Origin of the sequence: Oligoflexus sp. (assembly GCF_035712445.1) — a bacterium.
Classification (GTDB): Bacteria; Bdellovibrionota_B; Oligoflexia; order Oligoflexales; family Oligoflexaceae; genus Oligoflexus.
This window is the reverse complement of record NZ_DASTAT010000034.1, coordinates 1-57,074: the sequence shown is the minus strand read 5'-3', so window position 1 is coordinate 57,074 and position 57,074 is coordinate 1. Positions and strand designations below refer to the sequence as shown.

Annotated in this window: 56 protein-coding genes; 24 read left to right on the top strand and 32 right to left on the bottom strand. The window is 54.7% G+C overall.

Going from position 1 to position 57,074, the window contains the following annotated elements; all coding sequences use genetic code 11:
- The first annotated feature begins 14 nt into the window (after positions 1-14).
- Positions 15-629: a riboflavin synthase gene (locus tag VFO10_RS07350; RefSeq protein ID WP_325138582.1), complete on the top strand. Its 615-nt coding sequence runs from the start codon at positions 15-17 to the stop codon at positions 627-629.
- Between the two features lie 105 nt (positions 630-734).
- Here the strand turns inward: VFO10_RS07350 and VFO10_RS07345 are convergent, their stop codons facing one another.
- From VFO10_RS07345 to VFO10_RS07325, 5 genes are all read right to left on the bottom strand, one after another.
- Positions 735-968, bottom strand: a complete 234-nt coding sequence (locus tag VFO10_RS07345; protein ID WP_325138580.1) for a hypothetical protein — start codon at positions 966-968, stop codon at positions 735-737.
- Between the two features lie 270 nt (positions 969-1,238).
- Positions 1,239-2,492: a M28 family metallopeptidase gene (locus tag VFO10_RS07340; protein WP_325138578.1), complete on the bottom strand. Its 1,254-nt coding sequence runs from the start codon at positions 2,490-2,492 to the stop codon at positions 1,239-1,241.
- A gap of 74 nt (positions 2,493-2,566) precedes the next feature.
- A complete protein-coding gene (locus VFO10_RS07335) occupies positions 2,567-3,379 on the bottom strand; it encodes an alpha/beta hydrolase family esterase (protein ID WP_325138576.1) in 813 nt (270 codons plus the stop codon).
- 87 nt (positions 3,380-3,466) lie between these two features.
- Positions 3,467-4,357, bottom strand: a complete 891-nt coding sequence (locus VFO10_RS07330; RefSeq protein ID WP_325138574.1) for a c-type cytochrome — start codon at positions 4,355-4,357, stop codon at positions 3,467-3,469.
- A gap of 133 nt (positions 4,358-4,490) precedes the next feature.
- Positions 4,491-6,668 carry a beta-propeller domain-containing protein gene (locus tag VFO10_RS07325; protein WP_325138573.1) on the bottom strand — a complete coding sequence of 726 codons (2,178 nt, stop codon included), beginning with the start codon at positions 6,666-6,668 and terminating at the stop codon, positions 4,491-4,493.
- A gap of 26 nt (positions 6,669-6,694) precedes the next feature.
- On the opposite strand from VFO10_RS07325, the gene VFO10_RS07320 reads away from it, so the two are divergent.
- From VFO10_RS07320 to nusB, 8 genes are all read left to right on the top strand, one after another.
- The gene (locus tag VFO10_RS07320) at positions 6,695-6,943 is read left to right on the top strand and encodes a hypothetical protein (RefSeq protein WP_325138571.1); all 249 of its coding nucleotides are present in this window, start codon (positions 6,695-6,697) and stop codon (positions 6,941-6,943) included.
- Positions 6,944-7,008: 65 nt separating this feature from the next.
- Entirely contained in the window at positions 7,009-7,854 is an 846-nt protein-coding gene (locus VFO10_RS07315; RefSeq protein WP_325138568.1) for a TIGR02147 family protein, read from the top strand.
- Positions 7,851-8,426 (top strand): hypothetical protein, encoded by a 576-nt coding sequence (locus VFO10_RS07310; protein ID WP_325138566.1) that lies wholly within the window; start codon positions 7,851-7,853, stop codon positions 8,424-8,426. Before VFO10_RS07315 ends, VFO10_RS07310 begins: the two co-directional genes overlap by 4 nt.
- Before the next feature lie 74 nt (positions 8,427-8,500).
- A complete protein-coding gene (locus VFO10_RS07305) occupies positions 8,501-8,962 on the top strand; it encodes an SRPBCC family protein (RefSeq protein ID WP_325138564.1) in 462 nt (153 codons plus the stop codon).
- 13 nt (positions 8,963-8,975) lie between these two features.
- Positions 8,976-9,296 carry a metalloregulator ArsR/SmtB family transcription factor gene (locus VFO10_RS07300; RefSeq protein ID WP_325138562.1) on the top strand — a complete coding sequence of 107 codons (321 nt, stop codon included), beginning with the start codon at positions 8,976-8,978 and terminating at the stop codon, positions 9,294-9,296.
- A gap of 235 nt (positions 9,297-9,531) precedes the next feature.
- Complete coding sequence (gene ribB / locus VFO10_RS07295) at positions 9,532-10,677, top strand: 3,4-dihydroxy-2-butanone-4-phosphate synthase (RefSeq protein ID WP_325138560.1); 1,146 nt, start codon at positions 9,532-9,534, stop codon at positions 10,675-10,677.
- 16 nt (positions 10,678-10,693) lie between these two features.
- Positions 10,694-11,125, top strand: a complete 432-nt coding sequence (gene ribH / locus VFO10_RS07290) for a 6,7-dimethyl-8-ribityllumazine synthase (RefSeq protein WP_325138558.1) — start codon at positions 10,694-10,696, stop codon at positions 11,123-11,125.
- Positions 11,126-11,139: 14 nt separating this feature from the next.
- Positions 11,140-11,553 (top strand): transcription antitermination factor NusB, encoded by a 414-nt coding sequence (gene nusB, locus VFO10_RS07285; RefSeq protein ID WP_325138557.1) that lies wholly within the window; start codon positions 11,140-11,142, stop codon positions 11,551-11,553.
- Positions 11,554-12,018: 465 nt separating this feature from the next.
- On the opposite strand, the gene VFO10_RS07280 is transcribed toward nusB, so the two are convergent.
- A complete protein-coding gene (locus tag VFO10_RS07280) occupies positions 12,019-12,840 on the bottom strand; it encodes a S1 family peptidase (RefSeq protein ID WP_325138555.1) in 822 nt (273 codons plus the stop codon).
- Between the two features lie 265 nt (positions 12,841-13,105).
- Between VFO10_RS07280 and VFO10_RS07275 the strand changes: the two genes are divergently transcribed.
- Genes VFO10_RS07275 through VFO10_RS07265 form a run of 3 tightly spaced genes read left to right on the top strand, consistent with a single transcriptional unit; the run spans position 13,106 to position 15,980 of the window.
- Positions 13,106-15,547 carry a leucine-rich repeat domain-containing protein gene (locus VFO10_RS07275; RefSeq protein WP_325138553.1) on the top strand — a complete coding sequence of 814 codons (2,442 nt, stop codon included), beginning with the start codon at positions 13,106-13,108 and terminating at the stop codon, positions 15,545-15,547.
- An 18-nt stretch (positions 15,548-15,565) separates the two neighbouring features.
- Complete coding sequence (locus tag VFO10_RS07270) at positions 15,566-15,745, top strand: CPXCG motif-containing cysteine-rich protein (RefSeq protein WP_325138552.1); 180 nt, start codon at positions 15,566-15,568, stop codon at positions 15,743-15,745.
- A 13-nt stretch (positions 15,746-15,758) separates the two neighbouring features.
- Positions 15,759-15,980: a hypothetical protein gene (locus VFO10_RS07265; protein ID WP_325138550.1), complete on the top strand. Its 222-nt coding sequence runs from the start codon at positions 15,759-15,761 to the stop codon at positions 15,978-15,980.
- 7 nt (positions 15,981-15,987) lie between these two features.
- On the opposite strand, the gene thrC is transcribed toward VFO10_RS07265, so the two are convergent.
- From thrC to VFO10_RS07245, 4 genes are all read right to left on the bottom strand, one after another.
- A complete protein-coding gene (gene thrC / locus VFO10_RS07260; RefSeq protein ID WP_325138549.1) occupies positions 15,988-17,229 on the bottom strand; it encodes a threonine synthase in 1,242 nt (413 codons plus the stop codon).
- Entirely contained in the window at positions 17,226-18,137 is a 912-nt protein-coding gene (locus VFO10_RS07255) for a homoserine kinase (RefSeq protein WP_325138547.1), read from the bottom strand. The genes thrC and VFO10_RS07255 overlap by 4 nt, the downstream gene beginning before the upstream one ends.
- Positions 18,134-20,650 (bottom strand): bifunctional aspartate kinase/homoserine dehydrogenase I, encoded by a 2,517-nt coding sequence (thrA, locus tag VFO10_RS07250; protein WP_325138545.1) that lies wholly within the window; start codon positions 20,648-20,650, stop codon positions 18,134-18,136. Before thrA ends, VFO10_RS07255 begins: the two co-directional genes overlap by 4 nt.
- Positions 20,651-20,821: 171 nt before the next feature.
- The gene (locus VFO10_RS07245; RefSeq protein ID WP_325138543.1) at positions 20,822-21,670 is read right to left on the bottom strand and encodes an enoyl-CoA hydratase-related protein; all 849 of its coding nucleotides are present in this window, start codon (positions 21,668-21,670) and stop codon (positions 20,822-20,824) included.
- A 268-nt stretch (positions 21,671-21,938) separates the two neighbouring features.
- Here VFO10_RS07245 and VFO10_RS07240 point away from each other — a divergent pair, with 268 nt between their 5' ends.
- A complete protein-coding gene (locus VFO10_RS07240; RefSeq protein ID WP_325138541.1) occupies positions 21,939-23,216 on the top strand; it encodes a sensor histidine kinase in 1,278 nt (425 codons plus the stop codon).
- A gap of 244 nt (positions 23,217-23,460) precedes the next feature.
- On the opposite strand, the gene VFO10_RS07235 is transcribed toward VFO10_RS07240, so the two are convergent.
- The 11 genes from VFO10_RS07235 to tilS all read right to left on the bottom strand — a co-directional run bounded on the left by VFO10_RS07235 (position 23,461) and on the right by tilS (position 35,017).
- Entirely contained in the window at positions 23,461-23,949 is a 489-nt protein-coding gene (locus tag VFO10_RS07235) for a hypothetical protein (protein ID WP_325138539.1), read from the bottom strand.
- 63 nt (positions 23,950-24,012) lie between these two features.
- A complete protein-coding gene (locus tag VFO10_RS07230) occupies positions 24,013-24,825 on the bottom strand; it encodes a hypothetical protein (protein WP_325138538.1) in 813 nt (270 codons plus the stop codon).
- 22 nt (positions 24,826-24,847) lie between these two features.
- On the bottom strand, positions 24,848-26,392 hold the full coding sequence (locus tag VFO10_RS07225; RefSeq protein ID WP_325138536.1) for an aldehyde dehydrogenase family protein: 1,545 nt from the start codon (positions 26,390-26,392) through the stop codon (positions 24,848-24,850).
- Between the two features lie 10 nt (positions 26,393-26,402).
- Positions 26,403-26,852: a tRNA (adenosine(37)-N6)-threonylcarbamoyltransferase complex ATPase subunit type 1 TsaE gene (tsaE, locus tag VFO10_RS07220; protein WP_325138534.1), complete on the bottom strand. Its 450-nt coding sequence runs from the start codon at positions 26,850-26,852 to the stop codon at positions 26,403-26,405.
- Between the two features lie 9 nt (positions 26,853-26,861).
- The gene (locus VFO10_RS07215; RefSeq protein ID WP_325138532.1) at positions 26,862-27,617 is read right to left on the bottom strand and encodes a pyridoxine 5'-phosphate synthase; all 756 of its coding nucleotides are present in this window, start codon (positions 27,615-27,617) and stop codon (positions 26,862-26,864) included.
- A gap of 12 nt (positions 27,618-27,629) precedes the next feature.
- On the bottom strand, positions 27,630-28,976 hold the full coding sequence (glmM, locus tag VFO10_RS07210) for a phosphoglucosamine mutase (RefSeq protein WP_325138530.1): 1,347 nt from the start codon (positions 28,974-28,976) through the stop codon (positions 27,630-27,632).
- A 67-nt stretch (positions 28,977-29,043) separates the two neighbouring features.
- Complete coding sequence (locus tag VFO10_RS07205) at positions 29,044-29,973, bottom strand: CdaR family protein (protein WP_325138528.1); 930 nt, start codon at positions 29,971-29,973, stop codon at positions 29,044-29,046.
- Entirely contained in the window at positions 29,970-30,815 is an 846-nt protein-coding gene (gene cdaA, locus VFO10_RS07200; protein ID WP_325138526.1) for a diadenylate cyclase CdaA, read from the bottom strand. Before cdaA ends, VFO10_RS07205 begins: the two co-directional genes overlap by 4 nt.
- Positions 30,815-31,612 carry a dihydropteroate synthase gene (gene folP, locus VFO10_RS07195; protein ID WP_325138524.1) on the bottom strand — a complete coding sequence of 266 codons (798 nt, stop codon included), beginning with the start codon at positions 31,610-31,612 and terminating at the stop codon, positions 30,815-30,817. The genes cdaA and folP overlap by 1 nt, the downstream gene beginning before the upstream one ends.
- Positions 31,613-31,635: 23 nt before the next feature.
- Positions 31,636-33,615, bottom strand: coding sequence for an ATP-dependent zinc metalloprotease FtsH (gene ftsH / locus VFO10_RS07190; RefSeq protein ID WP_325138522.1), 1,980 nt, complete (start codon positions 33,613-33,615; stop codon positions 31,636-31,638).
- Positions 33,616-33,964: 349 nt separating this feature from the next.
- Positions 33,965-35,017, bottom strand: a complete 1,053-nt coding sequence (gene tilS / locus VFO10_RS07185) for a tRNA lysidine(34) synthetase TilS (protein ID WP_325138520.1) — start codon at positions 35,015-35,017, stop codon at positions 33,965-33,967.
- A gap of 231 nt (positions 35,018-35,248) precedes the next feature.
- Here tilS and VFO10_RS07180 point away from each other — a divergent pair, with 231 nt between their 5' ends.
- From VFO10_RS07180 to tgt, 4 genes are all read left to right on the top strand, one after another.
- The gene (locus VFO10_RS07180; protein WP_325138518.1) at positions 35,249-36,130 is read left to right on the top strand and encodes a flagellin; all 882 of its coding nucleotides are present in this window, start codon (positions 35,249-35,251) and stop codon (positions 36,128-36,130) included.
- A 34-nt stretch (positions 36,131-36,164) separates the two neighbouring features.
- Positions 36,165-37,085 carry a flagellin gene (locus VFO10_RS07175; protein ID WP_325138516.1) on the top strand — a complete coding sequence of 307 codons (921 nt, stop codon included), beginning with the start codon at positions 36,165-36,167 and terminating at the stop codon, positions 37,083-37,085.
- Positions 37,086-37,321: 236 nt separating this feature from the next.
- Complete coding sequence (locus tag VFO10_RS07170; protein WP_325138514.1) at positions 37,322-37,999, top strand: PDZ domain-containing protein; 678 nt, start codon at positions 37,322-37,324, stop codon at positions 37,997-37,999.
- Positions 38,000-38,098: 99 nt separating this feature from the next.
- Positions 38,099-40,132, top strand: coding sequence for a tRNA guanosine(34) transglycosylase Tgt (gene tgt / locus VFO10_RS07165; protein ID WP_325138511.1), 2,034 nt, complete (start codon positions 38,099-38,101; stop codon positions 40,130-40,132).
- Here tgt and VFO10_RS07160 read toward each other — a convergent pair.
- Positions 40,116-41,771 (bottom strand): AMP-binding protein, encoded by a 1,656-nt coding sequence (locus VFO10_RS07160; protein WP_325138509.1) that lies wholly within the window; start codon positions 41,769-41,771, stop codon positions 40,116-40,118. The two genes, tgt and VFO10_RS07160, sit on opposite strands and share 17 nt — an antisense overlap.
- A 138-nt stretch (positions 41,772-41,909) precedes the next feature.
- Here VFO10_RS07160 and VFO10_RS07155 point away from each other — a divergent pair, with 138 nt between their 5' ends.
- From VFO10_RS07155 to VFO10_RS07140, 4 genes are all read left to right on the top strand, one after another.
- The gene (locus VFO10_RS07155) at positions 41,910-42,428 is read left to right on the top strand and encodes a CinA family protein (protein WP_325138507.1); all 519 of its coding nucleotides are present in this window, start codon (positions 41,910-41,912) and stop codon (positions 42,426-42,428) included.
- A complete protein-coding gene (locus VFO10_RS07150; RefSeq protein ID WP_325138505.1) occupies positions 42,425-43,072 on the top strand; it encodes an outer membrane lipoprotein carrier protein LolA in 648 nt (215 codons plus the stop codon). The genes VFO10_RS07155 and VFO10_RS07150 overlap by 4 nt, the downstream gene beginning before the upstream one ends.
- A 165-nt stretch (positions 43,073-43,237) precedes the next feature.
- Positions 43,238-44,800, top strand: coding sequence for a sigma 54-interacting transcriptional regulator (locus VFO10_RS07145; protein WP_325138503.1), 1,563 nt, complete (start codon positions 43,238-43,240; stop codon positions 44,798-44,800).
- 99 nt (positions 44,801-44,899) lie between these two features.
- Entirely contained in the window at positions 44,900-45,253 is a 354-nt protein-coding gene (locus VFO10_RS07140; protein ID WP_325138501.1) for a hypothetical protein, read from the top strand.
- Positions 45,254-45,294: 41 nt separating this feature from the next.
- Here the strand turns inward: VFO10_RS07140 and VFO10_RS07135 are convergent, their stop codons facing one another.
- The 7 genes from VFO10_RS07135 to VFO10_RS07110 form a co-directional block, all read right to left on the bottom strand.
- Entirely contained in the window at positions 45,295-46,539 is a 1,245-nt protein-coding gene (locus VFO10_RS07135) for a type II toxin-antitoxin system HipA family toxin (RefSeq protein ID WP_325138500.1), read from the bottom strand.
- A complete protein-coding gene (locus tag VFO10_RS31305; RefSeq protein WP_349259350.1) occupies positions 46,536-46,766 on the bottom strand; it encodes a helix-turn-helix transcriptional regulator in 231 nt (76 codons plus the stop codon). Before VFO10_RS31305 ends, VFO10_RS07135 begins: the two co-directional genes overlap by 4 nt.
- Positions 46,767-46,934: 168 nt before the next feature.
- Entirely contained in the window at positions 46,935-47,978 is a 1,044-nt protein-coding gene (locus VFO10_RS07130) for a hypothetical protein (RefSeq protein WP_325138497.1), read from the bottom strand.
- Complete coding sequence (locus VFO10_RS07125; RefSeq protein WP_325138495.1) at positions 47,971-48,840, bottom strand: carbon-nitrogen hydrolase family protein; 870 nt, start codon at positions 48,838-48,840, stop codon at positions 47,971-47,973. The genes VFO10_RS07130 and VFO10_RS07125 overlap by 8 nt, the downstream gene beginning before the upstream one ends.
- Positions 48,840-49,838 (bottom strand): aspartate carbamoyltransferase, encoded by a 999-nt coding sequence (gene pyrB, locus VFO10_RS07120; protein WP_325138493.1) that lies wholly within the window; start codon positions 49,836-49,838, stop codon positions 48,840-48,842. Before pyrB ends, VFO10_RS07125 begins: the two co-directional genes overlap by 1 nt.
- Positions 49,839-49,852: 14 nt before the next feature.
- Positions 49,853-50,881: a phosphoribosylformylglycinamidine cyclo-ligase gene (gene purM, locus VFO10_RS07115; protein WP_325138491.1), complete on the bottom strand. Its 1,029-nt coding sequence runs from the start codon at positions 50,879-50,881 to the stop codon at positions 49,853-49,855.
- A 2-nt stretch (positions 50,882-50,883) separates the two neighbouring features.
- Positions 50,884-51,546 (bottom strand): hypothetical protein, encoded by a 663-nt coding sequence (locus VFO10_RS07110; RefSeq protein WP_325138489.1) that lies wholly within the window; start codon positions 51,544-51,546, stop codon positions 50,884-50,886.
- A gap of 246 nt (positions 51,547-51,792) precedes the next feature.
- On the opposite strand from VFO10_RS07110, the gene VFO10_RS07105 reads away from it, so the two are divergent.
- The 3 genes from VFO10_RS07105 to VFO10_RS07095 all read left to right on the top strand — a co-directional run bounded on the left by VFO10_RS07105 (position 51,793) and on the right by VFO10_RS07095 (position 54,510).
- Positions 51,793-52,530: an OmpA family protein gene (locus VFO10_RS07105; RefSeq protein ID WP_325138487.1), complete on the top strand. Its 738-nt coding sequence runs from the start codon at positions 51,793-51,795 to the stop codon at positions 52,528-52,530.
- A gap of 93 nt (positions 52,531-52,623) precedes the next feature.
- Positions 52,624-53,829, top strand: a complete 1,206-nt coding sequence (locus tag VFO10_RS07100; RefSeq protein WP_325138485.1) for an agmatine deiminase family protein — start codon at positions 52,624-52,626, stop codon at positions 53,827-53,829.
- Positions 53,830-53,856: 27 nt separating this feature from the next.
- Positions 53,857-54,510 carry an SET domain-containing protein gene (locus VFO10_RS07095; RefSeq protein ID WP_325138483.1) on the top strand — a complete coding sequence of 218 codons (654 nt, stop codon included), beginning with the start codon at positions 53,857-53,859 and terminating at the stop codon, positions 54,508-54,510.
- A 94-nt stretch (positions 54,511-54,604) separates the two neighbouring features.
- Here the strand turns inward: VFO10_RS07095 and VFO10_RS07090 are convergent, their stop codons facing one another.
- From VFO10_RS07090 to VFO10_RS07080, 3 genes are all read right to left on the bottom strand, one after another.
- Positions 54,605-56,044: a catalase gene (locus VFO10_RS07090; protein WP_325138481.1), complete on the bottom strand. Its 1,440-nt coding sequence runs from the start codon at positions 56,042-56,044 to the stop codon at positions 54,605-54,607.
- Positions 56,041-56,526: an ankyrin repeat domain-containing protein gene (locus VFO10_RS07085; RefSeq protein ID WP_325138479.1), complete on the bottom strand. Its 486-nt coding sequence runs from the start codon at positions 56,524-56,526 to the stop codon at positions 56,041-56,043. Before VFO10_RS07085 ends, VFO10_RS07090 begins: the two co-directional genes overlap by 4 nt.
- A gap of 102 nt (positions 56,527-56,628) precedes the next feature.
- The coding region (locus VFO10_RS07080; protein ID WP_325138477.1) for a LysR substrate-binding domain-containing protein at positions 56,629-57,074 on the bottom strand (446 nt) is incomplete at its 5' end.

The following is a 57,074-nucleotide window of genomic DNA, read 5'->3' as shown; positions in this document are numbered from 1 at the left end:
GAAAAGGAAGAGCCATGTTTACCGGACTCGTCGAACAGGTGGGACGCATCCAGAGTATCGAGGAACGGGACGGTTACAAGGTTCTCACGCTGACGATACTCGGGGCGGATGTCTACGCGGAAAAGCTCGGCGACAGCATTGCGGTCAACGGCTGCTGCCTGACCGTCACCCGCCGTTCGGAAACCACGATGTCCTTTGATGCGAGTCACGAGACGCTGGCCAGGACCAGTCTCGGGCAGCTTCGCAATGGTTCTCTCGTCAATCTGGAACGCGCTCTCAAGGCCGGTGATCGCCTCGGCGGTCATATGGTGGCCGGACATGTCGATGCCGTGGCCACGGTTCGTTCGATTGATCAGCTTCCCGGGGGCTGGAATATCTGGGTGACTTTAGGCAAGGACCTGGCGCGCTATGTGATTCCCAAGGGCTCAATCGCCCTGGATGGCATCAGTCTGACGATCAATGAGGTGAAGGATGAGGCCCAGGCCTCTCATGTGCGGCTGACCCTGATTCCGGCCACGATCGAGGGCACCAACGTCCAGACCTGGACGCCCGGCGGTATCATCAACGTCGAGGTTGATATGGTCGGCAAATATCTGGAACGCATGGCGCTACCGCATTTTTCGAAGTGAAGCGTCCCGGCAGACAAAAGAAGAAGGCCTGTTGTTTGACCAACAGGCCTTCTCTTGTTTCAGGCCAGCCCCGAAAGGTGGCCTGACAAAAGTCCCCAATAATAATTAGGGAGCTTTAGGAGCTTCTGCAGCAGGAGCTGTTTCAGCTGGAGCTGCTTCAGCAGCAGGAGCAGCTTTGTCAGCGGCTTGGGTAGCAGCAGCTTCTTTTTTTGCTTTCTTGGCTTTTTTCGCGTCTTTCTTAGCATGCTCTTCAGTTTTGGTCTTGGCAGCTTCTTCAGTTGCCATAGCAGGAGCAGCCAAACCAAGAACAACGGCGATCATAGCGACTTTCTTCAACATACTTGCCTCTCTCATTCTCAAAAGCTTTTGTTATAACTTTCTGAAAAATGTTCGATGACATTTCCCAGACCAACATAATCTCGTGTTGCTGACGAGTTCGCCACGAAAGAAATGCGTATAAAATTTTTTTTATACCAAGTTTGACGGAGTTTCTCTGGACATCTGCTCTTGAATGGAGAGATGCTTGAACTTTTATACCTTAATATTTTAACAGCAAGCTCCGGGATTTTTCCAAATACCAATTTGCTGTTCCCCTTCCCTAAAAATTTTCTAATAGGCCAGACTGCCAATTGTCTGCGCGATGAGACCAAGTATCTTCGGCCCAAGCTGTGGATGAATTTTATCGGCGCTATCCGCGCTGCGGTGATAAGCGGGATAGTCCAGATAATCATTCTCTATGAAGAGCACAGTCGGGATCTTGTTATCCAAAAAGGGGACATGATCCGAGCCCCAGTAATCAAGGCTTTCAGACAGCACCAATTCCGGATCGGCATGCGCCGCCTGGATTTGATTCAGAAGGGTGCGTGTCGCAGCCGATGTTTCCAGGAGACAGTCCAGCTCCGCATCCCCGCTATAGCCGATCATGTCCATGATAAAGCCGCCGTGAATCTGCGCCGCGCGTCCATCCGCCAGCCAGGGGTTAAGGAAGGCCCGACTGCCGAGCAGACCCTGCTCTTCACCGGAAAATGCGATGAAAAGAAGCGTGGCCTCGGGGGGTTGATCGACAAAAACGCGAGCCAGGGACAAAAGCCCCGCCGCGCCTGACGCGTTATCCTCGGCACCCGGAGCCAATTCAAAAGGCTTTTCACTGGTGCTGTCGTAGTGGGCACCGATGACATAAATTTCATCCGATCGCGAACGCCCTGGAAGTTTTGCGATGATATTGGTCGCCATGCCGCGCGGCGTGGCAAAACTCAGCTCCTCGACCTCCAGACCCAGCGCCCGAAAGCGGCTGCTGATCAGCATGCGGGCCGCCTCGATTTCAGATCCATAGGTGTAACGTGAAAAGCGACTGAGTTCGTCCACTTCGCTGCGCCAGGTCTCGGCATCGATCGCCGCGCCGAGCGAATTGATCTTCTTCAAGGGGCTGGATGACCAGGGCAGTTTTTGCACGAGCTGCACATTGGGCATTAAAGGACGGAGACGCTGATGATGATCACTGCGCAAAACCAGGGGACGCGGACTTTCAATGACGCGGGTGCGACCGCCACGGATCAATTCGCGACTGTCTGCAGGCAAAGACCCTGATCCCTGCAGGAAATAGAGGGAACTTTTTGCAGCCGCTTCGATGACGACGGTGCGGGGGCCGCCCGGAGTATTCTGGGGATCCCAATGATCCATGCCGATCAGAAAGCGATCTTCGCCTTCCACCCACCAGCTGCCGGGATGCTTATTCACCCAGCTCTTGATGGCGGCCGCCTCATTCAGCGGAGCCAAAGCAAAATAGACCGCACAGAGACAGGTACCGCTGGTAAAGGACACTACGAAGAAAATAAGACCCTGCAGAATCTGCCGAAGGTTCATATCCCGCCTCCCCTTGCCGTTGATGACGTTTATCCATCATAGGCGAGGGAGGGCGGGAAATGCTTGCCGGGCGGTTACTTCACGAATTCAAGCGCCGCGCGAAGCCAGCTGCTGTTCAAATAAGGCGCGTGAGTGCCCCCATTGATGCGCCAGTAGCCGACCTTGGTTTCATTCTGGCAATTGTCCCAGACCACAGCATCCGTCTCGGCTCCACCGGCACTGACAAGGTCAAGCGCCCCTTTGCTTTCCACGGCGGCATCGCAGCGGCCACGCTTCGACCAGAACGAAAGTCCGCTTTCACCATTGGCGACCGGCACGGTGTCATCGGCCGTTCCATGGATCTGAAGAACATTCAGATCACCTGGATTTTTGCACAGGGCGGGATTGCTATAAAACGCTCCGGCCACCGAGATGATGCCGCGCACCAGACCTGGATAATCACAGGCCATGCGATAGCTCATGAAGCCGCCATTGGAATGGCCAATCAGATAAACGCGTTCGGGATCTATGGGCGCCACGGCACTGGCTTCGCGGATCAGTCCCGCGATATAGCCGGCATCATCCACTCCGCTTTGTTCGAAGTCGCAGCATTCCGGTGTCGCGTTCCAGAAACGGTAGCCGCGCGAATTCTGAGTGCCATCCGGCAGAGCCACAGCGAAATTGAGGCTATCCCGCTGTCGCGAGATTCCGAAAAACGAATCCGACTGCACTCCGCTGCTGGTGTAGCCATGCAGAAAGACCAGCAAAGGAATTTTCTGATCGGCTTTGACCTGGCTTGGGGTCAAAAGCGTGGCAGGCCTTGCGCCACCTATGGTGTAGGATTTGGCAAAGAGACTTGAGCTGATGAACAGGAATAAACTGGAAAGACAGTAGATCCGTCGTAGCATGGTACTCCTCCAAGGGGTTTCCCCCGTTCTAGCGGATTCGCCGTGCCTTGCACAGAATAATTTTGTGTCGACGGATCGACAAAAGCCTTAAATTTCAGGCGATGGAAGGCTTTTCAGGTAATTGTGAAGGGCTCTCAATTCCAATTCATTGAAGGCCGCTGTTGCGGTCCATGGCATGAACTGCGAATTCATGATGCGCCCGTCCGGTCTTTCGCCCGTCGTGAGAGCTTTCTTGAATTCCTCGAAGGTCCATTTCGCAAAATCACCGCGCGGCGTAAGGTCCGGGGCCGGCGGCCAGCTGGGGGGAACGCCTGCGATGGGACCACCCGAATAATCAGGTCGGTGACAGCCGACACAGGACGCTGCCAGATAACGACCGTAATCGGCATGTTCACTCGGAGCGACGGAGACAGGCGCCCCGCTTTGAATATGCATGCCGGAAAGTAGAAGCGGCATCCTATCAAACAGGAACATGACCTTCGCCACGGGTCCAGGCGAAAGATCCTTGAAATTGCGATCAATGGGTGGCAGTGATTTCAAATAAACGATGAGCTTTCCCAGATCCTCATCGCTCATCTGCGCGTATTCAAGCGAGGGCATGAAGCGAAGATAGTTTCCATTTTTGTTCTGCCCATAGCGAATCGCCCGCACAAAGTCCTCGACGCGATAATCCGCTCCAATACCACCCAAGCCGCGGGTCAGATTGCGACCGACGAAGTAGCCCATTCCAGGATCATCAATGAAGGCTTTACCGCCATAATCAGCGCCGTGACAATCACTGCAGCCTCGCATCCGGGCAATGCGTTCCCCATCGGCGAGCCAATTGTCCTGCAGCTCCACCCGTAAAACCAGATCTTTGGGTTCCGGCTGCTGTTCTTTCGCAAGGCTCGTGTATTTTCCATGCGCAAGACCCAGGATGATCAAGGCTACGAGTACACAGGCCGCCAGCAGCACGCCCAGGAATTTTAAATACTTCATGATAGGCCAACGCCTCCCCTGAATGAACGCTCCATTCGCAAACCGAAATTCTAATCCTGGTGGGCGAGACAGGCAAGGAGAAGAGGACAAAAAAAGAGAGAAAACCCACCGGAGTGGGTTTTCTCAGCAGGCATCAGCGCATCATGGGGTAGCCGGCCTGGCATTCACCGGCAGGCAGGGGAAAGGCTACGGTTGCAAGAGCGTTTGTGGCATCGGCCAGATTATAGGCTCGCATTCCATAAGCGGAGAGCGTGATCAAACGATCGTCCACACGGTAGAGCCGATTGATATCCAGGGACTGACCACCATAAGCCATCTGCGATTGACAGTAGGCGGGAATCAAATCCCGATGCGAGACGCGACCGCGATCGACAAGCGTGTTGCCGTCGAAGCCAAGAAGTTGTGCGCCACTGAACTTCAAACTGCCATAGCTATAGAGTTCGACCAAGGGAATCCCGATAAGGCCGCTGGCGCTGTCAAAGAAGAAGGCGTGATGATTGGAGCTGACCTCCGAGACTGAACCACGCGCACCATAGGTTTTGACATCCAGGCGACTCATAAGCGTCGGATCACTGGTATCAAAGAGCGAAACCTGCACACCCTGGACCTGTCCCGTGGCAAAGGCATCAAAACCGACACCCAGAAGACGGCCTGAGGCCAAAGGATGCATATAGGTCGAGAAGCCAGGAATTTTCAAACCACTCAGCATCTTCGGAGCGCGGGGATCAGCAATGTCGATGGCAAAGAGCGGATCGGTCTGACGGAACGTGACGACATAGGCGATGTTTCCAACGTAACGAACGGCCCGTATATCCTCATTGGTTCCAAAGTTTTCGACGCTTCCGACCACGTTCAGACGCTGGCTGGCAGGATCCTGCTCCAGAATGGTCAGGTGATTCTGAGCGGGATTCTCGCCGCCGTTATTCCAAAGCCAGCCTGTGGTCGTGGCGATCGCCAGCTGCGCGCCTCCGTTCATTCCATGCAGAGCCCAGCGATCCTTGATACGACCTTTCACTTCACCATCGGCCCATGGCTTTAACGCACCTGTGGCGCCATCAAAACCGATCTGCTGAATCAGGAGTTTTTCATCGGCTCGGCCCATCCAGCTCCAGCCGCCCCAGCGTTCCTCGAACCACTGGACTTGAGTTTTCAAAAGATAAAGGGAGTCGGTCGTCATATAGATTTGCCCGCCCTGGCCGATCACACCAAGATTTTGGAAAGCGCTTTGGGGATTGGCCGTGTCCCAGGACAGAACCTTCGAGATGCTGGTGTCCCAGTCCGCCATTTTACGTTTCACATAGTTCTGGCAGGGAATGCCATTCAGCTGGTCCGCATCAATTTTAATGCTGGCGTCGCGCTTGCTGTTGACCCACGCGCCTTTAAAATATTCGCGAGCGCGGGGATCGGAATACCACTCCTCATCCGCAAAATCCTCGATCGTGATGGGAACCTGCTCCATCTTCACCTGATCGCCGATGACGAGGACGAGTTGATTCTGCACGAGGCGACTTTCGATATACTGTCCGTCGATTTTGGATTCAGATAAAAGGACGGGCAGCTGACCAGCCGCCGTTCTATAAACGGCAACTTTCACGCGATTGCCATAAGGGAAACCGGGAAACGGCATGGACGCCGGCGCGCTTGATGCGGCGACAGGCTTGCCCGTTTCGAGCTGCTCCCCTGGATCCTCATTCGGATCCCGCACGGCCTGGCCGACGATGATCAGGCGGTCGTCCTTGGTGAAAAACTGCGGGCTATACCAGGCGGAAACGTCGAGTGAACCCTGCAGCTGCAGGCTGGCCCGATTGATGACCTGAATCTTGCCATACGTGAGGGCATAGATCTGATCGCGACCGATGCGATAACGATCCGCTTCATCCACGCCGGCTTCCTGCACATTGGTCATGGTATCAGAACTGGCTGTTGAATTATCCTTGGCCTCAGGCGCTGACGTCGGCATCGCCGCATCCGTTCTCCCTGCAGCCACACCCTCGTGACTGACTTCATGATTGATGTGAATCAGCATCGACGCCACGCTGTCACTGATTTGAGCCCTCTGCTGAACCCAACGCAATTTTACAGATTCATTGAGTTCCGCTGCCAAAGCATCACAGCTTTCATAAAGAGCCATGCCCTGCCGCAGTTCCGGCTGAATGAGAGCCATGCGCTGAGCCTCCAGGCGCGCATTGGTCACATAAAAGGGGTCATAGGTTTTCTCTTTCTTCTCCTTGGGCGTGAAAACCCCGCAGGCGCTCAGACCAAAAAGAGTAACGCTGAAGCTTAGACTTACCTTGAAAAGAGGGCGGATCATGCTGTTCTCCTCACGTGGACGCGATAATGGCTTTACGGCTGAAAGTCAGCATTGCCGAAGGCCAAAAGCCCAATTTCCGTATTCCGGCGTATTCTGAAAATGATCCGATCTGGAATACGAAAAAGGCGGCAAAGCGCGGATATCATGGAAAGGCTTTTCGGGAGCCCCTTGGGACTGGCGGAGACTGGAATACGGCCCTGCACCTTTCCTTAGAAAAAACAAGCTCTTACCATCAAGAATACGCGCATCAAGGCAAGCGCCCGGACTTACGATGAAAATTTTCCGCTCATGGAAAATTCCAATTCTGCCGAGAATACAAAGGAACAGCGAAGGATTCAGCATGAACCAGGGCCCCAGCATCTACGGCTATACCAACTACCGCCTCTTCCTTGCGGACTATTATCAGTTCCGGAAAGAGAGCAAGCGGGGCTATAGCTTTCGCCAGTTTTCGCAGGCGGCGGGATTCAGTGCTCCGAATGTCTTAAAGCTGGTCATGGACGGGCAAAGGAATATCAGCGGCCCCTCTTTGGAAAAGTTCATCCAGGCCCTGGGTCTGACCAGCGGCCCTGCCGAGTACTTTCGCTGCCTCGTGGCCATGAACCAGGCGGATACGGATCAGGAGCGCGCGCAGCATTATGAAAAGCTGAAGCGCCTGACACCATCATCAAGACGATACGAACTGGAAAGCGATGCGGTCGAGTATCTGAGTCATTGGATTTATCCTGTGCTGCGGGAGATGGCCCTTCTCGATGGATTCCGGGATGACCCCTATTGGATTCAAAGACGTTTGAATGGCCGCATCGAACTCAAGGAGATCGTCGCGGCGCTGAATTTTCTGAAGAAAAAAGGTTTCATTCATAAACGCCCCGATGGGCAGTTTGCAGTGAAAGACGATATCGTGATCACGAGCGACGAAGTGAAGAGTCTCGCGGTCCGCACCTTCCATCGCCGCATCCTGGAGCAGGCCATGGAAGCCTTGGAGGATTTACCCTTGGACCAGCGTGAATTCGGGGCCTTGATCTTTCAGCTCCCGGAAACCGCACTGCCCGAATTGAAGGCGCGACTCAAAAACTTTCGCAAGGAACTGCATCAGTGGGCGCTCGAACAGAACGAGGCGACCGAGGATAAGGCCGTCGTGCAGCTGAACCTTCAAATGTTTCCTCAGACCAAGGGGTCCGATTCATGAAGCGCTACCTACCCATCGCTCTCGGTCTTCTCCTTTGCCACTGCGGAACGGAAGTGGGCAATGGTATTGCGCCTGAACCCAAACGAAGCACCACCACGAATGGAGCTGGCACAGGCACGGCCACCCCCACAGCCGGGGAAGCTTCGAATGACAACAAATCACCGGAAAATATGTCGGTTTCCATTATATCGACTTCGTTCCTGGCTGCCTGCGCATCACCCTTCGCCGAGTCCATCGAAGGCAGCTTTGTGAATGCCGCTGCGAGTTATGGCTTCACTGTCACGGTCACAGCGGATGCTAAAAAAGCCGTCACAGCCTTGAATAGCAGCTCCGTTCTTTACACGATAGCGGCCGCACCGAATGTCGGCAGCTATGCGATCGAAGCTTTATCCGTATCACCCTCTGTCACATGCAGCGCGGTCACAACCCAAACCTTTGTGGACGGAAGCCTGGAGCGCAGCGTGACTCTGAGCAGCGGCGACCTCGTCCAATGGACCCTGATTTCGGGCAAAGTCAGCAGCATGAAGCTGACGAGACAGTCGCAAGTTATGGAAACCTGGACGAAAAAATAATACTTAAGTAAGTACTTTACTTTTCCTGCCAGCCTGCCGATACTTAAGCATCGACTTAACTATCGGAGGCTCGTATGAAATCGTCCCTCACTCATGGTCATTACGTCATTGAACGTCATTATCCTGTTTCCCCGGACAAGGTCTTCGCCGCGTTTTCCGATCCCGGCAAAAAACGTCGCTGGTTTTCAGAAGGGGAAGGCTCGATAGTCGAAGAGCATAGTCTCGATTTCAGAGTCGGAGGTCTGGAGAAAACACTGATCCGTTTTCCCCAAGGCGGTTCGATGAGCAATGAATCCTACTATCACGATATCATCCCGAATCAGAGAATCGTCCTTTCCTATGCGATGACCTTTATGGGAAAGCGCATTTCCGCATCACTCGCCACCTTTGAACTCGTGCCGAAGGACGGCGGCACCACGCTGGTCTTCAGTGATCAGATTGCTTTCTTTGAAGGGGCCGATGGCCTTAAAATGCGCGAAGACGGATGGCGTCAGATCCTGGAGCGACTGGCGCAGGAACTCAAGCGTTCATCATAAAGGCAGGACTTTCATGCACGCGCAAAAAAATCTCGATCTCGTTTTCCGCGCCTTAAGCGATCCCTCCCGACGCGCGATCGTCGAGAGGGTGAGCGAAGGTCCGGTGTCCGTTTCAGAGCTGGCCGAGCCGCTCAAGATCAGTGTTCCGGCTGTTCTGCAGCATCTGCAGCTCCTCGAAGAATGCGGACTGGTCGCCACCCGCAAAATCGGTCGCACTCGCAGCTGTCAAATCGTCCCGGAAGGACTTTCTGTCCTCGAACAATGGACAGCCGCACGACGCTCGATGTGGGAAAAGCGTTTTGATCGGCTTGGCGGGATCCTCGAAGAGCCCTGACATTCCTGGCCTTTGGCCTCACCCGCGCAAAGCCAGCCGGCGCATGGGCGTAGCCTGACCGGAACCCACGGATCCGGGTCCCCAGGATCCTGCTTCAACCCCCCGACTTTCCATGGACAGAGCCCCGAATCTCGGCTAGGATGCGACCATCGGACAGACAATGCTATTTTGTCGCACATAGTGATCTTTGAAAACCACGTTTTCCTTCGCTCAGCCTCGGATAAAGGGTATCGCCATGCAGATAGACCAGGATAAGCTGATCGCCAGAGTACGCAAAGCCATCGACGTCATTAAACAGGGCGGGATGGTGATAATGGTCGATGATGAAGACCGAGAAAACGAAGGAGACCTGGTTTTAGCCGCAGAATGTGTGACGCCGCAGAACATCAACTTCATGGCCAAGGAAGCCCGAGGTCTGATCTGTCTGACGCTTGAGCCCCGCATCGTCGATCATTTGAAACTTCCCATGATGGCCGACGGCAGCAAACATTTCCCCGATCAAGGCACAGCCTTCACCGTCAGCATCGAAGCCCGCGAGGGTGTTTCGACCGGCATTTCCGCAGCCGATCGCGCGCATACCATCAAGGTCGCGATTCATGATCAGACCAGCCCCGGTGATATCGTGGTGCCAGGCCACATCTTTCCTTTGCGCGCGCGTCCAGGCGGAGTCCTGGAACGTGCCGGCCACACCGAAGGTTCGGTGGATATCGCCCGTCTTGCCGGTCTTAAAGGGGCCGGTGTGATCTGCGAGATCATGAATGACGATGGCACCATGGCCCGCATGCCGGACCTGGAAATCTTCGCTGAAAAACATAATATGCCGATCGTCGCGATCGCCGATCTGATTCAGTATCGCCTGATGCACGAATCCATGGTCGAGGAAGTCGCGCGCGAGACGATCAAAACCGGCAGCGGCAACTACGAAGCGGTGCTCTATCGCAACACCTTGGATGGTCTTGAGCACCTGGCCCTGATCAAAGGCAAGGACTTCGAGAACAGCGTCGTCGATGTGCGCGTTCACAGTCAGCATCATCTGCTCGACGTCTTCGCCGATCGGAAAAACGGCTCGGGCTTCCGTCTGCAAAAAGGCCTCGACCTTCTGAAAGAGCAGGACAAGGCGGCTTTGATCTATCTGAATCATCCCCAAACTTCATGGCAGGACGAGCTGAAGCAGCTCGCCGCGGATTATAACAATGTCGCCAATGATGGTGGTAGCGGCCGCAAGATGGATCTTCGCCTGCACGGTACTGGCGCCCAGATCATCCGTGCGCTCGGCATCAAAAGGCTGCGGGCGCATACGAGTTCGCCGATGGTGCTGAAGGGTCTTTCCGGCTTCGGTCTGGAAATTGTCGAAAATTCGATCATTCAAAAGTCGTTTTAAGGAAGGAACGTATCCCATGAGTCTTCGCCATCTCATCGTCGCGGCCCGCTTCAACGAACTCATCACCAAATCTCTGGTGGAATCCGCGCTGTCGGTCTATCAGGAGCAGGGTCTTGCGGATACGGTCGACGTGGTCTGGGTTCCCGGCGCTTTTGAGATTCCGGTGACAGCCGCCAAGGCTGCCCGCACCAAACGCTATGCGAGCATCATCTGCCTCGGCGCGGTGATTCGCGGCGAGACAGCCCATTTTGAATATGTGGCAGGACCCTGTGCGTCCGGCCTTATGAATATCGGCATTGAAACCGGCGTTCCGACGATTTTCGGCGTTCTGACCACCAACACCGTGGAGCAGGCTCTGAATCGCGCGGGCCTCAAGCTTGGCAACAAGGGCGCGGAAGCCGCCCATACCGCCATCACCATGGTCAAAACGCTCAAACAATTTGATTGATACGGAGTTTTTCGGTGCAACGTGAACACCACCCCAACGCGCAATCCCGGGAATGGGCCCTCCAGTTCCTGTATCAGTGTGAAATCGAAAAGCTGTTCTTCTTTTCGGCCAACCACTGCGATCGCTTCATGACTGATTTTGGGGTCGATCGGGAACACAAGGCTTACTTTCGCCGGCTGGTCGAAGGGATTTTTGAGAATTTGAGTGGGCTCAATGAAAAGATTGAGGCCGTCTCGGAGCATTGGACCCTGGCCCGTATGCCTGTGATCGACCGCTGTGTGCTGCGCCTCGCGGCCTATGAACTGCTGTTCACGGACACACCGAAAAAAGTGGTCATCAACGAGGCCATCGAGCTGGCGAAGAAGTACAGCACCGAAAATTCCGGTGCCTTCGTCAACGGGATCCTGGATAAGCTTGCGCAGAAATGAATCACGCAGCATCAGTCGGGGTTTTCAACCGCGGCTGATGCTTAGCCTTCACATCCGGTGCATGGATATGCGCGGCCGTGCCTGCTGGTTCAAGCTTCATTGAGACCTCCGCTGCATAATTTCCACCAAACAACGGAAAATCACGAGAAAAAAAGGCCCGACCGTCCTGTGTGGAAAGCGGAAAACGTTTTCCGTACTTCCCACAGTTTTGTGTGCTCTGCTGCAGAGGAAAGCCCAAGGCCCCTTGATTTCACAGCCAAATACTTTTGGAACGCTCTTTGCGATATTGGAAGCAAATCGGGGGATATGTCGCGGGGGGAGGAAACATCCGTGTTGATCGTTCGGGGCAGCGTTCTGTTCACAGAGGAATTTTATCGCCTGGGTCGACCGCTCCGCGTCCTCGCATGGAATCCGCCAGGACCAGCACAAAAAAAATCCCAGGCTGCGACGCCTGGGCTTTACACCTCAATCCAAAACGCTGTCCAAAAATTCGCGGACCGCTGGGCTGTTCATATCAATCGCATACGAAACGCTTGAAACCTGACCCGCACCACCTTGGCGCACATCAACAGCGACCATCATGCCGACTACCTCTGAATTCATCAGAATGGGGCCTCCTGAGTCGCCCTGCGCGGTGGCCACGTACTGACCCTTCTGGATGCCTGGCTTCGTCTTAGCCACACCTACGACGCTCAGAATGCCATCGGCGGAACCCTTGATGGAGTTCTGACCATAACGCTTCGTGCCGGTGATCTCACCCGCGGCCGTGGAATGAACGCCTGGCGTATTTTGATCCGAACCATAACCAACCATCGTCACCGCATCGTTGACTCGCGGCGTGCGTGAACTCAGACGGATGGTATCCAGCGCTGTTCCCGCGGGAAACTCAACCACAGCGACATCATATGGATTGGCTACGCGATCGAGACCGCGTTCAAAATCAGTGTGCACATAGAAACGAAGAGCTTTCGCCGCTCGCTGCTGAGTTGTCTCATTTCCTCCTGCCACCAGATACAGATCAGGCTGCTCCGGAGTCAGATCCTTCACGCAATGGGCCGCTGTCAAAACCTGATATTCATTAACGAAGAAGCCGGTGCAAAAGCGGGAGTCGGTCTCGCTCTTCGTCATCAGTTGCACAACTGCGGGAAAAGCCGCACTGTCGGTCTCAATAGCATTCGTCAGTTTCAACGAGCTGCGATCGTTCGCTTGATCGCAAGCGGTCAGGTAGAAAGTGCAGACGAGGGCTAAGGAAAAACTTTGCAGCAGATTGCCAACTCGATCGCGCATGGAATCTCCCTTCGTGAAATCAAATGAATCTGCGTTGAACATAGTCTCAAAGAAGTTTTCTGTAAATGGGAATACTTGCCAAGCGGCCAAGATCCAAAAAAAGCTTGCTTACACGCGGAATAACGCGATATGCCGTCGCATAACGAAGGATTCCACGCAAGGGAGATTGGCTTTCTGCGCTCAGCATACTGTGCTGAATGGAATGCTCGTGGCACGAAGCGTGCACCACGCACGAAAGAAGTCAGCACCGAGGAGTTCCAAGCCTATGCTAAAAAAAATACGCCAACGCCCCATCCTTCACGGTCTCTTTGGTTCATTTATCCTGCTCGTGCCCGCCTTTCTCCTGATGTGTGACCGCTCGACGAATACGGAGAGCTCCGCGCTGCGCATGGTGAACGGAAGCATTCCCACGGCTGAGCATCCCGCGTCTTACAGTGCTGTCGCCCTCGTAGATAAAAATTCTCACAATCATTTTTGTTCAGGAACATTGGTGGCGGAGCATTTGATTGTCACCGCCGCACACTGCGTCTTCGATAAGCGGCCCCAGGATTTCCAAATCCTTTTCGGCCAGGACACCAAAGCTGACTCAGCCGTTCTCCGGGATGCGGAAGAGCTGGCCACCTTCAAAAAATTTCAAAAATTCGAATCCAATTTTGACATCGCCTGGGTGCGCTTCCAGGGGGATATTCCCGCCGGATTCAAGCCCGTGGAAATCTGGCATCAGCCAGCCGCCTTCGCGGCCAAGACCCCGATCTCCATTGCCGGCTATGGTCGCACCGCTTCGCAATGCGCCTTTGATGATGCAAGCTGCCAGGGCGGAAAACTTCTCTATGTCGACACCAATGTGCGTGAATTCGTCAATCATGGGCGTCTTTTCAATCTGATCGTGATCGGACCACGTCCTGATCACGGACCATGCTTCGGCGATTCGGGCGGACCCGCCTATGTGAAAGAAAATGATCAGTGGTATCTGGTTGGTGACTTCATGGGCTGGGATCGCATCCTGGTGCCCGAGCAGCTTGAGACCATCTGCGATACGGGCGAAGCCATTTATAATTTCGTGGGCGATTTCGTCCAGTGGATCGAAGATACCTCGGGTGTGAAACTCGCCTATGATGCGTCCATCAATCCACGCATGCCTACGGAAAGTCTGGATGTGCTGACCGAGGAACCCAAGGATTTCCTGGGCTGGTGCCAGTATAATAATCATGAGGATCCCGCATGGTTCACGGTCCAAAGAATTCTGCGCATAGTCAGTGATTACCGCATCCAAAGCGGAGATGAGGCCGGAGCCCGCGAGATTTTTGAAAATTGCGAAAGCGCGGACAGCTGGCTCCGTAAAATGCTGGCCGAGCAAAAGAAGCTCGAAATCGGCGGCTTTGATCCCTCAACCTTCATCGACAGCGCGCGCCTTGAGGACATTCGCCCCCTGCGCGCCCTCGCTGATATGGGGCTTGAGGAGCTGACCCTCTCCGATCATGCGATCCAGGACCTTAGCCCCTTGGCGGCGCTCACCAGTTTGAAAAAACTGACGATCATCGACAATGTGCTTTCCGAACGGCAGGCCCGCATCAAAGCCGAACCTTTGCGTATTGCGGCCTTTCCGCTGCTGGAAAACCTGCGCCTGCAGAACCCGAGCGTGCCGCTCGACTTCAGTAATCTGAGCCAGTTGAAAAATCTGAGAGTCCTGGACCTGGCTTATGTGAATCTCCCGACCCTGCCTGACTTCAATAGCCTATCCCTGGATGAGCTGCGCCTGGACTCTTTGACTTTGAGCGAACCTTTGGACCTTACGCCCCTGAGCAAGGTGCGGGTCCTCTTTTTAAACAAGTTGGCTCTCCGTAATTTACCCGCTCAGTGGAGCGAATTGGAATCGCTGGATCTTCTCGAAGTGACAGGTTTGAAAGCGCTTCCCGCTGATGCTCCCCGCATGAAACGGATTTTTGTGTATGCATCGGACATCGCAGGTGATGTCAAAGCTGGGAACTGGCCTGCACTTGAGGAAGGGTCGATCTTCGCGAACGCCGGCCTGACGCGTTTCACGCTGCCTTTTGCCTTGCCGAAGGTCCATTACCTGGAAATCGCTGAAAACACCCAGATGGATACTGTCGTCCTCAATGCCCTGCCGATGCTTGAAAATCTGTCGATGGCCAACAACGCCCTCACGGCTTTGCCGGATCTTTCACAGCTGACGCAGATGTCCCGCCTGAACCTTGAAAACAATAAGCTCACGTCCCTTCAGCCACTTGCGGGACTGCCCCGACTTCAGTACGTGGACCTCAGCAATAACCCTTTGGTCAACCTGGAAGGACTCGCGGATCTGCCCGCCTTGAAGCGTCTCGTTCTGCAGAACACCAAAGGTGAGGGCCTCAAGACGCTCCAGGGTATGCGCAATCTGCCCAAGCTGATCGAGATCAATCTGACCAGGAATTCCCTGAGCAGCGTGCAGGAACTTTTGCCCTTCACCTCGCTCAAGGTCGTCATTCTGAATGACAATTTCATCGAAGACATCGCCGCGCTCAAGGCCTTGCCTAAGCTGGAGTATCTGGAGGCTATCAATAATCCTCTGAAGGACAGGACCTGTCCTATTGCCGGCAATGCGGATGCCTGCCGTTTCGAATGGTTGAATTTTTCTCAGAATGGCCCCATTATTTTCCCAGGCTCAGCCCGAGCCAAAGGTGCGGAGGGACAGTTGTCCTTCCGTTGAACCGGCAGGAGGACCTGGATGGAAGAACCCGTGAATGTACAGTGCCCCTGGTGCGGCGAAGTCTTTGTCACGTTTTTCGATCTTTCATCCGGCGCGACCAATTATATCGAGGACTGCCAGGTCTGCTGCCGACCGATTATGCTGGTCTATCGCATTGGACGTTCTGGACAGGTCAAGGTTCAGGCCCTGCGCAGCTGAAGGAAAATCCGTTATGAGTTCTATCGCCGAGGCGATCAAGCAGTGGCTGAATCAAGAGCATTCGAGCGGCACCCGAAAATTCCTGCAGATGACTGTTTTGATTCTGGGTGGAATACTCGCCATGGGGCTTGGTATTGGACTGGTCGGCATCATTCTGATCGCCAGTCCTTTTCTAACCGTTGTGATTCTGATCTTCCTGGCCATCTACGGCCTCGTAACCGCTTTCAAGCATTGAAGGGGCCTCATACCCGATCCAAGGCTCGGACAATGGCGTTGGCATCCGCATCGATTTCCGTGCAGTCAAGCGTCTGAGCCTTCAAAATCGCATCCGGGTCCTTGAGCATATGCCCTGTGAGCACGAGCACCACATCCTCTTCGGTCCCGATGATGCCTTTTTTAACGAGTTTCTTCACACCCGCAAGCGTTGCGGCACTCGCCGGCTCACAGCCGATGCCCGCATGATCAATGACCACCTTCGCAGCCATGATTTCGGCATCGGTGACATCGGCGACGATACCGTTGGTATTCAGAATAGATCGCACGGCGCGCGGATAGTTCACAGGAAAGCCGATACGGATCGCGGTGGCCACGGTTTCCGCCGTGATGGCTTCGAGGCTGGCAAAATCGCGATTGTAACTTCTGAAAAAGGGATTCGCGCCTTCCGCCTGGATGGTCGCGATGCGCGGTTTCTTGGTGATCCAGCCCCAGGCGTACGCTTCATCAATCGCTTTGCCAAAGGCACTCGTATTGCCCAGGTTGCCACCCGGCACCACGATCCAATCAGGAGCCTTCCAGTTGCGATCCTGCAGCATTTCCCAGATGATGGTCTTCTGCCCTTCAATCCGATGCGGATTGAGCGAGTTCACCATGTAAACGCGTCCCGCAGCCGCCAGATCTCGAACGATCTGCATGGCATCATCGAAGTCACCGCGGATGGCCAAACCCTTGGCTCCATATCCCAAAGTCTGGGCCATCTTCCCCTGACTCACCTTGCCCGCGGGAAGAAAAACGATGGCCTTGAGCCCCGCGCGGGCCGCATAGGCTGCAAGGGATGAGCTGGTATTTCCGGTGGATGCGCAGGCCACCACCGGCATGCCGAGGCGCTTGGCCATGGATACGGCGGCGGTCATGCCGCGATCTTTAAAGGATCCGGTGGGGTTTTCGCCTTCGTGCTTCAGACTTAAACGATGCTGACCGGCCCATTGATTCAGGACTGGACTTTCATAGATCGGTGTCTGGCCTTCCGGCTGCGTCACGATCATGGATTCAGCAAGGGGCAGAACACCCTCGCGGAAACGCCAGACGCCACTGCGATCATAGGGTTTGCGCGAGGTCAGGCGCTGCTCAGAAAGCTCGGGAAGTTTGCGCAACGCGGCATCATCATGCTTGACTTCGAGCAGTCCACCGCAGTCACAGGCATAACGGAGTTCAAGCCAATCATAAGTTTTTTCGCATTGAAGACAAGCAAAGCGGGCCTGGCTCATAAAATGCTGGCTCCTTCCAAACTGGGTTCGGCGATATGAACAAGAGTCTGAGGCCCAAAGACCTCGCGGACAGCTTCGGCCACCTTATGCGCGGTTGCTTCGTCGGCACTCAAAGCAAAGCAGGTGGGGCCGCTGCCACTGATGGAAAAACCAAAGGCGCCGGCGTTGATGGCCACGGCCTTGGCCTGGAAAAATCCTGGAATAAGGTTACCGCGTGCGGGTTCTGCAAAAGGATCTTTCAAACCAAAGGCAATCTGCTCTTGGTCGCCCAGGGCCAAAGCCAGGGCCAGCGTCGTGCAGTGGGCCATCTGTCGCGTCCAGCGTGGGGTGTCGAGCTGCTGAGGCAAAACCTTCCGGGCTTCCTTGGTCTGGATATGAAGCGGAGGAGTTGTCAGGGTCACCCAGAATTTGGCCTTCAAGGGCACGGGATAAACTCTCAGGTTCCCCACATCCTGCACAAGGGTCAGGCCCCCATAAACGCAGGGCGCGATGTTATCGAGATGCGGTCCGGCCACCACGGTTTCCGCAGCCAGAGCGGATTTTAAAATCAGATCCTTCCGATCCAAAACTCCGGCGAGCTTCGCGGCTGCTAAAGCCCCGGCCACGCTCGAAGCCGCGCTGGACCCCAGTCCACCGGCCAAAGGCAGAGCGCGTTCCAGGGTCACATGAAAACGTTTCGGGGTGATGCCAAGGTGCAGATAAAGAGCTTCTGCCGCGAGCGTTACAGTATTTTTCTCTGGCTCCAAAGGCACAAGACGCGCATCGCGCCCCTGCACGGCGATACTGTAGTGGCTCGATTCCTCGAAAACAAAGGTATCCCCCAATCCTGCGACGGCAAGACCAAGGACATCAAAACCCGAAGCCACATTGCCTATCGTGGCTGGTGCAAAGACTCGAAATTCACTCATGCCCGTCCTCCCCGCTCCTGGCTGCTGGCGATGGTAATAATATCGTTCAAAACGCCTGCCGCGGTCACTTCCGCACCGGCGCCGGGTCCGGTCACGATCAAAGGATTATTCGCATAACGCTGGGTTTTCAGCGTCACCTGATTATCCGTTCCCCGCAGACGACCAAAGGGACTATTCTTATCGACTTCCTCGATGCCCACGCTCACTTGATCACGGCTGATGCGCGCGACAAAACGCAGAACGGCGCCGCGACTCTGGGCCCCACGGATGCGATCGCCATAAGACTGATCGAGTCGGGTCAGATTCTTCAAAAAGACCTCGGGATCATCATGACTGCAATCAGCCGGGAACAGGCCTTCGAGTTTGATGTCATCTAGGTTTAAGGTCAGACCAATGGTGCGGGCCAAAATCAAAGCCTTGCGCGCGACGTCCATCCCGGACAGGTCATCCCTCGGATCGGGCTCGGTATAACCCAAATCATAGGCATTGCGCACGGCCTGCGAAAACGGAACGCCATCTTCCATCTGGGTCATGAGATAACCCAGGGTTCCGGAAAGACAGCCGAGGATTTCCAGAACCTCATCACCGGCCACTTCGAGTTTGTCTATGGTATCGAGCACGGGAAGACCCGCGCCGACCGTGGCTTCGTAACGGAGGGAAAGATTTTTTTCGGCTGCGATGTCACGCAGCTCCTTATATTCCTTATAAGGAATGGCCAGGGGTTTTTTATTGGCCAGCACCACATGAAATCCAGCAAGCAGGGCCTTTTTAAGGATGGGCGCGGTTTCCGTCGCGGTCAGATCTATGAATATCTTGCGGTCCCAGGCGCCGTGCCAAAGGTCGTCAAGGCTCGCGCTGGCCCCATCGGCGCAAAGCTTTTGCTTATGCGTTTTGCGCTCCAGAAACTGCTCAAGCTCCGCTGCCGGGAAACCCTTGTCGCAGGTCAGAAGACCGGAGCGATCGGCGACGCTGACGATCGGCACACGCAGTTTTAATTTTTGATCGAGATAATCCTTCTGATCTTCGAGCTGACGGACAAGCACCTGACCGATCTGCCCCAGGCCGAAAATCGCCAGGTTGATTTCACTCGGATCGCGGATCAGGACCGGACGAATTTTTTCCAGACCGTATTCCTGATGCAGAGCCCTCAGTGCGCGTGCGGCCTGATGCTGCTCGATCACGACCGAGATATTCAGCTCGGATGAACCCTGAGCGATGGCAATGATGTTGATGCCCTGTTTGGCAATGCAGGAAAAAGCGCGCGCGGCAATGCCCGGCGTTCCATTCATGCCCAGGCCCACGACGGCCAGCACCGCGATGTTGCTCGTCAGCTTGATTTCATCCACGAGCTGCCGATCTATTTCGTAGCGGAAGCTGCTCTCCAGAAGTTTCCGGGCCAGCTCGCCCTGTTCCCCCGGCACCACAAAGCAGATGCTTGCTTCGCTTGAGGCCTGGGTGATCAGACAGATCGAAATATTTTCCTGGGCCAGGATTCCAAACACCCGCGAGGCCATGCCGGGCACACCCATCATGCCCTTGCCTTCGACCGAGACGAGCGCCTGCTTATCAATATAACTCAGAGCCTTGACCGGATAGGAACCGGAGGCTACATCACCGGCTATGCGGGTTCCTGGTTTATCGGGGAAGAAAGTATTCTTAACGATCAAGGGAATCTTCTGCGCGACCAGCGGAATGATCGCGCGCGGATGCAGGACCTTGGCACCGTAATACGCGAGTTCCGTGGCCTCGCGATAATGCAGCTCGGGCAAGACCCGCGCTTCAAACACATGCCGCGGGTCAGCGGTCATGAGGCCATCGACCTCCTTGTAAAGGCAGACGGCATCCGCACCCAGATAGGCTCCGAGCAGCGTCGCGGAATAATCCGAGCCCCCGCGTCCGAGTATCATCACCTCGCCTTCCGGACCTTCCCCGAAAAAACCGGGGACGACGGCCATGGAACCGCTGGTCAGGACAGGTTTTAAACGCTCATTCACAGCTTTCTTCGAAGCGTTGTCATCCGGCGTGTATTCGCTTTTTTCCCGCATGAGCTTGATGAGCTCAGTGGAATCAATCCCCACCACCTTCTGGCCGCGCGCTTTCAGGGCTTCACTGACGACCAGCGCCATCAGGCGCTCGCCATAGGCCACGGTTTTGGACAGCGTCTTGGCCGTCTGTTCGCGCAGAATCGCGAGGCTTTCACAGATACGGGCGATCTCATCGAGCAGGGTTTTCACAGCGTTCCAGACGCGATCCTGCTCGGCTCCAGCGGGTATCAGGCCCTGGACAAGGAGGCGGTGCCGATCGGAAATCTGCTGCAGAAGAGCGGCTTCTTCATCGCGTCTATTCTGCACAGCACCGTAATAGAGTTTATACAGATTATCCGTTACGCCACTGCTGGCGGAGACGACAATGCAGAGGCCTTCCCGGTGTTTCTCAATGATGCCAAGCACCTTTTGCAATGATTCCGGACTGGCGAGCGATGTGCCGCCAAACTTGAAAACCTGAAACCCCATAGTTGCGTTACCTCGCGCTGGACACCATCGATTCGACCTGGGAATATCATGTCCTGTGATACGGCCTTTGGGAAGGGACTTCAAGACTTCTGCGTTTGGGTGAGTGATAGGGCAGTAAAAAATGTAGCCCGGACAAGGCGTCTGGGCACAAAAGCGTGAGATTATGCAGAATCAGGCAACAAAAACCCGCGCGCTGCGGGGAACGCGCCTGAGCCAGACGGGATCCTTTTTTTCAAAGAATGCGGAAAGCCCCGCCTGGCCCATGCTGCTCGCACGGGTGCGGGCAATGGCCTCCACCGTTTCCGGACCCTGGGCCCACGAACGGGCTTCCACCTTTTGATAAAGGCCTTTGCACGTCGCCTGAGCCTCGGGGCTTGCGCTCAAGAGCAGATTCAGCTCGTCATGCAGAAGTGCCTCCACTCCGTCGGCTGGAGTGACTGCCTGCACAAGACCGCTGGCTAAAGCCTCGGCGGCATGGAACACCCGGGCCGTGAGCATCAAGCGTTTTAAAGCTCCTGGGTGCATCTTGCGGCCGAGATAAGGCAAAATCACGGCAGGCAAAAGCCCGATCTTCACTTCACTCAGGCAAAAACGGGCACTATCCAGAGCCACCGCGTAATCACAGGCTGCGATCAGGCCGACAGCACCACCAAACGCTGCGCCTTTCGCCACAGCAAGCGTCGGCACGCGGAGTGTGGCCAGGGCCTCGAACATGGCAGTCAACTTTTCAGCTTCCTGCACATTGCCGGCATAATCCAATTGAGCGGCTTCTTTCATCCAATGCAAATCAGCCCCGGCTGAAAAATGTTTACCGCTGCCCTGCAAAAGAAGGGCGCGGACCGTCGGGTCCTGATTCACTTCGTCCAGGAGCTTTTTCAACTGTACTAAAAGCTCACCGCTGAACGAGTTGGCGGCTTCATGTCGATTGATAACCAGTGTGGCCAGACGGTCCTCGGTCATGCCGCCTTCGCTATTTTCCAGAGTCGTGTAGTGTAGATAAGCTGCCAATTCGTTTGCCATTTTTCCTCCATGAACCCTTGGGGCTGTGCTCGCATACAACACTAACGATTTTTACCTGTCAAGATTATCCGGGGGCACGTGGAATTTCGTGTTTACAGGGTCTCGGCTTCAGGTTTACGACAGTTAAGAGTTGCCAGGTTTTCAAGTCGCATCGAGGTGTCAAACGCTCTATTTTCAAAGGCATCCCTTGAGCCGAATTGCATTGATATGGAAAAGAATTGCCGACGTAGGGGAACATAATCAACGGTCGGCGCGAGAATATCGCTGTTTGCGTATCTGCAATCAGATCGCTTTGATCATTGCCTGCGTCGTGGAACTCTACGTCCCCCTCTATTGGGTGAAAGGCTACCCCAGCATCGCGCTCTTCAACCTGGTGGGCGGGCTTATGATCCTGGCGACCGTGCCCCTGAATCGCTTGACGAACAAACCTTTGCTCGGGCGTTACCTCTTCCTTTTCATTAATCATTCTTTGATATTGATTTACTGCATCATCCTCGGTCGCAACACCTGGCCGCATCTTTTTTTCATCAATATGCTGATCGTGCCTTATCTTATTTTTCCGTCCACCTATCAACGCTCCCTGCATTTCTGGAGCTTTGTGCCGGTGGTGCCCTTCTTTGCTTTGGAGGGCTGGGGTTACGATCACTTTGCGCATGCTGTCATCATAACGCCCGATCAGCAGCGGCAGCTTTTCTGGTTTGTCAGTCCCAGCGTCTTTGGAATCGCCCTGCTCTATGCCCACTATCTTTATCGCACGATCAATCGGCATGAAGAGACCCTGCTCGTGCGTATCCAGGAGCTTCAGCAGAGCAACCGCACGATCGAAGAGCAGCAGGTCCACCTGGCAGCCGCTACGCACTACAGCGCTATCGCCGAACTTTCCGCCAGCATCGCGCATGAAATCAATAATCCCCTGGCCATCATTCGCGGCTATGCGGAGCAGCTGGAAATACTCGTGCGGCGACAGGAGCTCGAAGGCGACCGCGTGATCAATATTTCACAGCGCATCAAGCAAACCGTCGATCGCATCACCAAGATCACCTCCAGCCTGCGCAATCTTTCGCGAGAAGGGGCTGAGGACCCTTTCGAGGAAGCTGATTTGACCAAGATCATCGACGATGTCCTGGCTGTCAGCAAAGAGGGTCTCTTTCACGACGGCATCGATCTGCGGGTGGATATGAAAATTGCCGAGGCTCCCTGCGTCTGTCGACAGGTGCAGATTGCTCAGGTCCTTTTGAATCTGATTCATAATGCGAAGGATGCAGTCGCCGAGCTGGCGGAAAAATGGATTCGCATCCGTCTTGAGCCCCGGGGAGCCGGCTACGAATTGGCGGTTATTGATAGCGGGCGCGGCATCAATCCGCAGATCCTGCCGCGGATTCATCAGCCTTTTTTCACGACCAAACCACCGGGAAAAGGAACCGGGCTCGGCCTGAGCATTTCGCGGAAGATCCTGAGCGCCCATAAGGGCCATCTCTTCGTGGACACCAAGGCTCCGCACACCACCTTCATCATCCGCCTTCCCAAGGATGCGCGGCAGGCTTGAAAATGCAAAGAGCGCACCCGATAACAGGATGCGCTCTCGCGTTGCAATAAACACTACACTTCAAACCTTGTCTGTTTAATGCTCCCCTTAAGCAGCTGGGGAATCTCTTCACTCCTTCTGCTAGTGCCTTTTACAGAACCGCATACTTTTGAGAGTTACGCTACTTTTCGTGTAGTCATCTCCTCTCACTTCCAACATAAAACTCCTGGAAAATTTGTCAAGATCGAGTCTCTGAACTAATTTTTCACGACACCGCAGGCACTGGGAGAGTAAGGTTAAAACCTTGACCATGAGTCGGTGAGGGCACCTGCCTTCCATCCGCCGGTTCAGCCTGCGCAAGCGTATGGATCGTCTGCATGATCTCGCTTGAGCTGCTCCCAAGGGGAAGCATCACAGGTGATGGAAAGACATCCCGCTCAAAATCCGAAACATGGTCTGCACCCAGAAGGACGGTCGGTTTCCAGGAAATGGACCTTAGGCTATCCGGGATGCCGGTCGCTTCCAGATCCCGAACCATGGCTTCATCCAGAATGATGACATCAGGATCCAGGAGAAGAGGCTGACGGAGACCCATGGCCGAGGGCACCAGCATCAAAGGATAATGCTGCTCCTCCAGGGCCCTGGCGATCATAAGGGCAAGCCGCGTCTCACGGCAGGCCACGAGGCACACAGGACCACGACTGCTGATCCTGTAGCTGGCATTCGGAGTCGACCTTGCATCGCGCTGAAGCATAAAGCACCCCTTCCTCACGCGATAGGATACATCCATTGAAGCGAAATTGGGTTAACAAAAAATTCAGGTTTTGCGCGGCAGGTGGCAGTAGCGATTGCCGAGGACTTTTTTCCGGATCTTATGATAAAGCTCGGGTTCATAGGCGGTGATGAAGCGCTCCACGCGGGAACGATAGGGTTCGCGGGTCAGTCGGGAATTGGCCGTAGCAAAGATGTGCCACTGCATGTCAAAGAACTTCACAAACGCAAGGGCATCACAGGATTCCCCGAACCAGCCGACCAGATCCATTTCCTCATTGGATCCAAGGAACGAATCAACCCGACCAAAGCCCAGCATTTTCACGCGCTGGCCCAGGTTATTCGTATTCACGACCGTCACCTGGCCGCATTGCTGCTGGATGATGGCGCGCAGAGCGTCCGAGTTCTGACTGGTGTGCGCCACGCTTTTGATTTTCTTGCAGTCGCTGAAGGCCGTATTCTTCTTCAGATAGATCAGCCCAAGCTGAGTTTCGATGACCATTTTGGGAAAGCGGGTCCCGCCGGGCAGGACCTGATGCTGATTGACGAAGGTGAAATCGAAATTCTGCTCGGCGATGAGGCTTTCAAAGCGCGGGAAAGGCATCGCTTCGACCTTGACGGGAAGCCCGACGAAATCACCGATGGTATGAGCCATTTCATAGAGGATGCCGCCTGTGACCTTGCCCTTGGCATCCACGAGGACCCAGGGCTCATAGTCAACAGGGGCGAAGAAGAGAAGAGGCGGTTCGGCCTGGGTTTTCGGGGCCGCCTTGGCCTCGGGCTTCTGGGGTTCGGCGACCAGCATATTCATCCAGGTGAACATGAAGAAAACCAAACTGAAGCCGCGACCTGTCTTCATCTCTCTTTATCCTTTGGCTGCCTTAGATATCGAATTTGATACCCTGGGCGAGTGGCAGCTGACGCCCATAGTTGATGGTATTGGTTTGCCGACGCATGTAAGCCTTCCATGCATCGGAGCCTGATTCACGACCTCCCCCGGTTTCCTTTTCACCACCGAAGGCGCCGCCGATTTCCGCACCGGACGTGCCGATGTTGACGTTGGCGATACCGCAATCCGAACCGTGGGCGGAAAGGAAGGTTTCGGCTTCCCGCAGATTCAAGGTGAAGATCGAAGAGCTGAGGCCCTGCTTCACATTGTTCTGGATGGCGATCGCATTCTCCACATCTCCACTGTATTTTAGCAGATAAAGGATGGGAGCGAAGGTCTCTTCCTGCACCATATGCATTTCCGGCTTCGCCTCGACGATCGCCGGCTTCACATAGCAGCCTGAATCGTATTCACCGCCGCTCAGAACCTCGCCGCCGTAAATCAGAGTGCCGCCTTCCTTCTTCGCCTGATTCAATGCGGACTGCATCATCTCCACAGCCTGCTTATCGATCAAAGGACCGACGTGATTCTTCTCGTCCAGGGGCGAGCCGATGCGAAGACCGCTATAAGCCTTGAGCAACATGGTTTTCACCTGCTCATAGATCGACTCATGAATCACAAGGCGACGGGTCGTCGTGCAGCGCTGGCCGCAGGTTCCCACCGCACCGAACACAACCGCAGGCGCTGCGAGTTTCAAATCAGCATCCGGGGTCAGGATGATGGCATTGTTCCCGCCCAACTCCAGAATGCTGCGACCGAGACGCGCGCCGACCACGGCTCCCACGCGCTTGCCCATGCGGGTCGAGCCGGTCGCCGAGATCAAAGGAATGCGGGTGTCCGCAGTCATCGGTTCGCCAATTTCAGCGACGTCACCTACGATCAGACTCATCACGCCTTCCGGCACTTTATTTGCCACCAGAACATCGCGCAGGATGTTAAAACACGCAATAGCCGAAAGTGGCGTTTTCTCCGAAGGCTTCCAAATGGAAACATCACCGCAAACCGCTGCTATCATGGAGTTCCAGGACCAGACCGCGACCGGGAAGTTGAAAGCGGAAATAATTCCGACGAGTCCGACGGGATGCCACTGCTCATACATGCGGTGATTGGGGCGCTCCGAATGCATCGTGAGGCCGTGCAATTGCCGTGAGAGACCAACGGAGAAATCGCAGATATCGATCATCTCCTGAACTTCACCCAAGCCTTCCTGAAGGGATTTCCCCATCTCATAGGCGACGAGCCTGCCGAGCGGGGCTTTGAACTGGCGAAGTTTCTCGCCCATCTGCCGAACGATTTCCCCGCGCTGTGGCGCTGGAATTTGCCGCCACTTCAAGGCTGCGGCTTCCGCGGTCTTGATGACTCTTTCATAGTCCTGGCGATCGGCTTTATACACGCTGCCGATGAGCTGGCCATCGACGGGTGAATAGGAATCGAACTTGCCTTTTTGCTTGGAACCGAACCATTCCACGCCGGTGCTGGCCGCAGCGTTTTCCTTGCTGATGCCGAGGTCTTTCAGAAATTGCAAATCGAGACTCATGCTTGCCCTCTTATTTTTTATTTTGGATTCGAATCAATGTATAAATGCGGCGATCCCAGCCGTCCGCCTCGATCTTCAAGACGTGAGAAGGAGGAAGGATTTCCCCAGGACCGCCCTGTTCGGGCCATTCGACGAAAAGCCCGCGATAGGGCCGCGCATCATGGACCCCGAGTTCCTGCAGCGAAAAATTCTCATCCGCACGATAAAGGTCGAGGTGCGCGTACCAGTCGTGACCGATCTGATATTCATTCATGATGGTGTAGGTGGGCGAGACGACCGGCGTGTTTTCCGCAAGGCCCTGCTCGTAAAGATAGGCGCGTACAAAACTGGTTTTGCCCGCACCCATCTCGCCCTGCAGCCAGAGCACGAAATAGGGATACTGCTGAAGCTCGGCCTGCACGGCCTTTAAAAGCGCCGTATCACCTTCCGCATGGCTCTGACGAAAAAGTTCCTCTGCCATGGTCCTGCCTTAGCCGCCCACGCTGGGACGGAATTGAGGATCGTTGAGCAAGGCTTTCATTTCCCGAACGGCCTGGGTCAGACCCACATAAATCGCACGGGCCACGATCGCGTGACCGATATTGGCTTCTTCCAGATGCGGCACGAGCTGCATCCAATGCGCCTGGCTATAGTTCAAACCGTGACCGACATGAACCTGAAGACCCTGGTCATGAGCCACGCGCGCGGCTTCCTGCAAAGGCTTGAGAAGAGCAAGCTGTTCGGCTGTGGTGCGGGCGTCCTGCATCGCGCGGCAGTAATGTCCGCTGTGAATTTCGATGGCCTGGGCCCCGAGTTTTTTCGCGGCGATCATGTCCTTGACGTCGGGTTCCACAAAAAGGGACACGACGATACCGAGGTCACGCAGAGCGTGAATCTGATCGCCGAGTTTTTTCGAGGACTGACTCAGGTCAAGGCCACCCTCCGTGGTCAGCTCCTGGCGCTTTTCGGGAACGAGCGTCACGGCATGCGGCTTCGTGGACGAGGCGATGCGCACCATTTCATCCGTGGCCGCAATTTCAAAATTGAGCGGCACCTGGATCGTGCGTTTCAGAAGCTCCACATCCGCATCACGGATATGACGCCGATCTTCGCGCAGATGGCAGGTGATGTTATCGGCACCACCGAGTTCAGCAAAGGCCGCAGCCTGCACCGGACTCGGATAGCTTTCACCGCGTGCGTTGCGCAGCGTGGCCACATGATCAATATTCACACCCAGTCGTATCATTTCCCCAAGCCTTTATTTCTGGGCTGTTTCCAGAGCGCGCGCGATATCGGCGGCCATGGTTTCCAGCCGGTGCTGGTCTTCGCCCTCCAGCATCACCCGGGCCAGATTCTCTGTACCCGAATAGCGAACCAGGACGCGTCCTCTTTGCCCGAGTTTTTCCTCGGCCGCCTGGATCAGCTTATGGACATCCGGCAGCTGTTCAAAGGGAGTCTTATGCTGAACGCGGACGTTCCGCAAGACCTGAGGCAGGACCTCCATACAGCGTTTCAGCTCAGCCAGGGGTTTGCCGTTTTCCAGCATGACTTCCAGGAGGTTAAGCGCAGCCAGAATTCCGTCCCCGGTGGTATTGAGGTCCATGAAAACAAGGTGACCCGACTGTTCGCCGCCGAGGTTATAGCCACCTTTACGCATCTCATCGACCACGTAACGATCACCGACCTTGGCCCGCAGCAGCTTGACACCCATGCGCTGGAGCGCAATTTCCAGGCCCATATTGCTCATAACAGTCGAGACGACGGTCGACTTTTTCAGACGTCCGGCCTTGACCAGATGACCGGCACAGATGGCCAGGATCTGGTCCCCATCCACAAGCTCGCCCGTGTGATCGACCACGATCAGGCGATCGGCATCCCCATCGAGCGCGACACCCAGATCCGCCTTGTAGAGTTTGACTTTCTCAACCAGCGAGGCCGGATGCAAAGCCCCGCACTGCTCGTTGATGTTGCGACCATCGGGATTGTTGCCGGTGACGAAGATCTCGGCACCGAGTTCCTCGAAGACCTTGGGCGCAACCTTATAGGCAGCTCCATTCGCGCAGTCGACGACGATGCGCAGACCATCGAGTTTCAGATGTTTGGGAAACTGTTCCTTTAAAAAGACCGCGTACTGGCCCACGGCATCATCGATGCGCTTGGCGCGACCGATATGGATGCCGGTGGGAAAGGTTTCATGGGAAGGATTATCGACCATCTCTTCCAATTTATTTTCGATTTCATCCGGTAATTTATAGCCGTTTTCACTGAAGATCTTGATTCCGTTATCATCATAGGGATTATGCGAGGCGGAAATCACAATGCCCGCGCAGGCGCGCATGCCGCGGGTCAGGTAAGCGATACCGGGCGTGGGCAAAGGCCCGAGGAATTGCACGTCGACACCGACGCTGCAGATACCTGCGGAAAGCGCCTGCTCCAGCATATAACCACTGCGGCGCGTGTCCTTGCCGATCAGAATTTTGGGATGGGGATAGGCGTTGCGAAAATGAAGGCCAATGGCCTGGCCTAAACGCAGAACAAAATCGGGTGACATGGGTGCGACGTTGGCCTTGCCACGAATGCCATCTGTGCCAAAATATTTGCCCACTCTTGTATCCTTAGCTCATATAATCGTTAGGCTCCCAGACTAGACGATTTTACGAGGCAAGGAAAGTTCAGTCCTTGCCAATCGAAACGATGCCTTTTTCAGGAAAGGTTTCAATCAACGCGGTATCGGCGGGTATTTTGACTCGAATATCCTGCTCGTAGCGCCCGGGTCCAAGGCCCCGGACTTCGACAAAGGCGCGGAAATCGCTGCGTTTCAGAAAGTTCAAAACGCCGGGAACACCCTGCACCATGATGGAAACGAACTGCGGTTTCACCGTAGCGCCCTGATCGGCCCCGACGATTTCCACGGGTATGTTGCCGAAACGCTTATTGATTTTACTGTCGCCCACCTGCAGGGCCACGCGCACCATATCGGTGGAGAGAGCATCTGCTCCGAGCCCAGGTGATACCAATCTGACATCGAGCACACGGCTTTCCTGAAAGCCGCTGACATCAATCGGCTCGGTATAGACATAGCGCAGTTTCAGAAGATCATTGCGGATGCCTTTCACGGTCACCGCTTTCGGATCTATGTTCACCTTCTCGATGATGTAGCCATCGGCGGGCGAGCCGTGAATCGCTTCCTTCACGGGAATAACCCGCTCCATGACGCGGTCGACGAAAAGATCCAGATAGGGTTCGTGAATGATGATTTCCAAACGTTCGTTCAGATTCTTGATGTCGTCCTTGCTCAAGCGGATGCGATAACGCCCGACCTTGCCGGCCGGAATATAGATATCGGCCGTCAGCTTCTTCGGGACTTCCAACAGCCAGGCCTGCGGACCACGAATGGTGGCGGCCTTGACCCGGACGAGTTCCCCGCGAATGCCATAGTCCGGCGTCACATGGATGGCGACGAGCACCTCGCGGGACATTTCCTGGACCTGCTCGCCCTGAATAATAGCCCAGACGATCACGGCCAGAAAAAGCGAGAGGACCTTATAGCCGAAGTTATGAAAGACGAAACGAACGACTCGCGAAAGAAGGGCACGGATCATTTGTTCCCTCCTCGAATCCAGAAGGAACGCACCCGTTCCATCCAGGGATTTTTCGCGCTGGTGGGACTCTCGCCGGCCTCTTCAGTTTCCGTATTCAAAGATTCCTTCAAAAGCCTGCGAAGCTCCTTGCCATCCAGATTCCGGGAAACCTTGCCATCCACCATAAGGGATATTGTGGACGTTTCCTCGGAGACGGCCAGTGCCAGAGCATCGGTTTCCTGGCTGATGCCGATGGCCGCGCGGTGCCTTGTGCCGAAGTTCGGATCCACATCCTCATCGCGGGTCAACGGCAAAAAGCAGCCTGCGGCTGCGATCCGGCCCTGCTGAATGATAACCGCTCCGTCGTGAATGGGTGAAGTCGGGTGAAAGATCGAAACCAGAAGCTCCTTGCTGATCCGGGCATCGATCAGAACACCGATATCCACGTAGCGGCTCAGGATAATGTTCCGTTCAATGACGATCAGAGCCCCGATTTTCTTCCCGGCCAGGCCTGTGGCGGCGCGGGCGATATCATCCAGGACCTGGCGCGACGAAGCCTGCTCATGGGTAGGAAAGACCGTTTTCTTTCCCATGCGGCTCAGGACGCGGCGAATGTCCTCCTGAAAGAGGATGACGATAATGATGATGATGGACGAATAAAACTTGTCCATCAGCCATTTCAAAGTCGTGAGCGGGTAAACCTGCGAGATGAAGAAGGCAAAGCCGATGGTCATCAGAATCCCAAGCACCATCTGCATGGCCCGCGTTCCACGGATGAGCAGCAAAAGGCGGTAGATGATCATCGCGATGATGGCGATGTCGATCAATGCCCAATGGCCCAGCTTGTTATAGAGTTCTGACATTATTCCACCACCAAATCGCGCAGCTTTTTCAGCCGTGCTACATCATGCGTTCGGATTCCTCTTACTCCCGCCAAAAGAAAACTCAGCTCCAGCATCTTGGAAGGGGCGTCGCGTTCCTTGGGATCGGTGATCCCAAGCAGGCGACCGATGAAAGACTTCCGGGAAACTCCCAGAATGATTTCATAGTGCACCGACTCCGCCAGAGCCTGGCCGATCACCTGCACGTTGGCCCGATCCGTCTTGCCAAATCCCACGCCAGGATCCAGCCAGATGCGGTCTTTCGTGAATCCAAGGTCCATGAGCGTCTTTTGAGTACTTTCATAAAACACAGCCACAGCCCGCAGAGCCTCGGCAGCATCCAAAGGATCCTTGTGCATCTGCGCTGGATCACGATGCATATGCATGGCCCAATAGGTGAGTCCACGCTTCGCAAGTGTTTCCAAGGTCAGGCGATCGGCAATACCGCTTATATCATTGATTATGTCGACCGGATAATCCAAAGCACGGCGCATCGTCATGGGTTTGTATGTATCGAGGCTGATGCGTGCCTTGGGTTTTTGGTCAGCGAGAGCGGCCAGAACCGGCTCCAGTCTGCGCCACTCTTCGTCCGCATCGACGGCAGCCGACCCAGGACGGGTCGATTCTGCGCCGATGTCGATGACGTCGGCCCCTTCGTTCACAAGATCCCAGGCGTGAGCCACCGCCTTTTCAGGATCCAGAAAAGTTCCACCGTCTGAAAAAGAATCCGGGGTGACATTGAGCACCCCGATGATCAAACTGCGCGCTTCGTCACTCAATTCAACGCGCCCTCCTTGCTCGGTCAGGTTCCCAAGGGCAAGGGTTCAATAGGCGTCGTCGACTCTGTTTCCGGTTTATCGCTGGAATCACGGCCTTTGGCTGATTTTTGCGAAATTTTTCCGCTCAGGAGCTGCTTTTCGCGTTGAACCCGTTCTTTGTATTTCTCACGCTCGTCTTCCGAGATGATGATCTGGCCGTTCATGATGTTCTCGATATCATGGGCTTCAAGAGTTTCCCGGATCAGGAGCGCATCGGCCATGCTTTCCAGGACTGTGCGGCGTTCTTTCAGGATCTTGACCGCCAGCTCGTAGCCGCCCATGACAAGGCGTTTCACTTCGGCATCAATCTCTTCCATGATCTTCTGCGAGAAGCCTTCACGCCCACCGAAATCGCGACCCATGAAGACTTCATGATCGGGAGTTCCCCAGGCGATCGGTCCGAGTTTTTCGCTCATGCCCCACTGGGTGACCATCTTGCGCGCAAGGTCGGTCGCCTGCTGGATATCACTGCCGGCGCCGGTCGAGGTGATGTTGAAGACGATCTCTTCCGCGGCGCGACCGCCCATGGCTGTTGCGATACGGCCTTCAGCATATTCGCGGGACACGGAAAGCTTGTCTTCGGAAGGCAGGTAAACGGTCATGCCGAGGGCGTAGCCGCGCGGGATGATCGTGATCTTGTGCACAGGATCCGAACCAGGAAGCACCTTGGACACAATGCAGTGACCGGCTTCATGGATGGCCGTGTTGCGTTTTTCTTCTTCGCTGATGATCATGCTCTTACGCTCGGGACCCATCAGCACTTTGTCTTTGGCGGATTCGAAGTGCATCATCGAAACAGTCTTGGCGTCCTGACGAGCGGCGAGCAGAGCTGCTTCGTTCACAAGGTTCGCCAGATCCGCACCCGAGAAGCCCGAGGTTCCCTGGGCCAGGATATCAAGATCCACATCCGAGGCCATGGGGGTTTTGCGGGTATGAACCTTCAGGATACCGCGGCGACCGCGGACATCGGGTTTGGGCACATGCACGCGGCGATCGAAGCGGCCTGGACGGAGCAGCGCGGGGTCGAGGACGTCAGCGCGGTTGGTCGCTGCGATCAGGATCACGCCTTCATTGGTTTCGAAGCCATCCATCTCGACGAGGAGCTGGTTCAGGGTTTGCTCGCGCTCGTCATGACCGCCGCCGAGACCGGCACCGCGTTGACGACCGACGGCATCAATTTCGTCGATGAAGATGATACAGGGAGCTTGTTTTTTCGCCTGTTCGAAGAGGTCACGCACGCGACTGGCACCGACGCCGACGAACATTTCCACGAAGTCCGAACCGGAGATCGAGAAGAAGGGCACACCGGCTTCACCCGCAATGGCTTTGGCCAGGATCGTTTTACCGGTACCGGGAGGGCCCACGAGCAGAACGCCTTTGGGAATGCGGCCGCCGAGGCGCGTGAACTTTTTCGGGTCTTTCAGGAAGTCGACGATCTCTTCGAGTTCGTTTTTCGCTTCCTCGATGCCCGCCACGTCTTCAAAGGTGATTTTGGTTTGGTTTTCGTTCAGGAGCTTGGCCCGGCTTTTCCCGAAGGACATCGCTTTGCCGCCACCGATCTGCAGCTGGCGCATCAGGATGATCAGGAAAACGAGGATGATGACGATGGGAACGAGTTGGAAAATCAAAGACGATTTCCACATGCTGCCGCCTTCGTTCTCGTTGGTTTCGTAATTCACGCGCACTTTTTTGCTGCGCAGTTCGTCGCGCAGAGCCGCATCGGTCGCAGCCTGGACCTTGTAAGGGGTGCCGTCTTTCTTGACAGCGATGATCTCGTTGGTGCCGCGGAAGGTCACATCACCGATCTGACCTTGATCGACCGCTTCCATGAAATCCGCGAATTTCATGTTCTGGTCTTCCTGGTGTTGCGGGGACATCATGTTGAACATGATGAAGAGTAGAACCAAACCAACAAGCATGAGTGTGAACTTCATCTGCTGGTTCGGTTTTTTGGCTTTAGACATGGATCGTGCTCTCCTCATCTGGGGCTATCAGGCACACTACAGCTTTACGAAACTGGCGAGCCGACATGCTACCTGTTTTTACATGCGGCTGTTTAAATTGGAACTAAAACTTACATCGCGACACTGAGCTGCGATGGTTACCCACGTCATATTATTCGGAATCTTCGATGATATATAGTCTGTAACGATGACCGGTTTTGGGGTCGAGTCTTTCCTGCATTTATTCATTATTAGCGATCCTGTCTCATCCTTCAAGCAACAAGCACTTACAGGTTTCTCTTCCCTTCCTCGTTCCAGTCTAGCAGGCATTTTCAAAGGGTGCGGCGGTATTTTTTGCCTTTCTCTCTCGTCATGGCGCAGCAGGGGGCCAGACATCCAGACTTTCGTCGAGCAATGCGGCGCGAAATTGTTGCCAGCGTTCGCCCTCGGGCGTTTGATTGCGAACAATGGATAAAACTCCCTGCTGGCAGACCGCTTGTGTTCCGGGCTGCAGCATTCCCGTCCATACCGAACCCTGGACCAGGGCGGCATGAATGGTGAAAAGAAGATCGCGCGATACGCGGGTTCCAGGCACCTGGGCCTGAAGGTAGCGACTGATTTCATGTCGGGCCAGGAAGGGAGGCCGTGTCTTCAGCTCGCTCAAGCTCAGGGTTTCCTGCAAAGGCAGGGCGGCCCTTTCCTCCTGAATCAGGTGCAGGGCGTCCTGAAGATCCTGGGCATGAAGCCAAATGTTATGGGCAAAGCCGGGGAAAAGCCGCTCCAGCTCGGGCAGGATCTGAAGGCGCAGGCGATTTCGGGTGTAATCCATCCCTCGATTGGAGCTGTCCTCGCCATAGCCGATGCCGTGCTGACGAGCCAGTGCCTCGATCTGTGACCGAGTCAAATCGAGCAGGGGTCGCCAGATCCTTTCATGCAGAACCTGCATACCCATCACATCCATAAGACTATGTCCGCGACAGAGCCTCGCGAAAATCGTTTCCACCCAATCATCGCGATGATGGGCGACAGCGATCCAATCCCGCGGTCCCCTTTGCTGCGCGAACCAATCATAACGCAAGGCTCGGGCCCATTCCTGAATCCCGGTCTTCTCGTGCGGATGATCCTTGGGATCCATCTTAAGAACGCGCAGTTCACGGCCCGATCGGGCCGCCGCCTGACGCACAAGCTCCTCATCACGGTCCGACTCCGCCCCTCGCAGCGCATAGTTCACATGCAGGACGCCCAGCTCAAAATTTCCGAGCCGACGCTGAAGACCATCCAAAAGGAAAAGCAAAACACTGGAATCGAGCCCGCCTGAGCACGCCACCCAAATGCGTTCCGGCCCGCCATCGGCCTTAATTTTCCGCGCAAGGTCTGCCTCGACGGTATGAAGATCGACCTTCGCCACGCTTTGATGATTCATGAAAAAAGCCCGTTTCTCTTAATCATTTCTTACTTCTACGAAATAATTTCCGTTTGGGATGCATCGCAACCCAATGATTTTACTGCGTTTTGAAACACCCCGCACAAGCCTCTGAAACCGCAAAGCTCCTCACCGCTTTTAAGGAAAATTCCAAACTCCCGATGGTTCTTTTGCAAGTTGCGACACCATTCCTAGCCCAGGTACGGGCTTAGGCTTTTCAAGGAGGAAAGTATGGGTCTGCGCATAGCAACCAATGTGTCTTCTCTCATAGCTCAGCGGCAGTCTCAAACCAATTCGAATCTCATGGATAAGAGTCTGGAACGACTCTCATCCGGCTACCGCATCAACAAATCCTCGGATGATGCAGCCGGTCTCGCGGTCTCTGAAAGTCTGCGGGCCAAGGTTCGCGGCCTCAATCAGGCCAAACGCAACGCATCTGACGCCGTGTCGATGGTGCAAATTGCGGAAGGCTCCCTGAACGAAGTCGGCAACATCATGATCCGCCTGCGCGAACTCACTGTGCAGTCGGCATCCGATACCATCGGTGATGTTGAGCGGGGCTATCTGAACCGCGAATACACCCAGCTCGTCGATGAGATCGACCGCATCTCGGCCACCACCGAATTCAATTCCCTCAAGCTCTTCGATCCCAATCAGAAGGATCGCCTCGTCATCCAGGTGGGCGTGAATCAAAGCGAACCCGAAGCCAACGTGGATACGATCTCGATTGGCCTCGAAGGGCTCAAGACCTTCAACTCCGAACAGCTCGGCCTCGGCAAGGGTGCAGAAATTGGACCCATGGAAGTCGACGGCAGCGACGCTGTGTCCCGCGAAGACATCACGGACAAGCTCAACACCATCGACAACGCCCTGACCCGCCTCAGCGGTGAACGCGCCACGCTCGGCTCCATCCAGAGCCGTTTGGATACCGCGATGAACAATCTCGGCATTCAAACAGAGAACCTCACCACCGCCAACAGTCGCATCCGCGACGTGGATTTTGCGGAAGAGACCTCGAATCTCACGCAAAGAAAAGTGCTCCAGGCTTCTTCCATTTCGGTCCTTACGCAAGCGAACGCCAAGCCAGAGATGGCTCTGCAACTCTTGCGCTAATTTTCAACGCCTTTGTAACAAGGAGGTTTTTGTTATGGGTATTCGAGTCAAAACCAACGTGGAATCCTTGATCGCGCAGAAGAAACTTTCCGACTCACGCAAGGAAGTCGCTTCGTCGATCGAACGCCTGTCCTCGGGTCAGAGGATCAACAAGTCGGCGGATGACGCCGCCGGCCTTGCCGTTTCCGAGCGGATTCGTTCCCGTATCGCCAGCATGGATGTTGCCAAACGTAACGCCAACGACGGTATCAGTTACATTCAGGTGGCCGAAGGCGGTCTGAATGAAATGACCAACGTCATGCTCCGTATGCGCCAGCTCGGTTCGCAGGCGGCTTCGGACACCATCGGTAACCGCGAACGGGAATTCCTTGACCGCGAATTCCAGCAGCTGCGCGATGAAGTCGGCCGTATCATGAAGACGACCGAGTTCAACGGGCGGAAGGTTTTGGAAGCTGGGGACAACACCGCCATGCGCATCTTCGTCGGTTCCTCGAACCGCGCGGATGTCGATGGATCGGCTCCTGATATTGATCCTGAAACCGATCCGGATATCGTGACGATCAACCTCGAAGAGCTGAGCGTTCTGAACGAGGCCCTGGATAAAGTGGTGAACGGCGGACTCAAAGTCGTTCCTGATGATCCCGACGGCGGCGCTGCCGATCTGAGTCCGGATGGAACCGATGCCCTCTTCAATGTGATCGATACCGCGATCAATGAAGTGGCCGGTTACCGCGCCTCCCTCGGTTCGGTTCAATCCCGTTTGAACACTGCGATCTCGAACATCGACGTGACGAACGAAAACCTGAACGCCGCCAACAGCCGGATCCGTGATGTGGACTTCGCGGCGGAAACGGCCCGCTTCACCCAGAACAAGATTCTGGAACAGGCCGGCGCCTCGGTTTTGGCTCATGCCAACTCCGAACCAGAACTCGTGCTGCAACTGCTCCGCGGCTAAAAAAACGGGGGCGGGCTACCGCCCCCTTACCTTCAGCGGTACCATGAGATTGACGATCTCTGTCATCGCCGCTGACAGTAAGCCGGGAATCTTACCCAACCATTCCCCTCATATTTCAACGGCTTGCCCGTCAAAGCGTGGCTTCCTTGAATCGGCACAGGCCTTGCTCCGATAGTCTTTAAGAGTGGTCTTCTGTGTGGTTCCCCTGTTGCTCGGATACTGGAAAGGTTGTGGCCATGAAGAACTTCGCCGGACTCGTGATTTTCCTTTCATTTCTATTCGGGGCCTCCCTTGCCCAGGGAAACCCCTTTGATTACAACGTCCTTGGCGTCATAGCCAGCAGCCAGAATCAGAAGGGTGTGGCCCTGATCAAACAAAAGACCAGTGGCCGCGTGGCCGCGTTCCGGGAAGGCCAGGACATCGTCGCCGGCTGCCGCATTGAAAAAATCTTCCGCAAAACCGTGACCTTTTCCTATAACAGCAAATTCTATGAGCTGAGCGTCGGCGATGAAGCACCGACCGAGGTCAAAGTCTCCCCTCAATCGAGCCTTGCTGAAAACCTCGTGCATGCGGAAGGCATCGAGCGCCAGGGCAATACCCTGAAGGTCACGCGCAGCCTCAAGGACAATCTGGTCGGGGAAAACCTGAACAAGATCCTCATGCAGGCCGCCGCCGTTCCTCATGTGGAAAACGGACGTCTGACCGGCTTTCAGCTGCTGGAAATCGACCAGGGCAGCATCTTCGATATCGCCGGCCTGAAAAACGGCGACATCATCACCCACATCAATGAGCAGCCCATCAACGATGCCGCCTTGGCCATCAAGGCGCTGAGTCAGCTGAAAGCCGCCAACACTGCGACATTCAGCTACATTCGGAATCGCAAACCCATGGAACTCGTCATCCAGATCAACTAAGTCATATGACCGCAGCTAAAAGCATTGCCCCGCTCTGCGCCATTGGGTATAACCCAGGGTCCCGGCACTTGCCCAAGTCAACATTTATAGGTCAGCCCCATGACTCGTTTGAATTTCCGCGTTGAAGCCAAAGCCTCTGGTTCACGGGCCCGCGCCTGTCGCTTCCGCACTTTGCATAGTGAAGTCGAAACGCCCATCTTTATGCCTGTCGGTACCCAAGCCACAGTCAAAGGCGTGAAGCCTGAAGAACTCGCAGCCACGGGTGCGAACATCCTGCTTGCGAATACCTATCACCTGATGCTGCGGCCAGGCGCGGCTGTGTTTGAACGCATGGGCGGCATTCATAAGTTCACGAGCTGGGAAAAATCCTTTCTCACTGACTCGGGTGGCTTTCAGATCTTCTCGCTGCCGAATTCCCGCACGATGGGTGAAGACGGGGCTCGCTTTCGCAGTTACGTCGATGGCACCGAACATCTTCTGACCCCGGAACGCAGCATTGGAATGCAGCGCTCGATCGGCAGCGATATCATGATGGTGCTCGATCAATGCGTACCCTCGACTTCGGATTATTCCGTTGCGAAAGCCGCCATGGAACTCACCCACCGCTGGGCCAGAAGGAGTCTGATCGCGCGCGAGGATTCCCCGCAGTCGCTCTTTGGGATTGTGCAGGGCGCGTGCTATGAGGACCTTCGTCGCCAGAGTGCGGCCACGCTCTCTGAAATGCCCTTCGATGGTTTTGCCATCGGCGGTCTCGCCGTCGGTGAAACCAAAGCCGAGCGCGAGGACTTCTGTGAACTCACCGCGAATCTTCTGCCCGAACACCTGCCGCGTTATCTGATGGGCGTCGGCACGCCGATCGACCTTTTGGAAGCTGTGCATCGTGGTGTGGATATGTTTGATTGCATCATTCCCACCGCCCATGCCCAGCAAAGCGTGGCCTATACCACAGAAGGCCAGCTGCGGCTTGAACGCGGCGTTTATAAATTCGGGGAAGAGAAAGTCGATCCGAACTGCAGCTGCTATACCTGTCAGCGCTATTCGCGGGCTTATATTCATCACCTCTGCAAAGCCAGCGAGGGGCTCGGCTCCCAGCTGCTTTCCATTCATAATCTTCATTTCTATCAGGACCTGATGCGCCGCATGCGCGAGCACATTATCAACGATACCTTCGCCGCGTTCTATCGCGAGCAAAGGGAAGTCCTCGTCACGCGCGATCGTGATTTCCCGGCCAAGCCGACCAAACCCAAGCGCAAACCTCGAGAAGCGGCGCGTCAGCGCGGGGATTATCAGCTGATCGAATCCACTCAGGGTTTCTTCAGCATCGGTCAGTGCTCCAGCGGCGAGGTCATGCATTCCTTCGTGCATCCTGATGAGGAAGCGCGTCTGCTCTATGCCGAGCAATCGCACCTGAGTCATCGCCTGCGGGAAGGCGGTGATGCGCCTCTCGTTCTTTGGGATGTGGGCCTGGGCGCCGCGCATAATGCAATGGCTGCGATTCGCGTCTATGAAGGTCTTCTGGCCGATGGTCACACCGGCTTAAAACCCCTGCATATTCACAGCTACGAAAATGATCTGGATTCCCTGCGTCTGGCGATGGATCATCTTTTGAAATTCAAACATCTCTGGCACAGCGGCCCCACTCATATCCTGCGCAAAGGCGAGTGGAGCAGCGCCGATGGCCGCCTTGTCTGGAAACTTTGGGAAGGTGAGGCCCTGGAGCAGATGCCCCAGGCCCCGGCACCGCACATCGTGTTCTACGATCCTTTTTCAGCCAAGACCAACGGCCCCATGTGGTCTTTGGAAGCCTTCCAGAAGCTTTATGGTCTTTGCCATGAGCAGGCGGCGGAGATCTTCACCTATTCCGCGTCGACTCCGGTCAGGGCTTCACTGCTGGCTGCAGGCTTCACGCTGGCCAAGGGTCGTCCCTCGGCCGCGAAATCCGATACCACCATCGCTCTGACACCACGCATGGCGCAGATCAATTCCTTTCAAAGGGAACTTTTGGATCAAAACTGGTTCGGCCGCTGGGAAAGAAGTGATCGACCGTATCCGGAGAATTTGGATGCCGGCCTGATCCCATGGTTTTTGGGTCAGGTCCGACAGCATCCACAGTGGATCAGGACCCCGTCCTGAGTTTACGGCGAAGGATCTTGCCGACGTTCGTCTTCGGCAGTTCCTTCTCAAAGGAATAGAACTTCGGCCGCTTGTAGCCGGTCAGGTTCTTTTCACACCATTCGCGCAGGTCATCTTCGGTGAGTGACTCGTCCTTCTTCACGACGAATGCCTTCACCGCCTCACCCGAAGTATCATCCGGCACACCGATCACGGCGGCTTCCAGCACTTTTGGATGCGAGGCGAGGACTTCCTCGACCTCGTTCGGGTAAACGTTGAATCCCGAAACCAGGACCATATCCTTCTTGCGATCGACGATGAAGAAAAAGCCGTTTTCATCCATCTTCGCCACATCGCCCGTATACAGCCAGCCGTTCCGAATGGAGTTCGCCGTTTCCTCGGGACGCTGCCAGTAGCCGAGCATCACCTGGGGTCCTTTGACGATCAGTTCACCCGGTTCTCCCAGTGGAACATCGCGTCCGTCTTCATCCACGATCCTTGCCTCGGTCGAAGGCAGGGGCAGACCGATGGAATTCGGCGGGCATTCAATATGCAGCGGGTTGCAGTGCGTAACAGGCGAAGCCTCCGTGAGTCCAAAACCTTCCAGAACGCGGGTTCCGGTGATGCGTTGGAATTCCGAAGCCACAGCCGATTGCAGAGCGGTCCCACCGGCAAGGGCGACCTTGATATTCTTCGGGGCAAGCTCGCGGAAAAGGCTATTGTTATTCAGCGCATTGTAAAGCGTGTTCACACCCGTCATCACCGAGATCTTATACTTGGCAAAAATCTTCGCCGTGTTTTCGATCGGCACGGGCTTGGGCAGAAGGATCATGCGTCCGCCCAAGTTCAGAAACGTCAGGAAGTTTACGGTCAGAGCGAAGATGTGATAGAGCGGCAAGGCGGTGAGAATGGTTTCATCGCCTTTGGCCACGTAAGGCTTCGACCATTCCTGAATTTGCATCATGTTGGCGACGACGTTCTTATGAGTCAGCATCGCGCCTTTGGAAAGACCGGTCGTGCCACCTGTATACTGAAGGATCGCAATATCCTCAAGTTTGATCTGGGGCTTGGTATAGGGTTTGGAGGCTCCCTTCCGCAGCGCGTCCTTGAAGGGCACAACGGAAAGACTATGTTTCGGGATCTGACCTTTCACCTTCAGAACCGTATTGACCAAAGCGCCTTTCCAGGCCGGCAGTTGGTCGCCGATGCTGGTCACGACTACGGTTTTGATATCGGTTTCCTTGATGATCTCTTCGAGCTTGTCGAGGAACATATCGAGGATGATCAGCGCCACGGCACCCGAGTCATGGAACTGGTGCTTCATTTCACGCGAAGTATAAAGCGGGTTCGTGTTCACGCAGATCACACCGATTTTGGTGGCCGCATAAAGCGCGATAGGAAACTGGATCACGTTCGGCAGCATGATCGCAAAGCGGTCGCCTTTGCGAAGACCCACTTCGTTTTGCAGGTATGATGCGAAATCATTCGCCAGCCGATCGAATTGCCGAAAGGTAAGGTCCGCTCCCATGCAGGTCAGGGCAACTTTTGAGCCGTATTTCTGACAGGTATCCTCAATCAGGGAGGCGATATGAGTCCCCTCGGACAATTCGATCGTCGGTTTGACGATTTCGGGATAATGCTGCAACCAAGCGTGGCTCATGACCGCGTGACCTCCAAGTCAAAAATTCATATTTTCCCGGTGACCCTACCGCTACACTTTTTTACGGTCTTATATAGAATAAAGTGCGAATATACCTGTGTCTGGCAATCCCGGCCAGTTAAAAGAGAGAGTACATAAGTGTTTGCCATCGATGATGTGATTTTCCAGGAACCTCTGCAGGAGCTGCAGGACCTTGCGCTGTCTCATCAGTTCCTCATTGCCACTGCTGAAAGCTGTACGGGAGGACTGCTGTCCGCCTTGCTCACCCACAGGCCCGGGAGTTCGGGATTTTTTCTGGGTGGCGTGAATGCCTATGCGAACAGCATCAAGTCCCGTGTTCTGGGCGTCCCCGAGGAGGAACTGAAGAAGTATGGTGCCGTTTCGAAGGAAGTGGCCATGAGCATGGCCTCAGGTGTTCAGCGTCTCTTTCAAACTCATTTCAGTTGTTCGGTGACCGGCGTGGCCGGACCGGGCGGCGGCACCCCGGAAAAACCGGTGGGGCTTGTTTGCTTTGGCTGGTCCACACCCCAGGGCACAACGTTTCAGTCCACTCAGCTGTCAGGCTCGCGGGAAGAAATCCGCGCCGCCAGCTGCCATGTGGCTTTGCTGGGACTTTTACAGCGTGTAAAAGCCTATGCTCCAAAGGAGGTTTTGTGATTCGATATGCGTTTGCCATGGCCCTCAGTCTGACGATCCTTCCGCTGGCACAGGCGGCCGAGCCGAAGCTTCAGGATAAATATGCAGAGATTTTTTCCAGCGTTGATCATCTCGCTGTGGACTTCTCCCAGACGACCTATAAAAAGCTTCGCGATCGCTCGACGATCCGCAGCGGCAATGCCTACTTCTCAAAGCCCGGCATGTTTCGCTGGAACTTCACCGATGGCAAGGCCGGTCTGGAGGAATACTATTTCAATGGCGAGAAGCTGACTCATTATCGGGAGAAGGATCGGCTGGTGAATCACTACAATACCAACGCCAGCCTTGCCCGCGAGCTGCACGAAGTCGTGAACCTCGTCCTCGATCCGCGCGCTCTTCTGAGTCGTTACAAGGTCAAGGAAATCAAATCGCAGGGTGGCCGCACGCAGGCGGTGCTGGTGCCTCAGCAGGCTGGCACCACGGATGTGGATTCGATCTTTGTCAAAGTCTCGGACGTCAAAAAATTCGTGGAAGAGGTCCAGATTTTTTACATTGACGGTAATTATACACAGTTCGCCTTTAAAAACCCGGTGAACAAAACCAACGATGCGAAGATCTTTACCTTTTCCCGCCAGGGCAACTTCACTGTCAGACACCACGGTTGAACAGCCGCTGGGCAGTCCCTGCCCAGCCTTCCGGCACTTTTTGCCAACCCCCGAAAATCCCAAACGGAAACGATGTAAAGTTTTTGGCCGCTCCAGCCGATAAGTATTTTTGATTGCGAAGTCCATGGACACCGCACAATCAGTACAAATTCGGGAGCTTTGCATATGAGCCAGGAATCTGTCCGTTGGGAAGACTTTGACAAGATGCACGTCATCAGAAAGCTGAAGGAAATCGTCGGCAAATGGTGGCGCGTGCAAATCAACTTCACGGATAAGAAGGGTTTCCTGCGTGGGGTGCCGGAAGGCAAGTTCTTCAACCCGCTGAATCCCATCTGTCAGGCGATCGTCGCGGATAGCAAAGGCTTCTCCAAGCGCCTGGAAACAGCCAGGAAAACGACGGTTGAGTCGATGCACGGCAAAAAATCGAGGATTTCGCTCGATCCCACCGGCTTTTCGGTGATTTCGGTGCCTATTAACGTCAAAGGCGAATTCCTGGGAACCGTGTTCGGCGATGGCTTCATCTGCGAAGATACCGCCGCCCAGCAGAAGGTCCAGATCAGCAACTATCTGGAACGCGACTTCCCCGATCGCAAGGATCTTCTGACCAAGGTCGACGAACTGCCGGTTCTTTCGACCAAAGAACTTCATTATCTGACCGAGCTGATCAACCTCGTCGTGGATGAGATTCTGGTCATGCACCGTTACCTGGATGATGAGAAGAGCAAGGTCAGCGAACTGTCCAAGGAACTTGGCCAGCGCTATGGCTTCGATCGCATGATCGGCAAGTCGATGGCCATGCAGGAACTCTATCGCCTTTTGGAGCGCGTCTGCGATTCAGAAACCACGGTTTTGATCCAGGGTGAGAACGGTACTGGTAAGGAACTGATCGCCAAGGCCCTTCACTATAACTCCAAGCGTAAAAACAAGCGCTTTTTGGTGGTGAACTGCGGCGCCTTCAACGAAAACCTTCTGGAATCCGAGCTCTTCGGCCACATGAAGGGCGCCTTCACCGGCGCTGTGAAGGATAAAAAGGGTCTTTTCGAAGCGGCCGACGGCGGCACGCTCTTCCTCGATGAGATCGGTGATACCTCGATGCAGATGCAAGTCAAGCTGCTCCGCGTTCTGCAGGAAGGCACCTTCACTCCGGTCGGCTCGACTGAAGTGAAACGCAGTAACGTCCGCGTCCTGGCCGCGACCAACCGCAACCTGATCGAGATGGTCAAGCACGGCGAGTTCCGCGAAGATCTTTACTATCGTTTGAACGTGATCAACGTGGTGGTTCCCCCGCTGCGTGACCGCAAAGACGATATCGTCCTGCTCGCCGATCACTTCCTGACCAAATTCTCGAAAGGCACCAACACGCCGAAGAAACTGGTCAAGCAGGAGTGCCTGGAGCGCCTGATGGATCACGACTGGCCCGGTAACGTCCGTGAGCTGGAGAACGAAATCGAACGTCTTTGCGTTCTGGCTGGCGATCAGAAGGAAATCAATTCCGAGCAGCTGTCGCAGCGTATCAAAGAAAGCACCAAGAAAAAATTCCCGGGTCTGCGCGTCAACGGCAACCTGAAGGATTCCCTGGAAGTCATGGAAAAGCAGATGATCCTGGAAGGCCTTGAACGCACCGGCTGGAACAAGTCCAAGCTGGCGAAGGAACTCGGGATCAGCCGCGCGGGCCTGATCACCAAAGTCCAAAAGTACAATCTTGAAAAGCGTGCGAAGTCGGGTTGATCCCCCGGGAGTCCAGCTCCCCCACCGTCAGCCCCGAAGGGGCAGGCAGGCAAGACATCTAGCAAGGCAGGCAAGCCTTTTACGCCCCAAGGAGGGATTATGGTGCTCAAACTTTTCAGCAAATCGGTCGAGCAGGAAGGAACCACAGAGGGGCCCGCAGCTGACGGCAATCAGCGCATGGAGCAGATGGAAAGTCATCTCCGTGATCTTGGACTGGAAGTCGTGAAGCTTCGCCAGGAAGTGAACACCATGCTCGCCCGCCAGCAAACATTCAAAATCGCCCTCGGCCGCCTGCGTGAATATCTCGAAGAACGCGGCGCCCTCGACGAGGCCGCTCAGGAAATGCAGGTTCCCTTCCAAGAACTCCTGCATGAAAATGCACAGGAAACAGAAACCAGCCGCAGCGCGCCCACCGCTGGCGCGGCTCGGAAAAACAAAAGCAATCTGCACTGAATGATCCTAAAGGCGGCCCAAGCCGCCTTTGTTTTCTTCCCCTAAAGCTCCAGACGCTTTGCAAGTCCTCTCTGAATTTTTGGAAGAGTTTGCTCAACCTGCTGAATAAGCTTGCCATCGAAGCCTTGACCTTCTAAATCGCGTTTAGCCTGATCCATGGCGGTACTAATATTTTCCCAGATTCGCTGCATCCGATTTCTCAAAAAGCGAAGCGTGACGCCCGTTTCCTGAGCCAGAACCTTTAAATCATCAGGACCTATCAGATCGGGATCAAATTGCCGGCCACATGCCATGGCCAACTTTCTATCCAAGCGCTCGTAAGCTCGCGTACAGATCAGATCATAGAAAGGAGCCAGGCTGCGACTTTCCTGACCATGAAGAATGGATATATTCTTTCCATGTGCATCTGAGTTGCCCATGAACAGATTGAATAGATACCAGTCCATGAGGCTATTGACAGCCAGTATCCCGAGATGAACTCGCACGAGCTTCACACATTCAGAAAATGAAGGTCCTCCCTCCTTTTCATATTTGTTTGAATAGGAGTAGCCGAGTGCCTGGCAAAAGTCTTCCTGGTGGAATCGTTCGGGCCACTCATCAAGAGTGCGATCGTATCGTTCAATGGCCAGAATTGTCCCGTGAGGGGTTGCCATAAGATGGCAGTTTACGACTTTCAGCCCCAAGTGATGCGCCACCCGGTTCAGGTAATATTCATTCTCAACCAAGCCCGGATATTCACCAGTTTGATGATTAAACTTCAAAATATGTGTGGAAGCAGCACCATTATGAGGAATCTCAATAAGCTGTCCACGTACTCGCACGGGCAATTTACCTTGTGCTCCAGCCAGGGAAAGTCTATTGAACTGTCCGGCTTGCCCGAAACCAGCAACGCCTTCGGACTTCACAATCCTGGCTAGCATGTCATCGGAAATAACTTCATAGAAAGCTTCTTCATCATTGGTCTCATGATTTCCGATGCTCAGTGCGCCGGCACAATCCCCTCCGATTTCCTTGATCAAAGAAAAATCATTGTCGGGTGAAACTTTGAAGATTTGCTCGATCTTACGGCGAAAATCCCCTTCAGGAAGAAGATTTCCAAAAAAGGACTGAGCTTCCTCCTGGTACGCTTCTTCTCGTACAGGCATTGAAAAGGATACCATGGGCTTTTTAGCGTCAACCCAGGAAGGGTCATAAGAGAAGTGAATTTGGTTTCGGCCAGTTCTCCAAAGCCTCCCGACCAGTTCTCTCTTCCAATAGACATGCAGCATGGATCGTTGGTCTATCATGGGATTCTCTCAAGGTTCATGGACAGAGAGAACCCGAATCCCTCAAGCACCTGTAAAACCTTGCCAACTTCAAGCGTCGTCTTTCCTCTTTCGAGCTCCGATAAAAACCTCACTCCAACGCCCACCAAACCAGCTGCATCTGCCTGTGTAAGACCCAGTTCTTTGCGTCGCTCGCGTATGGCATGACTTAAATCATGGAGAGACCTTATGATGACAGTCTGGGTCATAGAAGCTCCAAAATATTCCTGTACGGGAATATTACTTGAGCTAGCCAGGGAATTCAAGGCGGGTATTCCCGTACGGGAATAAATACCAGCGAATCAACACCTCAGCCCATTCTATTCCCGTACGGGAATAAACTCCGCAGTCTGATATTTTAAAATAAATTCAGGAGGTTAAGATTGGACTTTCCCAAGCTCAATCTGGATTTCCCGATCGAGCTCAGGCCCAGGCCCTGGAAGACTGTGAAAGAAATTCCGGGCTTCCTCGGCCACCTGCTGTGGCCCTTGCCCATAGATTCCCGAGACATGAAAGATATGAAAATGCTGAATGCCGAGACTCCGGGCAATCAGAGCGCTTTGTCGACTTGTCAGATGCGCCTTGTCCACGGCCCGCGAGCGATCCTCATCCGCAAAACTGCTTTCGGATATTCCATCCGAGGCATGCCCGAAAGCTTTTTTCAGAGCCGCCAGATTCCCAGGAGAAAACGATAGATCAGTCAGGTAAACGAGCGAACGCCCCTTCTGCTGCGTGATCATCTCCGCGGAAAGATCCTCGATGGAATACTCGCGCCCTTCAATATCCAGCGTCCCGTGCGCCTTCCCCGTCCGCACCCGCAGCTGAAGCTCCCCGAGCCAGGGCCCTGCCTTCAGGTTCAGTGACTTCAGCTTCTCCGTCCGCACCTTCAAAATCGCCGGCGCCTCCAGCTTATAGGAAACCGAAGGAATCCCCTTATGATCCAAAAGCGCCGCCGCTACCTGCGAACCATCCCGCAGAGTCGCAAGATGATCATGCGTGATTTCCGTCCGCGCCGCCGGTGCCGCGAACTTATCGGTATTCGTGAGCAGCGCCGCCCACACCGATCCATCCCCGCGGACCTCATGCACTAAAAATCGAATCTGATCCGGATCAATCAAATTCCAGGTATAGGAATTCAGCTTGCACCGCACGCGCTCAATGAAATCCTCAGGACCAAAAAGGGAAAGCTGCCGCCGATGCGGGACATTCACCCGCAGAAGACGATCAAAGCCCACGAAATGATCCATATGCGCATGCGAAACAAAAACATGACGCACGCGCAGCATATCGCGATGACCCAGGTTATCAATGCTGCCCAAATCAAAAAGCAGCGCCTCGCCCATGCGCTTTAAAAGCACAAAGACCGCAGGATCACCCTGCAGTCCGTTGATCAGTCGAAAATCAAAGGGCTTGTCACTCATAGATCTCGGGGCGCCTATTGCGAAGAGCGGGAAGTCGAGCGCGCACGGCCTGAATGCGATCCTTATGCGCTTCCGCCAAGGCGATTCCAGGCACGCTGCCGGTATTCGCGAGGACATAGCCCCAGGGATCGACGATCATCGAATGCCCATAGGACGAACGCCCGCGGCCATGCTCACCTGTTTGATTCGAGGCGAACATATAGGCCTGCTGCTCCACCGCGCGGGCGCGCAGGAGAAGCTCCCAATGATCCATGCCCGTATGCAGCGTGAAAGCCGAAGGCAGGACGATAATATCCAGCGGCTGATCTTTCGCCAGTCGTTCAAAGTAAGAGGGGAACCGCAGATCATAGCAGATCCCAAGCCCCACGCGAAAACCATCCAGATCGAAGGTCACCGGCTCATCACCGGCCAAAAACCCATCCGATTCACAGTAAAGCGCTTCGCCCTGGGGACTATAGAGATTGAAAAGATGCGTCTTCCTATACTTGGCCACGCGCTGGCCCTGACGATCGAAGACATAAGAGGTGTTATAAACCCGCCGATGTCCAAGCCGGCCCTTTTCCGCAGCCTCATCCATTTCACCAGGCCCGGCCTGCTCGCCAAAACTGCCGGCAAAAAGGCAGATTTTGTGCTCACGAGCCGCGGCCGCCAGCCTTTGACTCAGGGATCCGCCCTCGACCTCACCCATCTCATGAATCCTGTCATAGGTTCCGTGATAGGCAAAGACTTCAGGCAAAAGCACCCAGTCCGCCCCACGCGCGGCGGCCTTCGCCACCCAGTGCAGGGCTTCCTCGATATTCTTTTCCCTATTGTCGGTACTGGTCATGCAGATGCTGGCCAGGATCAGGCTTTCTTTACGCATTAAAGCTCCGGCAGAACGATTTTCCGATCCACTCCGAAGATCTTAGTCAGCAGCGCCACCCTTGTCCACATGCCGTTTCTTTCCTGACGCCAGTACTTGGCGCGCGGATCGTTATCAATCGCGACATCAAGCTCCTGCCGACGGGGCAGTGGGTGCATGATCACCGATGTGGTTTTCATCAAAGGCAGGTGCTCGGCCTTCAGATGGAAGCGGCGGTAATCCACCTTCTTCGACTCGCCATCGGTATCATATTCATCCTGCACGCGGGTCATGTAAACGGCATCCGCCACGCGCAAAGCGTCCTCGAACTGATCGGTCTCTTCGAACTTCTGGCCCTTCTGCTTCAGCTTCTGCCTGAGGTCATCACTGATGCGGAATTCGGGAGGCGAAACGAAGAGGATCTTCACATCGCGGTAGTTGCTCAAAAGTCCGCTCAAGGAACGGATGGTCCGGCCGCGCTTCAGATCGCCGACCATCATGATGGTCTTGCCATCAATTCCGCCAAGCTTCACGAAGCTTCGGTTCAAAGTATAAATATCAAGCAAGGCCTGGGTCGGATGCTCATCCGGTCCCGATCCTGCATTAACGATCGGTATGGGCCTTTCGGTTTCATTCAGAAGATTCGCAATGCGATCGCAGAGTCCTGGTTCCGGAGTCCGCATGATGATGACATCGACGTAACTCGAAAAGGTGCGCAGCGAATCCTCGATGCTTTCCCCTTTACGCTCCGAACTCGTCGAGGAATCGCGAATCTCGTTCGTCCCCATGCCCACGATCTGGCAGGCGGTTTGAAAGGAGAGAAAGGTCCGAGTCGACGGCTGCGTAAAATACAGCATGGCCCGACGATGAGCCAGCAGCCCCTGCAGATACATCAGGCCTTCCTTGGACTTATCAAAGCGGCGGATGGTATCGGTCAGCTGGCACATATGATCCAAAAAAGGGCGATCAAACTGTGAACTGCTCAGAACATGAAGTGGTATGGCTGTTGTGTCATCCATAAATCAATCCCCTCTTAAAGATAACGAACGGTCGACTCGCCGGAGCCCGGGATCATCTGCCCGATGGTCGTGCTGCCGAGCCCAAGGTCCTTGCAGATCTGGTGGAACGTCGCTTCCGCGTCTGCGGCCACCACTGCGATCATGCCGGCTCCCATATTGAACACGCCTTCCACGTCTTCAAAACGCGCGCCATGACTTTCGTAGAATGCGCGCATCCAGTCAGGCGTTGGAATTTTCTTCGGATCAATCTCGGGATCCAAGCCTTCCGGCAGAACGCGTGGCAGGTTGCCCGAAATGCCGCCGCCGGTGATATTGGCGAGCCCATGCAAGGGCCCCCAACCCAGACGCTTCAAAAGTTCCGGCACTTCATAATAAATCTTTGTGGGTTCCAGAATGCGGTTCAGCGTGGCCTGATCCACAGGTTTTTCCGCAAGCCACTTTCTGACGAGCGAATAGCCGTTACTGTGGAATCCGCTCGCGCTCAAAGCAATCAGTTTATCTCCGCGCTGCACCAGCTCGGGGCGCAGACGTTTCTTTCCATCCACCACACCGACCACAAAGCCGGCAAGGTCGAAATGCCCTTTTTCATAGAGTCCGGGAAGCTCGGCAGTTTCTCCACCCAGGAGCGCCGCGTTCGACTGTTCGAGGCCTTTTCTGATCCCGGAGAGAATGGCTTTGAATTGTTTTTCATCCAGAATTCCGGTCGCGTAGTAATCAAGGAAGAAGAGCGGACGACCACCGACGGTATAAAGATCATTCACGCACATGGCGACGAGGTCCACGCCAAGGCCTTCGAGCTGATCATGCTCAATACCCAGCAGCACCTTGGTTCCGACCCCATCGGTACCGGACACCAAAAGCGGATCTTCCATACCGGAAAAATCGGGGCGGAAGAGCGCCGCGAAGCCGCCGATGCCCGAGACGACTTCACCACCTTTTACCTGGTCGGCTTTGCGACTCTGCAGCCAATCCACAAGGGCATCACCTTTGGCCACGTCCACACCGGATTCCTTGTAAAGATCTTTGCCTTTTTGCTCGGTCATCGTCAGGGCTCCTCTTCTATTTCAAAATGAAGAATCAATTCTTTCAGCTGATGATGGGTCATTCCTTCAGAGTTGCCATAGGGCAACAGAACCTTCCGACCCTTAAAAATAGGCAGTTCCAAAAGCTCGGGAACCGCCACGGCGTCTTCGAGTCCAATCCATGTGTCCGCCTCGACAAAGAGCGCGCGGGCCAGATCGTCTTCCGCATGGCAGCGCAGAAGCACGGGCACACCGTAATCCACGCCGACTTCCGCCAGGTACTGCAGCGTGGCCTCATCATGATCCTGAACATTCAAACTATAGATATCCGCGCCCATGGCGATGGTTTCGAGGACCTGCGCCTCGCCTTTTAAGGGATCCCAACGTCCAAACGCACGGGTCGGGTCCAGCTCTTTCGCAAGACGGAACCAGCGCGGCTCGGCCCGCTCCTCTTTCAGCTCATAAAAGAACAGCTCCACATCCGGTCTTGCTTGAAAGAACCTGGAATCGGGAGCTGTTTTTGCGGCGGCAGCGCGGATGGGAGATCCGGAACCCCGACTGGGTATCGCCCTTCGGGGTGGAGCCGTGGTGGCAAGGCTCCTGAGGCGATTCAAATAGACGGCCGCATCATCGGCCGAAAGCTTTTTGTCCATCTCTTCAAGCAGGACATCCAGAAATTCTTTCATGTCCGCCCCCTGGCTTTCTCAATAAAATCATCAGTCATTTGAGAGACTTGCAGGATGGTGTCTAAAGCTTTGACGGGTCGTGCCGATTTCTTACCTGGAAGACAGAAGGACCCGTAGCCTTGTGTGGTGGCCATGGTAGCACTTAAGAATGTCCGTACAAACTGGATCATAATGGCTTTGTGCATGTCTCTCGCTGCACTTACAAACCATAGTCATGGAGAAGTTGTCTACAGGAAACTCAGCGCCGTGAAGCTCAGGCCGGCCGCTCCTTCCTGTGAGCCTGAACCAGCTGCGCTTTCCCCTGGGGAAGAGGCGTCAGCCGGGCTTGCTGTGGTCAAAATTCAAAAGCAGGGACGTCGTTTAATCGCACTTTTGGCTGGGGGACAGCGCGATGGACTGCTGCCCGGCACTCTTTTGCAGACCAGTCGGCAGGGAATTCCCACGGCCCTTTTGAAAACTACCGAGGTCCGCGAACATTATACCCTGGCGGAAGTCACGGAAGATGGATCCAAGGATTCGGGTTTGTATTTTCCCGAGGCACCGGGACTCATGGTCGGAGACCGGGCTGAGCCGCAGGAATTGAAAATCAGTCAGAGCCTTCGCATTTTGCCCAATCGCACTCTGACTTATGAACGACTTTTCATAGATCCAAAAAACTTTCCCACGACGTTTGAACTTTCTGCCGAGGGGCGAAAATTTCTCATCGAGCAGGCTCAGATTCTCATGGATGCGCATGCCCCCTTGCTCCTGGTCGAAGGTCACACCGATCCCAAGGGTGACAGTCAGAGCAATCAGGTGGAATCCTATCAAAGAGCCATGACTGTTCGGCAGGTGCTGATCGAGGAACTCGGTCTTGATCCGAACCGTGTCGTGGCCATCGGCCTGGGCGAAACCGAACCCCTGGACGAACCTTATCTGCCAGGTCGAGCTGAGGAAGCCCGAAGGATCATCCTGAAGGTGAAATCCCAGCCCCTCCCCCGCTGATTAACTGTATCTATTTCAAACGAAATCGGGCAACATGATCTCTTGTTGCCCCCTTTGCTTTTAGGGACTTTTCATGGACGCCGACGACTGACGATGAAAAAGAAACTGCTTCTGCCAGCAACCTGCTTGCTCGCCATCGCTGCTGTTCTGGGCTATCAGAACTGGGCTCCGCAAAAGATCCAAATTTCCCCCTTCAAAATGGATAAAACGATCCATCCACGGCCGGTGGCTGAATACGAGCCTATGTTTGGTGTCGCCATCAGCGAGCAGATTCTGTTCCGGGAATCCGGCATTGAATTGGTGCGGGAAATACTGAAGGCCAACGCGAAAGTCTATATCTTCATGACCGCGGCCTTCAAGGATCAGGTCGAAGAACTCTTTGCGAAAAAGAAGCCCTTCAAAGCGGATGAGATGAAACTCATCACCCGGGTGCAGCTCGAACATGAAAGCCCCTGGCTCCGGGATTATTTTCCCATCCCCGTGCTCCGAATCTATCCCTTCCTTCCGCCGACTCCAAGCTTCGTCGACTTTGTTTACCGCGACGGCAACAGCTACGACGACGCCGCGATTCATCAGTTCGCTCTGGCCATCAACTCAAGCGTCGAGCATCTGCCCATCGTGATGGATGGCGGCAATTTCATGACCAACGGTGAAACCTGCGTCGTCTCGGAAGAGATGTGGGATGATCCGGAGTCGAATCGTACCAAGGATCCCGATTTTGCGTTGAGCGATCACGTCGCGGATATTTTCGAACTGGCTCTGGGCTGCCGCCGAACAAAAATTGTGAGCCAAATCCCACATCCGCATGTCGACATGTTTTTAAAATTCGTCAACAAGGACACGATCCTGGTCAACGAGATCGAGGATCGCGCCATGGCTCTTCTCAGCGAGGTGGATTCCGACGCCAAAGTCAAGATTCCCAAGATCAAGGTCGAATTGGATCGGATCGCCCAGGAGCTCGCCAAAAATTTTCGGGTGATCCGGGTACCGATGCCGCTGCCGGTCAACGATATTTTCTTTACTTATGTGAATTCTGTGATAGTAAACGATACAGTGATCATTCCAAGTTACAAGAACCCCGACCCCAGTCGAGGCACCTATCCGGATCAGCGGTATTACGCGTCCTATGAGGAAGAGGTTCAGAAGATATATCAGGAAGCCGGACTCAAGCCGGTTTTTCTGAAGGCAGACGACTTGATCAAGGACGGGGGGGCCTTTCACTGTATAACGTTCCACCTCCCCGATCTTGAAGCGATTGTACCCGATACGAGTCATTTGGCGGCAAAGCCTAAGCCATGACCATTTTTAACGTGGGAGAGAGCCTACATGATACACCCCGACACCAAGTTAAAGTGGGTTAGCAAAGAGATCGGTTACGGTGTCTTTGCAACCAAGTTGATTCCCAAAGGCACAGCGGTTTATGTGCGGGATCAGCTCGAGATCATCGTGGAGCGCGATGCCGCCTTGCTCAAAAATCCCGCGTATACGGATATTATTGAAAAATATTCGTATATCGACCCCAAGGGCGACTACGTTTTGAGCTGGGACCATGGCCGCTATGTGAATCACTGCTGTAATCCCAACACAGTGACAACGGGCTATGGTTTCGAAATCGCTCTGCGTGATATCGCACCCGGTGAAGAGGTCACGGACGATTATGGTCTTTTGAACCTGGATGAGGAAATTCCGCTGGCCTGCTGCAAAGAAGGCTGCCGCGGTGTGGCTCGTCCCTCCGACTTCGATACCTATGCTGATCATTATGATGGGCTGGTGTCGGACGCTCTGACCCATTTTTATCTGGTGGATCAGCCGCTTCTGAAGTTCTTTGATCGCAACACACTCAGTCAGCTGAACGGCTACCTGGAAACAGGCAATGCCTATATTTCCGTGCGTTCGCAGAAGTTCGTGGAAGGCGCCCGGCCGACCCCGGAACTGCGCTATCGCAACGAACGGAAACGCAGTCTTGAGCGTTCCGAATAAGAGGCCGCTCTCGCCCCTTGTCTGAAACGTCATGCTCAAAAAACAAGGAGACGCCAGGCTTAACACCTGGCGTCTTTTATGTTCGGAGCTCGCGTTACAACTTGATTCCCACCTTGGCCGCAATTTTCAGACCGTAGTCCTGATCGCAGCGCAGGAAGTGTTCGATATTGGGTCTCAGGATCTCGGCCGGCACGCCCCGCATCGCCGCCGCGATGTTATCGGTCAGGCGCTCCCGCTCTTCCCCGGTCAAAATCCGATAAAGGTTGCCCGCCTGCGTGAAGTCATCGTTCTCACGGTGCGCATCGTAGCGGAAGGCATCACCACGAATTCTGAGCGGTGGTTCGGTCACCGACTCATCCTGGGCCGGTCCGTTGAATCCATTCGGTTCATAGTTATCCACGCGCCCACCGTTGTTATCAAAGCGCATGCCGCCATCGCGGTGATACGCGGTCACCTGATTCAGAGGACGGTTCACGGGCAGACTCTGATAGTTCACACCGATGCGATAGCGAGCGGCATCGGGATAAGCAAAGAGTCGGGCCTGCAGCATCTTGTCCGGTGAATAGCCAATTCCAGGAGGAACGTTGGCGGGCGAAAATGCGGCCTGCTCCACTTCGGCAAAATAATTCTCGGGGTTGCGATTCAACTCCAGAATCCCGACTTCCTGCAAAGGATATTCGTTATGCGGCCACACCTTGGTCAGGTCGAAAGGATTGAAGCTTTGGCGCTCGGCATCCAGCTCCGGCATGATCTGAACCATCATTTTCCAGCGCGGAAACTGACCGGCTTCAATGGCTTCGAACAGATCGCGTCCGGCATAATCAGGATCCGATCCGGCAAGCTGGGCGGCTTTTTCCGGCGGCAGGTTCTTGATCCCCTGCATGGATTTGAAATGGAACTTCACCCAGAAGCGTTCACCGCCGTTATTCCAAAGACTGAAGGTATGGCTGCCGTAACCATTCATGTAACGATAGCCATCGGGAATGCCGCGATCACTGAAAAGTATCGTGATCTGATGCATGGCTTCCGGGGCTCTGGACCAATAGTCCCACATGCGGATCGGATTCTTGTAGCCGGTCCGCGGATCACGTTTTTGCGAGTGAATGAAGTCAGGGAACTTCAAAGGGTCGCGCTCAAAGAATACGGGCGTATTGTTGCCGACGATATCCCAGATGCCTTCGTCAGTATAAAACTTCAAAGCAAAGCCGCGTGGGTCGCGTTCGGTGTCCGCCGATCCGCGTTCACCCGCCACGGTCGAAAAACGCAGGAAAGTCGGCGTTGTCTTGCCAATGCCGGCAAAGACCGAAGCCCGTGTGAAGCGGGTGATATCCTGAGTGACCGTGAAGGTGCCGTAAGCACCGGAACCTTTCGCATGCACAACCCGCTCTGGAATCCGCTCACGATTGAAGTGGGCAAGCTTCTCCACGAGGTGCATGTCCTGCATGAGCAGAGGACCACGGCTTCCTGCGGTCAGGGAATGCTGGTTTTGGCTGACGGGATGACCACCTGCAGTTGTTAACACGGGCTTTTTCATGCGGCTTTCCTTACACGTTTAAAAGGGTTGATATATCCGAACCAGGCGATGAGCATCTGCAGCCAAGGGGCTTGGGGTTCACCCTTCTGCAAAAGCTCGGCGCAATCAAAGCGTCCAAACATTTGGGCGAATTGCAGAGCATCCTGCCCGGCGCGATTTTTATGGAGAGGATTGGCACCAAACTTCAGGAGAAGTTCAAGAATGTCCTTGTGTCCTTTGAAGGCCACACCCATGAGTATGCTGTTTCCGGCAGGATCGGTGGAATTCAGGTCAGCACCGATCGAGATCAGATAGCGGCTGGCTTCAAGCTGTCCATTGTAAGCGGCCAGCATCAGCGCCGAATAGCCCTTGGCATTCTTTTCATCAATGTCCCGCATTTGATCGGCCAGACGCGCAATTTGCAGAACATCGCCACTGCGGGCGGCCTCATGAAAGGCCTCGCTACTTCCAAAGGTGGTCTTGTATTGGTTCCAACTTCGCATGGATGGGTTCCTTTCCTCAGTGACCTCTTCTCTGGCCACATAAGGAGTATCGACCCAAACCTTATTTTTCAAAAATATCAAAATACTATGGTTTGATAGTTTTTAACTATGAGAGGGCAGGAAGTGCTGGGGGCCGGGATCGAGAACTTTGACTTTGGTATTCGGGGCTTGCGTCAGAACTCCCGGCGGCAGGTGGCTTTGGACCGTCTTCAGGAGCGCCTCGATCAGTGGCTTTTTCAAAAAAGAACGGTGATAGACGAGACTGACCTTCCGCGTGGGAATAGGTTCACTGAAGTCCTTGATCTGCTCCTTCTGCTGCACCGCACTCAAGGTCGTGCGCGCCAGGCCGGGAATCAAGGTAAAGGACTGGGTTTGATCGACAAGCTGCATAAGAGTCTGGAGCGTTCCGATCTTGAGTTTGATCGACTGACCTTCGCGCAGCTGACTGTCGCAGATCTGGGTGAGCTGATCCCGCATGCAGTGCGTGTCATCCAAGAGCGAAGGCGTCCAGTTCTCCAGATCACCGAGCCCCACTGTTTTCTTCGCCA

Excerpts from the sequence above, each read along its gene's own strand:
- VFO10_RS07350 (WP_325138582.1), top strand. The coding sequence starts at position 15 with ATGTTTACCGGACTCGTCGAACAGGTGGGACGCATCCAGAGTATCGAG.
- VFO10_RS07345 (WP_325138580.1), bottom strand. The coding sequence starts at position 968 with ATGTTGAAGAAAGTCGCTATGATCGCCGTTGTTCTTGGTTTGGCTGCT.
- VFO10_RS07340 (WP_325138578.1), bottom strand. The coding sequence starts at position 2,492 with ATGAACCTTCGGCAGATTCTGCAGGGTCTTATTTTCTTCGTAGTGTCC.
- VFO10_RS07335 (WP_325138576.1), bottom strand. The coding sequence starts at position 3,379 with ATGCTACGACGGATCTACTGTCTTTCCAGTTTATTCCTGTTCATCAGC.
- VFO10_RS07330 (WP_325138574.1), bottom strand. The coding sequence starts at position 4,357 with ATGAAGTATTTAAAATTCCTGGGCGTGCTGCTGGCGGCCTGTGTACTC.
- VFO10_RS07325 (WP_325138573.1), bottom strand. The coding sequence starts at position 6,668 with ATGATCCGCCCTCTTTTCAAGGTAAGTCTAAGCTTCAGCGTTACTCTT.
- VFO10_RS07320 (WP_325138571.1), top strand. The coding sequence starts at position 6,695 with ATGGCTTTACGGCTGAAAGTCAGCATTGCCGAAGGCCAAAAGCCCAAT.
- VFO10_RS07315 (WP_325138568.1), top strand. The coding sequence starts at position 7,009 with ATGAACCAGGGCCCCAGCATCTACGGCTATACCAACTACCGCCTCTTC.
- VFO10_RS07310 (WP_325138566.1), top strand. The coding sequence starts at position 7,851 with ATGAAGCGCTACCTACCCATCGCTCTCGGTCTTCTCCTTTGCCACTGC.
- VFO10_RS07305 (WP_325138564.1), top strand. The coding sequence starts at position 8,501 with ATGAAATCGTCCCTCACTCATGGTCATTACGTCATTGAACGTCATTAT.
- VFO10_RS07300 (WP_325138562.1), top strand. The coding sequence starts at position 8,976 with ATGCACGCGCAAAAAAATCTCGATCTCGTTTTCCGCGCCTTAAGCGAT.
- ribB (WP_325138560.1), top strand. The coding sequence starts at position 9,532 with ATGCAGATAGACCAGGATAAGCTGATCGCCAGAGTACGCAAAGCCATC.
- ribH (WP_325138558.1), top strand. The coding sequence starts at position 10,694 with ATGAGTCTTCGCCATCTCATCGTCGCGGCCCGCTTCAACGAACTCATC.
- VFO10_RS07280 (WP_325138555.1), bottom strand. The coding sequence starts at position 12,840 with ATGCGCGATCGAGTTGGCAATCTGCTGCAAAGTTTTTCCTTAGCCCTC.
- VFO10_RS07275 (WP_325138553.1), top strand. The coding sequence starts at position 13,106 with ATGCTAAAAAAAATACGCCAACGCCCCATCCTTCACGGTCTCTTTGGT.
- VFO10_RS07270 (WP_325138552.1), top strand. The coding sequence starts at position 15,566 with ATGGAAGAACCCGTGAATGTACAGTGCCCCTGGTGCGGCGAAGTCTTT.
- VFO10_RS07265 (WP_325138550.1), top strand. The coding sequence starts at position 15,759 with ATGAGTTCTATCGCCGAGGCGATCAAGCAGTGGCTGAATCAAGAGCAT.
- thrC (WP_325138549.1), bottom strand. The coding sequence starts at position 17,229 with ATGAGCCAGGCCCGCTTTGCTTGTCTTCAATGCGAAAAAACTTATGAT.
- VFO10_RS07255 (WP_325138547.1), bottom strand. The coding sequence starts at position 18,137 with ATGAGTGAATTTCGAGTCTTTGCACCAGCCACGATAGGCAATGTGGCT.
- thrA (WP_325138545.1), bottom strand. The coding sequence starts at position 20,650 with ATGGGGTTTCAGGTTTTCAAGTTTGGCGGCACATCGCTCGCCAGTCCG.
- VFO10_RS07245 (WP_325138543.1), bottom strand. The coding sequence starts at position 21,670 with ATGGCAAACGAATTGGCAGCTTATCTACACTACACGACTCTGGAAAAT.
- VFO10_RS07235 (WP_325138539.1), bottom strand. The coding sequence starts at position 23,949 with ATGCTTCAGCGCGATGCAAGGTCGACTCCGAATGCCAGCTACAGGATC.
- VFO10_RS07230 (WP_325138538.1), bottom strand. The coding sequence starts at position 24,825 with ATGAAGACAGGTCGCGGCTTCAGTTTGGTTTTCTTCATGTTCACCTGG.
- VFO10_RS07225 (WP_325138536.1), bottom strand. The coding sequence starts at position 26,392 with ATGAGTCTCGATTTGCAATTTCTGAAAGACCTCGGCATCAGCAAGGAA.
- tsaE (WP_325138534.1), bottom strand. The coding sequence starts at position 26,852 with ATGGCAGAGGAACTTTTTCGTCAGAGCCATGCGGAAGGTGATACGGCG.
- VFO10_RS07215 (WP_325138532.1), bottom strand. The coding sequence starts at position 27,617 with ATGATACGACTGGGTGTGAATATTGATCATGTGGCCACGCTGCGCAAC.
- VFO10_RS07205 (WP_325138528.1), bottom strand. The coding sequence starts at position 29,973 with ATGATCCGTGCCCTTCTTTCGCGAGTCGTTCGTTTCGTCTTTCATAAC.
- cdaA (WP_325138526.1), bottom strand. The coding sequence starts at position 30,815 with ATGTCAGAACTCTATAACAAGCTGGGCCATTGGGCATTGATCGACATC.
- ftsH (WP_325138522.1), bottom strand. The coding sequence starts at position 33,615 with ATGTCTAAAGCCAAAAAACCGAACCAGCAGATGAAGTTCACACTCATG.
- tilS (WP_325138520.1), bottom strand. The coding sequence starts at position 35,017 with ATGAATCATCAAAGCGTGGCGAAGGTCGATCTTCATACCGTCGAGGCA.
- VFO10_RS07180 (WP_325138518.1), top strand. The coding sequence starts at position 35,249 with ATGGGTCTGCGCATAGCAACCAATGTGTCTTCTCTCATAGCTCAGCGG.
- VFO10_RS07175 (WP_325138516.1), top strand. The coding sequence starts at position 36,165 with ATGGGTATTCGAGTCAAAACCAACGTGGAATCCTTGATCGCGCAGAAG.
- VFO10_RS07170 (WP_325138514.1), top strand. The coding sequence starts at position 37,322 with ATGAAGAACTTCGCCGGACTCGTGATTTTCCTTTCATTTCTATTCGGG.
- tgt (WP_325138511.1), top strand. The coding sequence starts at position 38,099 with ATGACTCGTTTGAATTTCCGCGTTGAAGCCAAAGCCTCTGGTTCACGG.
- VFO10_RS07160 (WP_325138509.1), bottom strand. The coding sequence starts at position 41,771 with ATGAGCCACGCTTGGTTGCAGCATTATCCCGAAATCGTCAAACCGACG.
- VFO10_RS07145 (WP_325138503.1), top strand. The coding sequence starts at position 43,238 with ATGAGCCAGGAATCTGTCCGTTGGGAAGACTTTGACAAGATGCACGTC.
- VFO10_RS07140 (WP_325138501.1), top strand. The coding sequence starts at position 44,900 with ATGGTGCTCAAACTTTTCAGCAAATCGGTCGAGCAGGAAGGAACCACA.
- VFO10_RS07135 (WP_325138500.1), bottom strand. The coding sequence starts at position 46,539 with ATGATAGACCAACGATCCATGCTGCATGTCTATTGGAAGAGAGAACTG.
- VFO10_RS31305 (WP_349259350.1), bottom strand. The coding sequence starts at position 46,766 with ATGACCCAGACTGTCATCATAAGGTCTCTCCATGATTTAAGTCATGCC.
- VFO10_RS07130 (WP_325138497.1), bottom strand. The coding sequence starts at position 47,978 with ATGAGTGACAAGCCCTTTGATTTTCGACTGATCAACGGACTGCAGGGT.
- VFO10_RS07125 (WP_325138495.1), bottom strand. The coding sequence starts at position 48,840 with ATGCGTAAAGAAAGCCTGATCCTGGCCAGCATCTGCATGACCAGTACC.
- pyrB (WP_325138493.1), bottom strand. The coding sequence starts at position 49,838 with ATGGATGACACAACAGCCATACCACTTCATGTTCTGAGCAGTTCACAG.
- purM (WP_325138491.1), bottom strand. The coding sequence starts at position 50,881 with ATGACCGAGCAAAAAGGCAAAGATCTTTACAAGGAATCCGGTGTGGAC.
- VFO10_RS07110 (WP_325138489.1), bottom strand. The coding sequence starts at position 51,546 with ATGAAAGAATTTCTGGATGTCCTGCTTGAAGAGATGGACAAAAAGCTT.
- VFO10_RS07100 (WP_325138485.1), top strand. The coding sequence starts at position 52,624 with ATGAAAAAGAAACTGCTTCTGCCAGCAACCTGCTTGCTCGCCATCGCT.
- VFO10_RS07095 (WP_325138483.1), top strand. The coding sequence starts at position 53,857 with ATGATACACCCCGACACCAAGTTAAAGTGGGTTAGCAAAGAGATCGGT.
- VFO10_RS07090 (WP_325138481.1), bottom strand. The coding sequence starts at position 56,044 with ATGAAAAAGCCCGTGTTAACAACTGCAGGTGGTCATCCCGTCAGCCAA.
- VFO10_RS07085 (WP_325138479.1), bottom strand. The coding sequence starts at position 56,526 with ATGCGAAGTTGGAACCAATACAAGACCACCTTTGGAAGTAGCGAGGCC.